Source organism: Anabaena sp. 4-3, from assembly GCF_001597745.1.
GTDB lineage: Bacteria > Cyanobacteriota > Cyanobacteriia > Cyanobacteriales > Nostocaceae > Trichormus.
In genome coordinates this window covers 1-45,816 of sequence record NZ_LUHJ01000010.1, presented here as the reverse complement: position 1 = coordinate 45,816, position 45,816 = coordinate 1, and the positions used below count along the sequence as shown (strand labels likewise).

The 45,816-nt window shown below is 40.4% G+C and carries 39 protein-coding genes and 1 tRNA gene; 23 read left to right on the top strand and 17 right to left on the bottom strand.

Annotation, left to right across the window (positions count from 1 at the left end; genetic code table 11):
• Positions 1–113: 113 nt before the first annotated feature.
• From A3775_RS01550 to A3775_RS01540, 3 genes are all read left to right on the top strand, one after another.
• Entirely contained in the window at positions 114–620 is a 507-nt protein-coding gene (locus tag A3775_RS01550) for an FHA domain-containing protein (protein WP_066423560.1), read from the top strand.
• Positions 621–624: 4 nt separating this feature from the next.
• Entirely contained in the window at positions 625–2,388 is a 1,764-nt protein-coding gene (locus tag A3775_RS01545; protein WP_066423558.1) for a PP2C family serine/threonine-protein phosphatase, read from the top strand.
• A 191-nt stretch (positions 2,389–2,579) separates the two neighbouring features.
• The gene (locus A3775_RS01540) at positions 2,580–4,670 is read left to right on the top strand and encodes a serine/threonine-protein kinase (protein ID WP_066381237.1); all 2,091 of its coding nucleotides are present in this window, start codon (positions 2,580–2,582) and stop codon (positions 4,668–4,670) included.
• 137 nt (positions 4,671–4,807) lie between these two features.
• On the opposite strand, the gene A3775_RS01535 is transcribed toward A3775_RS01540, so the two are convergent.
• The 4 genes from A3775_RS01535 to A3775_RS01520 all read right to left on the bottom strand — a co-directional run bounded on the left by A3775_RS01535 (position 4,808) and on the right by A3775_RS01520 (position 10,337).
• Positions 4,808–5,179 (bottom strand): hypothetical protein, encoded by a 372-nt coding sequence (locus tag A3775_RS01535; protein WP_066381238.1) that lies wholly within the window; start codon positions 5,177–5,179, stop codon positions 4,808–4,810.
• 174 nt (positions 5,180–5,353) lie between these two features.
• Positions 5,354–5,424: transfer RNA gene (locus A3775_RS01530), tRNA-Gly, on the bottom strand.
• A gap of 50 nt (positions 5,425–5,474) precedes the next feature.
• Complete coding sequence (locus A3775_RS23985; protein WP_156481549.1) at positions 5,475–6,773, bottom strand: hypothetical protein; 1,299 nt, start codon at positions 6,771–6,773, stop codon at positions 5,475–5,477.
• Positions 6,774–6,839: 66 nt separating this feature from the next.
• A complete protein-coding gene (locus tag A3775_RS01520) occupies positions 6,840–10,337 on the bottom strand; it encodes a response regulator (protein WP_066381241.1) in 3,498 nt (1,165 codons plus the stop codon).
• Positions 10,338–11,251: 914 nt separating this feature from the next.
• Between A3775_RS01520 and A3775_RS01515 the strand changes: the two genes are divergently transcribed.
• Both A3775_RS01515 and A3775_RS01510 read left to right on the top strand, forming a co-directional pair.
• Positions 11,252–11,869: a GNAT family N-acetyltransferase gene (locus A3775_RS01515; RefSeq protein WP_066381392.1), complete on the top strand. Its 618-nt coding sequence runs from the start codon at positions 11,252–11,254 to the stop codon at positions 11,867–11,869.
• Between the two features lie 1,050 nt (positions 11,870–12,919).
• Positions 12,920–13,468 carry a hypothetical protein gene (locus A3775_RS01510; RefSeq protein WP_066381242.1) on the top strand — a complete coding sequence of 183 codons (549 nt, stop codon included), beginning with the start codon at positions 12,920–12,922 and terminating at the stop codon, positions 13,466–13,468.
• Between the two features lie 43 nt (positions 13,469–13,511).
• Here the strand turns inward: A3775_RS01510 and A3775_RS01505 are convergent, their stop codons facing one another.
• Positions 13,512–14,657 carry a histidinol-phosphate transaminase gene (locus tag A3775_RS01505; RefSeq protein WP_197480074.1) on the bottom strand — a complete coding sequence of 382 codons (1,146 nt, stop codon included), beginning with the start codon at positions 14,655–14,657 and terminating at the stop codon, positions 13,512–13,514.
• Between the two features lie 25 nt (positions 14,658–14,682).
• A complete protein-coding gene (locus A3775_RS01500) occupies positions 14,683–15,387 on the bottom strand; it encodes a YqiA/YcfP family alpha/beta fold hydrolase (RefSeq protein WP_066423555.1) in 705 nt (234 codons plus the stop codon).
• A gap of 93 nt (positions 15,388–15,480) precedes the next feature.
• Between A3775_RS01500 and A3775_RS01495 the strand changes: the two genes are divergently transcribed.
• The 5 genes from A3775_RS01495 to A3775_RS01475 all read left to right on the top strand — a co-directional run bounded on the left by A3775_RS01495 (position 15,481) and on the right by A3775_RS01475 (position 19,818).
• Positions 15,481–17,037, top strand: a complete 1,557-nt coding sequence (locus A3775_RS01495) for a DEAD/DEAH box helicase family protein (protein ID WP_066423553.1) — start codon at positions 15,481–15,483, stop codon at positions 17,035–17,037.
• On the top strand, positions 16,967–18,181 hold the full coding sequence (locus tag A3775_RS01490) for a DUF790 family protein (protein WP_066423548.1): 1,215 nt from the start codon (positions 16,967–16,969) through the stop codon (positions 18,179–18,181). The genes A3775_RS01495 and A3775_RS01490 overlap by 71 nt, the downstream gene beginning before the upstream one ends.
• Before the next feature lie 15 nt (positions 18,182–18,196).
• A complete protein-coding gene (locus A3775_RS01485) occupies positions 18,197–18,433 on the top strand; it encodes a hypothetical protein (protein ID WP_066381258.1) in 237 nt (78 codons plus the stop codon).
• Complete coding sequence (locus A3775_RS01480) at positions 18,420–18,884, top strand: type II toxin-antitoxin system VapC family toxin (RefSeq protein ID WP_066381260.1); 465 nt, start codon at positions 18,420–18,422, stop codon at positions 18,882–18,884. The genes A3775_RS01485 and A3775_RS01480 overlap by 14 nt, the downstream gene beginning before the upstream one ends.
• A gap of 745 nt (positions 18,885–19,629) precedes the next feature.
• Positions 19,630–19,818, top strand: a complete 189-nt coding sequence (locus A3775_RS01475; RefSeq protein ID WP_066423546.1) for a hypothetical protein — start codon at positions 19,630–19,632, stop codon at positions 19,816–19,818.
• Positions 19,819–20,176: 358 nt separating this feature from the next.
• Here A3775_RS01475 and A3775_RS01470 read toward each other — a convergent pair whose 3' ends face one another.
• Both A3775_RS01470 and A3775_RS01465 read right to left on the bottom strand, forming a co-directional pair.
• The gene (locus tag A3775_RS01470; RefSeq protein WP_066381267.1) at positions 20,177–20,608 is read right to left on the bottom strand and encodes a hypothetical protein; all 432 of its coding nucleotides are present in this window, start codon (positions 20,606–20,608) and stop codon (positions 20,177–20,179) included.
• Between the two features lie 125 nt (positions 20,609–20,733).
• The gene (locus A3775_RS01465) at positions 20,734–22,542 is read right to left on the bottom strand and encodes an ABC transporter ATP-binding protein (RefSeq protein WP_066423543.1); all 1,809 of its coding nucleotides are present in this window, start codon (positions 22,540–22,542) and stop codon (positions 20,734–20,736) included.
• A gap of 142 nt (positions 22,543–22,684) precedes the next feature.
• Here A3775_RS01465 and A3775_RS01460 point away from each other — a divergent pair, with 142 nt between their 5' ends.
• The 9 genes from A3775_RS01460 to A3775_RS01420 all read left to right on the top strand — a co-directional run bounded on the left by A3775_RS01460 (position 22,685) and on the right by A3775_RS01420 (position 31,994).
• The gene (locus A3775_RS01460) at positions 22,685–23,527 is read left to right on the top strand and encodes a prohibitin family protein (RefSeq protein WP_066381270.1); all 843 of its coding nucleotides are present in this window, start codon (positions 22,685–22,687) and stop codon (positions 23,525–23,527) included.
• 75 nt (positions 23,528–23,602) lie between these two features.
• Positions 23,603–24,025, top strand: a complete 423-nt coding sequence (locus A3775_RS01455) for a DUF1824 family protein (RefSeq protein ID WP_066381272.1) — start codon at positions 23,603–23,605, stop codon at positions 24,023–24,025.
• A 252-nt stretch (positions 24,026–24,277) separates the two neighbouring features.
• Positions 24,278–26,218: an ABC-F family ATP-binding cassette domain-containing protein gene (locus A3775_RS01450; protein WP_066381274.1), complete on the top strand. Its 1,941-nt coding sequence runs from the start codon at positions 24,278–24,280 to the stop codon at positions 26,216–26,218.
• Positions 26,219–26,225: 7 nt separating this feature from the next.
• Entirely contained in the window at positions 26,226–26,612 is a 387-nt protein-coding gene (locus A3775_RS01445; protein ID WP_156481548.1) for a hypothetical protein, read from the top strand.
• A gap of 124 nt (positions 26,613–26,736) precedes the next feature.
• The gene (locus A3775_RS01440) at positions 26,737–27,234 is read left to right on the top strand and encodes a pentapeptide repeat-containing protein (RefSeq protein ID WP_197480075.1); all 498 of its coding nucleotides are present in this window, start codon (positions 26,737–26,739) and stop codon (positions 27,232–27,234) included.
• Between the two features lie 48 nt (positions 27,235–27,282).
• On the top strand, positions 27,283–28,458 hold the full coding sequence (gene purT, locus A3775_RS01435; RefSeq protein ID WP_066423541.1) for a formate-dependent phosphoribosylglycinamide formyltransferase: 1,176 nt from the start codon (positions 27,283–27,285) through the stop codon (positions 28,456–28,458).
• 117 nt (positions 28,459–28,575) lie between these two features.
• Complete coding sequence (locus tag A3775_RS01430) at positions 28,576–29,073, top strand: putative signal transducing protein (RefSeq protein ID WP_066381280.1); 498 nt, start codon at positions 28,576–28,578, stop codon at positions 29,071–29,073.
• A gap of 252 nt (positions 29,074–29,325) precedes the next feature.
• Positions 29,326–30,984 carry a serine/threonine-protein kinase gene (locus A3775_RS01425; RefSeq protein WP_066423540.1) on the top strand — a complete coding sequence of 553 codons (1,659 nt, stop codon included), beginning with the start codon at positions 29,326–29,328 and terminating at the stop codon, positions 30,982–30,984.
• A gap of 686 nt (positions 30,985–31,670) precedes the next feature.
• Positions 31,671–31,994 (top strand): hypothetical protein, encoded by a 324-nt coding sequence (locus A3775_RS01420; protein ID WP_066381284.1) that lies wholly within the window; start codon positions 31,671–31,673, stop codon positions 31,992–31,994.
• Between the two features lie 231 nt (positions 31,995–32,225).
• On the opposite strand, the gene A3775_RS01415 is transcribed toward A3775_RS01420, so the two are convergent.
• Both A3775_RS01415 and A3775_RS01400 read right to left on the bottom strand, forming a co-directional pair.
• Entirely contained in the window at positions 32,226–33,209 is a 984-nt protein-coding gene (locus A3775_RS01415) for a dienelactone hydrolase (RefSeq protein ID WP_066381286.1), read from the bottom strand.
• 759 nt (positions 33,210–33,968) lie between these two features.
• Positions 33,969–34,739, bottom strand: coding sequence for a glucosamine-6-phosphate deaminase (locus A3775_RS01400; RefSeq protein ID WP_066381291.1), 771 nt, complete (start codon positions 34,737–34,739; stop codon positions 33,969–33,971).
• 141 nt (positions 34,740–34,880) lie between these two features.
• Here A3775_RS01400 and A3775_RS01395 point away from each other — a divergent pair, with 141 nt between their 5' ends.
• Positions 34,881–35,561: an HAD family phosphatase gene (locus tag A3775_RS01395; RefSeq protein ID WP_066381292.1), complete on the top strand. Its 681-nt coding sequence runs from the start codon at positions 34,881–34,883 to the stop codon at positions 35,559–35,561.
• 632 nt (positions 35,562–36,193) lie between these two features.
• Here A3775_RS01395 and A3775_RS01385 read toward each other — a convergent pair.
• From A3775_RS01385 to A3775_RS01375, 3 genes are all read right to left on the bottom strand, one after another.
• The gene (locus A3775_RS01385; protein ID WP_066381293.1) at positions 36,194–36,592 is read right to left on the bottom strand and encodes a hypothetical protein; all 399 of its coding nucleotides are present in this window, start codon (positions 36,590–36,592) and stop codon (positions 36,194–36,196) included.
• Between the two features lie 260 nt (positions 36,593–36,852).
• Entirely contained in the window at positions 36,853–37,362 is a 510-nt protein-coding gene (locus tag A3775_RS01380) for a PRC-barrel domain-containing protein (RefSeq protein WP_066381295.1), read from the bottom strand.
• 365 nt (positions 37,363–37,727) lie between these two features.
• Positions 37,728–38,354, bottom strand: coding sequence for a hypothetical protein (locus A3775_RS01375; protein ID WP_082803650.1), 627 nt, complete (start codon positions 38,352–38,354; stop codon positions 37,728–37,730).
• Positions 38,355–38,727: 373 nt separating this feature from the next.
• Here A3775_RS01375 and A3775_RS01370 point away from each other — a divergent pair, with 373 nt between their 5' ends.
• Entirely contained in the window at positions 38,728–39,120 is a 393-nt protein-coding gene (locus A3775_RS01370; RefSeq protein WP_066381297.1) for a hypothetical protein, read from the top strand.
• Between the two features lie 172 nt (positions 39,121–39,292).
• Here the strand turns inward: A3775_RS01370 and A3775_RS01365 are convergent, their stop codons facing one another.
• From A3775_RS01365 to A3775_RS01355, 3 genes are all read right to left on the bottom strand, one after another.
• The gene (locus A3775_RS01365) at positions 39,293–40,321 is read right to left on the bottom strand and encodes a VOC family protein (protein ID WP_066381299.1); all 1,029 of its coding nucleotides are present in this window, start codon (positions 40,319–40,321) and stop codon (positions 39,293–39,295) included.
• Positions 40,322–40,452: 131 nt separating this feature from the next.
• A complete protein-coding gene (locus A3775_RS01360) occupies positions 40,453–42,672 on the bottom strand; it encodes a CHASE2 domain-containing protein (RefSeq protein WP_066423538.1) in 2,220 nt (739 codons plus the stop codon).
• 49 nt (positions 42,673–42,721) lie between these two features.
• Complete coding sequence (locus tag A3775_RS01355; RefSeq protein WP_066381303.1) at positions 42,722–43,003, bottom strand: hypothetical protein; 282 nt, start codon at positions 43,001–43,003, stop codon at positions 42,722–42,724.
• Positions 43,004–44,129: 1,126 nt separating this feature from the next.
• On the opposite strand from A3775_RS01355, the gene A3775_RS01350 reads away from it, so the two are divergent.
• The gene (locus A3775_RS01350) at positions 44,130–44,336 is read left to right on the top strand and encodes a hypothetical protein (RefSeq protein WP_066381305.1); all 207 of its coding nucleotides are present in this window, start codon (positions 44,130–44,132) and stop codon (positions 44,334–44,336) included.
• A 47-nt stretch (positions 44,337–44,383) separates the two neighbouring features.
• Here A3775_RS01350 and A3775_RS25180 read toward each other — a convergent pair whose 3' ends face one another.
• Entirely contained in the window at positions 44,384–44,509 is a 126-nt protein-coding gene (locus A3775_RS25180; protein WP_255362904.1) for a hypothetical protein, read from the bottom strand.
• Between the two features lie 25 nt (positions 44,510–44,534).
• Between A3775_RS25180 and namA the strand changes: the two genes are divergently transcribed.
• Positions 44,535–45,602, top strand: a complete 1,068-nt coding sequence (gene namA, locus A3775_RS01345; RefSeq protein WP_066423532.1) for an NADPH dehydrogenase NamA — start codon at positions 44,535–44,537, stop codon at positions 45,600–45,602.
• The last annotated feature ends 214 nt before the right edge of the window (positions 45,603–45,816 follow it).

Sequence of the window (45,816 nt, the reverse complement as noted above, 5' to 3'; positions counted from 1 at the left end):
TGAGTCAGATGTGGGAAATTCGGTCATATTTACCAGATTATCTCTACTGACGCACCCTACAAGAGACTAACTAGCAACGTCAAAATCTCACCTCCAAACTCAGGACTTAAAAAATGAATACCTGTTCAACCTGCGGCTACGACCAAAACCCAGACAATGCAGAATTCTGCGGTGCTTGTGGTTCAGAACTACAAACATTAACAGCACCAACCACTCCCATAACACCCGCACCTACCATTATCCAACCAGAAATACCACCAACTCCCGCCCCAATTCCAACCAGCACAACCGCTAGACTAACTGCCAAACAATCCGGTTCACCAGTACCAGAATTTATCATAGAAAGTAATGCCATTGTGGGGGTATTCGACCCAGATATGGGGCCAGTTGATGTTGACTTAGAAGCATTTTTTGGAGGTGAAACAGTATCACGCAACCACGCAGAAATTTATCAAGAACAAGGAATATGGAAAGTTAAAGATTTAGGTTCAACAAATGGCGTTTTCATCAAACCTTTAGGTCAAACTCGCTTTGGAGCTAGAATCACCATCCCAGAAACCTTAAATCATGGTGATGAAATTGCTTTTGGCAAAGTTCGCTTTCTCTTCCAAAGTGCTTAAAATTATGACTTCACAATCCACCGAAACCACCAATACTTTAGTAATTCAGGAAAATAGCAGCTTTCCTATAGCAAACTATCAAGTAAAAGTTCTCTCCTACCTCGGTCAATATACAGCCGATATCTACTACTTTAAAGTTAATATTTCCCCAATTAGTGCTGATACAGAATCCAACCATTTAGGTTTATTGCGTGTAGGCGCAATTACAGGTAGACTCAGCCGAGAATTACAGCTAAGAGAAACACTAGGCGATTATAAAATGATGGCCGAACTCCTAGCTTACACCACATCAGAGGCAGTAATTATCAATCCTCACTCACCAAACTTACAGCCAGAAGAACAGCAAAACCACGAGACAGAAGAAGATGCAGTTTTAGATGTGAATACTGAAAATCTGCCAACAGATAATGCCAATTATTTAGAAGAAGAATATTATCCAGAACAGGAAATCATCTCATCAGCCACTACTAGCAAACTCATCTTACTCAGCTACCTTCCAGATGAAGCAAAAACATTAGACACTTGGTTAAAAACAGGTCAATCTCTAGAAGAATCTTTATTTATCACTGGTCAAGTTTGTCAATTTTTGCGGTATGTCTATCAAAGAAACTGGTGTTTTGTTGCCATTATTCCCCAGTTAATTCAATTGGGGACACCTATCCAGTTTTTTGACTTGTCTAGTGCATACCCTAGCGGCGAAATACTAACTTCTGGTTTATTGGGTGATTATTGCGCCCCCGAACTAGCTTATGGTAAGAATCCTATTCATGAATCAATGAGTAGTTATACAGTAGGCGCACTACTCTATCACTGCATTCACCAACAACCTCCGTCATCAGAACAAATTGTGGAGGTAAAAATTAGTCCCATTCCTAAAGTTTATCAACTGCTAAAAATTTGTCTGTCTGTAATTCCAGAAGCCAGATTTCCCTTATCTCAACTCTTGAGCATATTAGTGGAAACTCGTCAAGAAATTAGTACGCCTAAAATTCAGTGGAACATAGCCAACCGTTCAACAGTAGGACTCTCAACCAATCGTCTGCATAATGAAGATAATTATGGAATTAGACAGCAGCAGTTAAGTGATTTAGAAACCATGCTATTAGCGGTTGTAGCTGATGGGATGGGTGGAATGTCTCAGGGAGAGTTAGCGAGTAAATTAGCTGTGAAGATAGCGTTAGAAGAGCCGATTCCCGCAGATTTCAAAACCATTAATCAACGCCATGAATGGTTAATTGGATTATTTCAGAAAGCGAATGAGTCGGTAGCGAATCATGTTAAAGATGGGGGAACTACACTCAGTTTAATTTTAGCGATCGCTCAACAATTAATGATAGCTCACGTAGGCGATAGCCGGATATATCTCCTACGCCAAGGCGAAATAAACCAATTAAGCGAAGACCATTCACTCATAGCCATGTTAGTCGCTAGTGGTCAAATTACAGAAGCAGAAAGCGCAGAACATCCAGACAGAAACGTACTAACAAAATTTCTCGGTTCAAAATCTAGATTAAGTGATGGCTATATTCAAGATTTAAGACGCACACAGCCAGAATTATCAATTAATCTCAACAACGAAGATATATTACTACTGTGTTCTGACGGAGTTTGGGATTTAGTTCCTAAAGCTGAACTCGCGGAGATTTTTCAACATCAGCCAGATTTACAATTAGCTGTAGACCAAATCATTGAACAGGTAATTAAACGGGGTGCATCTGATAACGCTACCCTTGTAGCGTTGAAATGTCGCATATCTCAATATAACTAAATATTTTCCTACAATTTAAATTGAATTATTCACAGATATTTGTAGGATGCTTTAGCTGAGAGTATGGCATTAAATCCTGAATCATGGTGCTGTACTTTCGGCTAACACACCCTAATTATCTAAATATTTTCGTGAAAATCAATGAATTTTGAATTTTGAATTTTGAATTTTGAATTTTAAATTGATATTACATGACTATTCAATGTCCCACTTGCCTCACAGAAAATGATGACAATGCAACTAATTGTATTGCCTGTGGTTCTCCTCTAGGGGCTAATTCCAGCGTATCTACCTATCATTTACCTAGTGGAACTTTACTCAAACAAGGAAAATATTGCATAGAAAAACTCTTAGGTGAAGGTGGATTTGGCATCACCTATCAAGGAGTTGAATTACAGAATTCCGCTAAAGTTGCCATCAAAGAACTATGGCCAGAAAAAGCAGCAAGACAAGGCAATACAGTATATTGGCCTCATTCCATCACACCAACTGAGAGACAAAAACAAATACAGAAATTTCAAATAGAAGCTGATTATTTATCAAAGTGTGTTCACAGAAACATCGTCAAAGTTTATGACTGGTTTGCAGAAAATAATACAGCCTATATGGTGATGGAGTTTATTCCCGGCAACTCATTATATCAAATATTAAAAGATGAAGGAAAATTACCAGAAGACAGAGTTAAAAGGTACTTCATCCAAATAGCAGAAGCATTACAAGTAGTTCATGCCAATAATTTATTACACAGAGATATTAAACCAGATAACATTCTCATTGATCACCAAGATAGAGCAGTATTAATTGATTTTGGGACTACAAAAGAATTTATTGCCGGACAAACCCGTGACATGACTGTTATCCTCACACCCGGTTATGCGCCGCTAGAACAATATAGCTATAGCAGTCAGCGTTGGCCTGCAACAGATTTCTATGCTTTATGTGCATCAATGTATGAAATCTTAACTGGGCAATTACCAGTATCCGCAACAGACAGAGCCAGTTCAACTACACTCACACCACCTCGAAAATACTGCCCTAACTTGAGTCCGTTAATGGAAAAAGTGATTCTCACAGGAATGCAATTTAGGGTAGAAAACCGTTTTCAAACAGCCGACGAATTAATTGAGGCTTTAAATGGTAAATTTATTTCTCCCCAACATAAAAGAGCCAGGGAATTAGTCAAAAATGGTAAATTAGCAGAAGCAGTTACAGCATTAGAAACGTATTTACAGAGTGAACCAAATCATGGTGAAGCTGCCGTTGAATTGGCATTAGTGCAGATACATCTTGATGCAACCAAAGCAGAAATTGCTGCAAAGAAAGCAATACAACTACAACCAAATGATGGTAGAGGGTATGGAGTTTTAGGAATAGTCAATTGTCGAAAATCAAATTGGTCAGAAGCCGTTAGTAATTTGCAAAAAGCAGTTAACCTAGCTCCCGAAGAAGTCTGGATACAGGCTAATTTAGCATGGTCGCTGGGCAAGTCTGGTAATTGGGAACAGGCTGAGAAAGTTGTAAATAAAGCACTTGCATTAGATAATAATTGCCCATTTGCTTTAGGTTTACAAGCATGGATAGCTGTAAATAAACAGCAATGGAAACCAGCCATACGTGCAGCTACACAAGCAGTTTTTAAGTTAAAATCAACGCCATCTCAAGAATCTAAAAGATTACAACAATGGATATATCCATATCTGATTGTGGCGTTAGATAAAGCAGTTGTTACCAAACAAGCTAGCGATGTAGAAATCCGTGTACAAGAGTTGATTACTCAATTACCTGATCATGCTTTTGGTTGGGGTTTCCAAGGATGGAAAAAAGCTATACAAGGATTATGGCATGATGCTCTTACCTATTTTGAGCAAGCTAGTTGTAAATCACAATTATCTGAATGGGTGTTAATTAATTTAGGAATTACTCAAGAACATTTACAGAATATTCAAGAGGCTATTCAAGTTTATGAATACTATACTCAAAGATTTACTAACCATCCAGTTGTGTTATTCCGGTTAGGGACTTTATATGGAAAATTAGGGGAATGGACAAAAGCACGTTTTTATTTAGAAAGAGCAATTCAGCAAAATCCCAGTTATGCAGAGGCATATCATAACTTAGGTTGGGTATTACTTAACATTAGAGATAAAGACAATCAAGTAGAAAATTGCCGGGAATTAGTATCAACTTATCGCAAAGCGGTAGAACTCTACCAACAGCAGCAAAAATCTTTATTAGCAGGAGAAATATTACAAGCTTTCCAATTGATAGGGCTGAATATTTAGATTCCCAGAATATCAGGAATTACGCAACTTGTACAGCGCGATCGCTCATCCCTATGTTCTTAATTGTGTACATCTTGAACTGTCTTTAGTAGATTTGTTCGACACAGCCACTTTACACCCAACAGCCTATGACATTCTCATCTCTGTTTGCAGCTTGCGGTAAGTTCTACATTATAGAAAGTTCCTGGCTTGGGTTTAATTGAACGCAACTGCTGGATAAAAGCATTAAATTTTGTATTATTTATACCGTAACCAGCTTCAGCACAAGCAGATAAACCTCCTTCGATGGGAATAGGAGAACCAACCCTAGGACTATATACAATAAATGTATCGACGGTGCTAGTGGCGATCGCAAACCCGATAACCTGGCGAATCGTTCGCAAAGCCGCATTATCTAAAGAACCACCAATACTACCAATACTGATATTAACCGCACGACTTTCAGCAAAAGCCGGCGCACTAATCGACAATACCGCCCCGACAATGATGAAACAAGTGAACTTCTTCATTTTCCTCTTTCTCCAGAACGAATCGCACTTGCAGGTATTTCGGTGAATACCATATCAGGAAAAATTTAATTTTATTCTTGGGTTCAGTTAAGCACAACAGAAAGTTTCAGAGAGTTTATTGCTTTCTACCTATCAAAACTTGTAAGCCTTAACTCACAAGGCTTTTACTAACTAAGCGGGCGGCGGGAATCGAACCCGCATTAATAGCTTGGAAGGCTATAGTTTTACCACTAAACTACGCCCGCAAATTCATAACTATGTTACTGTAGCACAGTTTTATCAGAAATTCAAGTATCTAATTAGCATTTGCTGATTGTATTTCGATCCAGACATAACAATTGCTCAAATCTATGGGTCTACCATCCCGATTTTGTGCTGGGCTACAGGTTTCGTTTTTAAACAGTTCGCTGATCAGTTGTTCGTATAAGCCGGTTTGAGTTTGTAAGTTGGCTGGAATTTCTAAAACTACGGCTTGTTGCAAGTTACCATTTTGATCAACTACTAAACTAGCTAATAACCTTGCTGGCTCAAGTGTAGCATTGCTAGGGAGATAACTAGGGTCTATAGTTTTAGTACGGCTACCCTGGTATACAGCAAAAACATCAGGAAGGTCTTTGTCTCCGATTTTTCCCTGCTGTATAAGTTGGCGTATTTCAGTTTCCGCGATCGGAGCTACGGTTGCTATAGATGCGCCGACTGTGGAAGTAGGTGAATTTTCCGCCACAGAAGTATTCGGAGTTTCAGGATTAAATGAACTGTTATCCGTTGAATTACTAGCCGTTTCTTCATTGGGAGTAGATGGAGTATCTACACTAGAACTATTGTCAGTCTCTCCAGCAGCATCAGAATCATCAGTGGAATTACTAGCTGAAGTATCTGGATTAGAACTATTTGCGGTTTCTTCGTTGAAAGTGCGTGGTGTTTTCTCTTCTACTGCTTCTGACTCGGTGATTTGTTCTGGTGTAACAGATGGAATCTCTGATGGTAATAGCGTTCCCTTACCCAGTTCGATATCTTGACGACGATTCCAAGGAAGTTCACTTGATGGATTTGTCGGTGTTGGTGTTGGTGTAGGTTCTGGGGTAGGTGTAGCGGTGGTTTCTGGTTCTGGTGTTGGTGTAGGTTCTGGGGTGGGTGTGGCGGTGGTTTCTGGTTCTGGTGTTGGTGTTGGTGTAGGTTCTGGGGTGGGTGTGGCGATGATTTCTGCTGGGGGAGATGTTTCTTGAGCAAATATTTGTGTATTCGGTTGAGACGTATCGCTACTGTTGTCTGGCTCAACAGTATCACCAATATTTAAACTTTGCTCATCTTCAGTTGTAGATGTGGGTGGTGGTGCTGCTGGTGTAGTTGCTGGTGCTGGGGGTTTGGTGGTTGATGCTTGAGGCGAAATGTCTATTAACTCAATGGGAACAGTGGCTTGGCTTTGTTGTGGAAACCAAGGCGTAAACACATTAGACGATCGCATGAACCAAAATACCAGCAAATGTAGAGAAACTGAACCTATAGCTACAGCAATCCACAAACCAGGAGGATCATGATGTTGCCGTCGAACATCAGATAACATGGGAGTTTTATCCGCCACCGATGTTGTCATAAGTAATTCAAAATTTAAAATTTCAACTCAAAATAATTACTCATACCAGCATCCTGGCTTTTCGTATTATCGTTTTATTATCACTTCTGATGACACTGCAAAGGTCAAAACTGTTTCATCAATTCCCTTAAGTTGGAGTGGACTACCTTTAGTGATTTCTTCATCCTGTAAATAATCAGCGACAGCCGCAGAAACCAAAATAGTACCGGGAACAGCAGCAGCTTGTAATCTGGCTGCAATATTCACACTAGGGCCGATCGCAGTATAATCGGCTCGTTCAGCACTGCCAAACATTCCTACCACAGCCGTACCTTGGTGGATACCGCACCGGAATTGCACCCCATTACTGTTATCCGCATTAAATATACCTTGCTCTTGCCATCGCTGGTTTAACTGAGCTAAAGAACGCTGCATGGCTCTAGCTGTATTCACGGCTCGACGCACCTGTTCATTGGGTGTGAGTTCTTCTGGTGCGCCGTATAAAGCTAAAATAGCGTCTCCCATAAATTTATCTACGGTGCCGCCATTGTCAAATACGGCTTTTGTCATAGATTCTAAATATTCATTCAGCAATTCGGCGACTCGTCGGGATCTGAGGGTATTAGCTAATTGTGTAAAACCCACAATGTCACTAAATAAAACTGTAATTAAGCGTGGTTCTGGGCGCAAATCCAAGGTTAAAGCACCCTCAGCCGCTTTTGTCACCAATGCTGGCGGCAAAAATCGCTTGAGAACTGATTCTGTTAAGTAAGTGTTGAGTTCCAATACTCGCCTTTCGTTTTCCTTCAAGGCTAGAAGATTGCGAACCTCTGCTAGAAGTTCCCGATCATTAAATGGTTTAGCTAAATAAGCATCTGCTCCGTTTTCTGTACCTTCGATGCGGGTTTCTTCATCGACTTTAGCTGTGAGTAAGATGATTGGTGTACCTTTGAGATGTTCCTCATTGCGGATCATCTGCATCATCTCTAATCCTGTCACCATCGGCATCATCAAGTCAGTGACAATCAAGTTAGGGGTAATTGCTTGTGCTTTCCCAAACCCTTCATAACCGTTCCGCGCTGTCTGCACTTGATAGCCATGGCGACGCAGAATATCAGATACATAGTTTCGCAAATCTGGGTTGTCATCTACAACCAAAATTGTGTACTGGCTACAGTGGTTTGTAGAGTTTTCTGTTGCTTCTGCCTGAGTTACAGTAGGTATTAAATTAATCCTGTCTGTATGTTCTATGGTTGATTCTACGAGTTCTAAATCTGCCAATTCGACATGAGCGCGGTTGGTATGGAGTTCTACCAAAGTTTCTGATACTTGCTGTGGGGGTAAATGTGTCGTACCAACAGCCAGCGATAACTTAAAAGTGGTGCCTTGACGGTAGACGGATTCGACGGTGACTTTACCACCGTGTAGTTCTACTAATTCTTTGACTAAAGCTAAACCTAAACCACTGCCTTCGTAGGAGCGATTTTCTGAGCCTTCGGCTTGACGGAATCTATCGAATAAGTAAGGAATCTGCTCTTGAGCAATGCCAATGCCTGTATCTTGTACTTGTAAGATGCAATGGTTTTTTTCTGGGTGCAGTTTGACGCGGATTGTACCACTTTCAGGTGTAAATTTCATGGCGTTTGACAATAGGTTGTAAACCACTTTGTCAAATTTTTCCATGTCTAAATAAACTTTGGGGCATTCACTGAATTCTGTCACCAGGTTAAGTGCTTTTTTCTCACAGTAGGGACGAAATGACTCAACTATTTGACTGACAAATTCGACTAGATCACAGGGACGGAAACAGGGTTGCATTCTACCAGCGTCGAGGCGTTGCAGATCCAGTAGTTGGTTGACGAGTCTGAGGAGACGGCGAGAGTTACGCAGGGCGATCGCACTTTGCTGATAAGATAATCCTTCCCCTGTACTCACGGCTGATTCTAATGGCCCTTGAATTAAGGTGATGGGGGTGCGGAATTCATGGGAAATATTTTGAAAGAATTCGGTTTTTTGTTGATCTAGTTGTAATAGTCGCTCGGCTTGCTCGCGGGTTTTGTGGTATAAACGTGACTGCTGTACTGCGATCGCGGCTTGTGCGGCTACGGCTGTTGTTAACTCAATCTCAGATGCTAGCCACTTTCTCGTTTTACTACCTTCCCATAAGGTGATACTGCCGATACATTTGCCATCGGCGACTAAGGGAACAACCATGAGCGATCGCGCTGGGGTTTGCCAGGGTAAATCAAATCCTTGGATGTCTAAGCCTGAATGGCTGACATCAGCAATTACCACAGGCTTGCATGTCTGTAATATTTCTTGCAGAATCGGATTTTCCTGAATCGGTACTTGAGATGCCGGTAATGCTGTTAAGTCTTGATCTGTGATTACCGCGTGAGAATTATCTAAATTTTGAGAACTATCATACAAGCCCACACATTGGACATACTCATCTTCCTCTGTCCATAAAGACAAAACACAGCCATCAACTTGTAAAGCTTGTCCGAGTTGTTGAGTAATGGCTGCAAAGATATCTTGGGGATTGAGACTGGAACGAATCGCTGTGGTAATTGTATTAATTAAAGCTTCTCGTTTGGCTAACGCCCGGACTTGCTCGTAGGCGTAGGCTTGTGACAGGGCTAGGGCAGCTTGATCTGCTACCATCAACACTAATTGCACCTCATCTTGTTCCCAAACTCGCGTTTGGTGACATTGATGCAGTGCTAACACAGCCATCAATTTTTGTTGCCAAATCAGAGGTACTACTAAACTAGAGCAGATGTCAGCCGAGGCAAAAGCAGAGGCTCGTTTTTGGAGTTCGGCAGTATCCCCATGAATGCGCTGATCACCGACTACATCATAAATGATTTGCACCTCGCGGGTTTCCCAGACTGTATCACCCAGAAGTGTTTGCCCTGAGAAATCATTTAATTGCTTGTCTGCTTCCTGGTGGGAGATATACTCCTGTGTTTGTGCTTGAGCAGGTTTCTGGTAAATAAATTCTTCGTCTACCAATTGCTCATCTTGGAAGGGACGTAATAAACAAACATCCACCTCCAACATGTGACCAACTGTATCTACAATGGCTTGTAAAATTTGCCGATAGTCTAAAGCACTGCGAATTTTATTTGTGACTGTGTTCAGCAGCGACTCTTGACGCAGTGTACGGGTGAGTTCACGAGTCCGCGCTTTCAGGACGTTGTGAGTATCCAGGGCTTGACGAACTACGGCTTTCAGTTCTTCCGCTTCCCAAGGTTTGGTAACATATTTGAATACCTTACCCGCATTGATGGCATCTACTAAGTCTTCGACATCAGTGTAGCCTGTTAAGATAATCCGAATTATATCTGGGTATTGCGTCGCTGTCAGGCTTAAAAATTCCGTACCACTCATGATCGGCATTCGCTGATCAGAGATAATGACTGCAACCTCTCCCTCTTGCGCCAGCAAGTCTAAAGCCGCAGGGCCTGATGTTGCCCTCAGCACTTTATAGTCGCGATAGAAGGTGCGGTAAAGCAAGTCAAGGTTGTCGGGTTCATCATCAACAACCAAAATTTTCGGCTTACTGTTTACTTGGGATTTCATGCACCGCTTTCCTGCTGTAACGGCAGTGGGATAAAGGTTAATCTGATCAGATAGGAATGTTGCTGTGTGATTGGGAAACAGATTTGTTGCCACCCATAAGGCTATATGGCTACAAAACGGCTGAGTGGAGGAGCATTTATTGACAGTAATTTATAAAACCCTGGCTTGTCAGGACTGCTATTTGCCTGAGTGCAGTGCAATTGGTTTGATTTTTCGTCTTTCTCTGATTGATTTGATACTTACCAAATCTAGTTTCACCTCCGCCCATAATTGTTTAATCCCATCATGCAGCGATCGCCCCTAGTTCTCAATACTAGATGAGGCTGCATACTAAGTTTTCCCGTTGTTGCTGTTGTACTAACACTTTTCCGTAAATTTTCTTTATACAAGTCATGGTATACTCGGCCGTTTCATCAACATTAATTTTCAAGCTTGGTATATTGTTAGACCAATATCTTTTGCCTGGTTAACGCTCAAAAATATTATTCAGACCAATAATGTTAGCATCCGGCTGAATCAAAGCCAACACTAGGGATATTAAGGATAGATGTTTTTTTTTATTTTAATCCGTATAATTACTGACGAGATTCGGCGTGTATAGTCTGCTTTTCTGAAAACAGGCATTTTTTTAGATATTAGAGCCAGATATTTAGTTCTGTGGTCTGATTGTGTTTTATTGTGGTCATCAGGCGATCTTATAATGAAAAAATGAACATCATCTTCCAGCTTTGAGGCTGAGGCTTGTAACCTGTGCAGTTCTCAATCTTAGCTATCCTAAGTCAGCAATTGCCTCAGTTACTACGGTCTTCATGAGTTAAATTATTGAATCTAATTGTGATTCTCCCATAGTTTTTAGATTTATTTTAGGATAATTGAGCAGATTTTCCTTGAAAAATTTTAATCTTAAACTAACCTTGACAAACTGGTTTTCTGACCCATCCCACCATCAACAAGTCACAGCTGCTTCTGAGTCGAGTGGCTACCAACTCCAAGTTCGTACTGCTACAGCTGCTGATTTAACTGCTATTGCGGAAATTATTACCGAAAGCTTTCATTCCCATCATGGTTTGTGGGGGTGGGCTTTTCCTCTGCTACGTTTGGGTATTTACGAAGATATAAAATATCGTTTATCGTCTTCAGCACCTCATCACCTGTGTTTGGTTGCTATCAACACCACTGCCAATGGTACTCCACAATTAGTGGGTACTGTAGAAATAGGTGTGCGTTTCCATGATTCCTGGAAACAAATTGGCAAAAATTTTATCTATCTCTCGAATTTAGCAGTTCACCCCCAATACCGTCGGCATGGCATAGCCTCAAGATTACTTGTTAGCTGTGAACAAGTCTCGCAAAATTGGGGGTTCCATGACTTATATCTTCACGTTTTAGAAAATAATTATCAAGCACGGCAGCTATATTTCAAGCTGGGTTATCAGGTACACCAAGTCGAATCTAATTGGAATCTGTTTTGGCTGAAACAGTCTCGGCAGATTTTATTACATAAACATCTAACTCAAGATGGAATTTTTTAAAGTTTTTTAACAAACTGTAAATTCAGTTTGAGCGATCGCTATACTCAACCAGCTAACTGGGTCTTGTCAAGGAAAATTGGCAAGATAGAGATTATTTATGGAAACTATCAAAGCTACATAAAAATATGCCCCTTTATCCTCATCCGAGAAATTACTTATGCAGTTTTTAAGTCAAATTAAATATTATGTCTCATAGGGTGCGTCAGACTGGTTAAATGCTGTCAATAAACTGATTCTTGATGGCTGACATACCCTACTAATCTGCCAGTGGCGTAAGTCCTGTTTATCCTCATCCGAGAAATTACTTAAACAGTTTTTCTAGAAAAATCTACATATTATTTTAATAATTTAGCTAAATCAGATGGGTAATGCTGACAGTATGCAATATGTACAGCAGCTAGTAGCTTAATAAGAACATAGAGAATTCATAATCCAAAATATTCTTCTCCCTCCTGTCTAATGCCTCAAACCCTGTGAAGAATCTGCTTAATCCTACAGCAAATTGCTGCATATAGTTTTCTTCTACTTGATGAACTGACAACAACAGCTAGCACTGTCACCTCACCTGAATAGGCTTTAGAGTTGGGGAAATTTTCCTATTGTTGAGGGTTTGATCCCCAATTCTTGGCAAATAATTTTGATGCGACTTAAAAAAGTTTATGGAAAGATATTAGATTCATTTAGCCTTGATATGTAAAAAAGCTATAATATTATTTTGCTGAATAGTTTCAAACCATAACAGCTAACCTGGAAAGCTGACATCAGTAAATTTACTTTTAAAAGAAATTAACTCATAGTTAGTTAGCATTAACGAGATTCATCTTTATAGAAACTTTAATAAAATTTGAACCTAATTTGCAGACAAATCCAGTTAAATCACATAGAATGTGATTATTCGATGCTGCACTCACGGTTGCTGATTTGTCTCTTAGTTAAACTTTCCTAAAAATTATTGTTACTAAGAAAAGTCAAAAACTGCCGTGGGTGTCATAGCAATTGTGAACCTGAGATTAGCAAATCTACTAAAATTATTTCCAAATTTGAGCAAACATGGATAGCGAAAAACTCCGCCGCTATCAATTAACTATGGTATCTACTTATTTTTCTGACACAAATTGCGTTAACAGATTTGTCGTACCAGATGGGACTGAGCAATCTTATGGCTCGGACTTTTTGGCACTATTGCATAGTGGAAGAGTTTTTACGGTTAATAGTCGTAGGCGGAATGGTTTAATACTTTTCAAACGCTATCATGCAGAATTTGCTGGGCCTGGAGCATCAGTTGGTGGAGACTATGATTGTGATTGTGAATGGGTAATTCCTATAGGAAATCTGTCTTTACTCACACCTGAAACTTATGAAGAACGCCAAAAAGCTTACTTAATCAGGCGGCAATGGATTAGATTAATTAAACAAATTACAGAAAATCCCATTCCTCAGCAACGGGTACAGAAGATTTTGGATCAATTTGATCAATATTTTCCCCCAGAAATGCTGGCTAATATACCGGATGTTGCCTTTGCTTTGTTGGTGGGGGTGCTACCCCAAACGGTGGGGATAGTGCGCCGTTGGGGTAGCAATGTAGATAGTAGATGGTGAAATTCAGGCGTGAAAACAGGCAATAGGGAATAGGGTTTTGAGTCTAACTGGTAAGTGTTGTTAACTCTGCTTGTATGCGGTTGAGCGTGCGTAGATTTTCTTCAGGTGTACCAATAGTAATTCTTAATCCGCCGCTAATTTTTCGTACAAGAGTGCCTTGGCTTTTGAGTTGTTGATGCAGATTTGTTAAAGTATTGTCTGGTGAGTCAGAATCATTAGCTTTGAGACGCAGGAAAATAAAGTTAGCCGAACTTTCAGCAACTTGTAATCCTGGGTGCTGGGATAACGCTGTAATCAGTTTGCTGCGTTCCTTTAAGGTTTCGGGAATGGAATTGAGCAACAGTTGACGATTTTGTAAAGCTACTAATGCGGAGGCGATGGAGAAACTAGGTAGATTATAGGGTAGGCGGACTTTTTCTAAAATAGCGATCGCTTGAGGATGAGCTACACAATACCCAACCCGCATAGCGGCTAACCGAAACGCTTTAGAAAAGGTGCGTAGAATCACCCAATTGGGACGTTGTGCTAATTCACTAACTAAGGTGTTTTGACTAAATTCAAAGTAAGCTTCGTCAATGACTACCAAAATCTCTTGACTGAGACTGCTTAACCAAGTCAACTCATCAGAAGTTAAAGGGTTAGCTGTGGGGGAATTAGGATGCACAACGAACACCACCCGAATCGGAGGATTTTGAGTTTGTGCTATGGCAGACTGAGCCTCGGTTAAGTTAATTTCAAAATTATCGGGATTTCTGGAAACTGTAACTACCGGAATGCCTAAAGTTTGCGCCAAAATCCCATACATGGAAAAAGTGGGATTAGCTACCAAAATTGAGCCTTCCCCTTGTAAACAGGTAGCTATTAATATAGAACGAATCAGTTCATCAGAACCGTTACCGACAGAGATATTGTCAGCACTCACTAGGGATGAAACACCAGCCGACTCATTGACATATTCGGCGATCGCATTTTTTAATGACTCATGTCCACCATCAGGGTAACGATTGGTTTCGATGACTTGTTGATAAGTCCAAGCTAGCTTTTGTTTTAACTCTGATGGTAAATCGTCAGGACTTTCATTAGTGTCTAAGCGGTCTAACTGCGCTGGAACTGCTGCGTCTGTATCGCTGCTAGGGTGAGGTTTGTAAGCGTTGAGTTTGGCTAAATCTGAACGTATATAAGGAAGCATAGGTTTAGTTATTAGTTATTAGTCATTAGTCATTAGCTTTTTTTTGCGTGTTTCCTGGGAAAAGGTGAGGGTTTATTATTGTACCGCTTTCGGGTAACTGACAGAAATGGTGAATTGCTTGCCAAATTTCTTGGGTAACATTACTTAGGGCGTGATCACTGTCAAGTTCAATTAAATTTACCCAAGGACGCGATCGCTGAAAATCCCGACTGGCGATCATGGGGATGACTTCATCTTGTTTACCATGCAAGATTAAGGTGGGTATGGGACGTTGTAATAAGTCTTCTGAGTATTTAGTTGCATCGGTGACGAAATTGTAACTTAAAGGCAGCGATCGCCCGACTCCATAGTGATGAACCATGTAATACTGTTCTTGTTGCCAACGTTGTACAGCTTCATTTCCCAACTTAGGCAACCAATGAGACAAAAAACCAAAGGCTGGAGCTAATAAGATTAAGCGTTCTACTTGTTGATATTGCTGTCCTAAATGTGCCGCAGTCAACCCACCCAAGCTAGAACCAATCAGGGTGACTGGTGTAGAATCGTCAGGGAATGCTGCTGCTACCTGCTGAATTTGACGAGTAATTGTCAACTGGGAAAAGTCACCAGCATTGAGATCGGGAATGGTGATTGGGATGTTAATTTTAGTAAAGCGATCGCTTATGTCTTGGGCTTTAGCAGACTTAGGACTAGAAGCAAAGCCATGCAGGTAAATGTAATGTATAGGCATTGTGTGATGATTTATATAGATAAAAATATTACGGCTAGGCTAGAAATATAACTCTTTTTCCCAGTCCCCAATCCCCAATCCCCAATCCTTGTAATGGTTCGTACTCCTAGATTAACTTTTGATCGCGGCACATTAATTTTACATCCACCACCACGCGGTAAGGCTTGGATGGATTACGCTACATGGGATGATCGAGTAGAAAAATTCCGGATTCCGGCGATGAGATACCGGGCTGTAGTGGAAGCTTTACAAGCGGAAGATGTGGATTTTGTTGATGAGGCGAAGGAATTTTTCCCGGTTGATTTGGTGGCGAGTTTGGAAATGCAACCCTACGCGCATCAAACTGAGGCGTTAGCCGCTTGGAAGCTGGCGGGAAGACAAGGGGTGGTAGTGTTACCAACGGCGGCGGGTAAGACTTATTTGGCGCAGATGGCGATGCAAGCAACACCACGCACGACTTTAATTGTGGTGCCGACGTTGGATTTAATGCACCAGTGGTACGCTCATTTAGTCTCGGCGTTTCCTGATGCGGAGGTGGGTTTGCTGGGGGGTGGTTCGCGGGATAAGTCGCCGATTTTGGTGGCAACTTATGATAGTGCGGCGATTCACGCTGAGACTTTGGGGAATAAGTATGCTTTAATTATTTTTGATGAGTGTCATCATTTGCCGACGGATTTTAACCGGGTGATTGCGGAATATGCGATCGCACCCTATCGTTTAGGATTATCAGCGACTCCAGAACGCACAGATGGCAAACACGCAGATTTAAATATTCTTATCGGTGCAGAAGTTTATCGTAAACGTGCTGAAGATTTGGCGGGTAAGGCTTTAGCTGAACATGAAATCGTGCAAATCAAGGTGAAGTTGTCACCTCATGAACGCGAAAAATACAACGAGTTAATTCAAATTCGCAATGATTTTTTACGCCAATCAAAGATTTCTTTGGGAAGTATCCAAGGTTGGCAGATGTTTGTACAAATGAGTGCGCGATCGCAATTTGGACGCAGAGCCATGTTAGCACACCGTCAAGCCAAGGAAATTGCTCTTGGTACTGATGGTAAATTGCGAATTTTAGCTAGTTTACTCGCCAAACATTACCCAGAACGCATATTAATATTTACTGCCGATAATACCACAGTTTATAAAATTTCTCAAGACTTATTAATCCCCGCAATCACCCATCAAACACCAGTCAAAGAACGCCACGAAATATTAACTAAATTTCGGGCAGGTGAATATAATACTTTAGTTGCTTCCCACGTCTTGAATGAAGGTGTAGATGTTCCTGCGGCTTCTATCGCTATTATTTTATCTGGGACTGGTTCTACAAGAGAATATATTCAACGTTTGGGGAGAGTTTTAAGGAAGGGAAATATTCAAGATAAACAAGCGATTCTTTACGAAGTCATAGCAGAAGACACCAGCGAAGAAAACACTTCTGCACGGCGACGGGGAGAAGATAAAAAACCGAATTTAAAAGTGGTTTATGGTAGCGGACAAGGAAAAGTTGCCAAAGCTGCGGAACAATTAGAAATTAATTATCAAGTCGATAAGCAACCAGATAAAAATAATCAGGGAAATGTTACCTACAGAACTACTAAGTCATCGCCAAAACGGAGAAGAAATAATTCCCAAAAGACTGAAGATTGATGATAAGAATTTAGAGTTAGTCAATGAGTTAATTAATTGTTTTCAGTCAACACTAGGGAAAACTCAGGGAGAACTTGAACGTCAACTTTTAGATTTAGAAGGTGATGCGACAGATTATCGAGTCAAACGGGGTTTAGCTTACATTATTAAAAGTAATTTCTGTACTTTTGAAGTTGTTAGTCCCCTAGAACCGCCAATGTTAAGAGAAAGAGTGTTTGCGCTAGCTGCAAAATCTGCACCTAGTCGGGAATCTACTCAAATCACATTGGTAAAACTTGCGGATGAATTAACGCAGGAATTAGAAAGAGAAGTTTTACCTGAACAAGTGCGTGAAGGACTTTATGCTGACTTAGCTGAAAATAAAATATTAACTAATTTTGACACGCCTACAGGGGTGGAGATAATTAATAGATATAACTTGTCACAAGTGCAGGGAATATTTTATAAAGCCAGTCAATTAGTGTTAAATGCTCATCGCAATGTTCCGGGGGAATATAAGCTGTTATTTCGCTATTTAAAGTTATTTCAATTAATGGCTTATATTGAAGGTGATGCTGACCACGGCTTTACAATTACCGTCGATGGGCCGACGAGTTTGTTTAATCCTAGCACACGTTATGGGCTAGCGATCGCCAAACTCATACCCGCCTTACTTCATGTTACCAAATGGAGTCTTGCCGCCACATTACAAACTCGTGATGTCTATACAAATACTTGGAAAACTGGCAGATTTACCCTTAATTCCGAATGTGGTTTAGTATCGCACTATTCCAAAGGAAAACCTTACGATAGTATGTTAGAAGCATCCTTCGCTGATAAATGGGATGCCTTAAAAACAGAATGGATTTTAGAGAGAGAAGTAGATTTAATTCCCATTCCAGGGAGTGTGATGATACCCGATTTTCGGTTAGTGCATCCTGATGGACGCGAATTTTTATTAGAAATAGTCGGTTATTGGCGACCAGAATATTTACAAAAGAAATTTTCTCAGGTGCGACGTTCTGGTTGTGATAATTTAATTTTGGCGATTTCGGAAAGATTGAATTTAGAAAAAGCCGGAGTTAAGTTAGATAATGTCCCCGCGAGAATCGTTTGGTTTAAAGATAAATTATTACCAAAGTCTGTGTTAGCAGTGATAGATTGAACTAGGATAAATGACATGAAAAGTATAGAAACAATCGCCACAGTGTCAAAAGATGGTAAGATGACGGCGCAATTACCAATAGATATTGCTGAGGGTGAACATCAGGTAGTAATTGTCATTGATGAACAATCTTTAACTGAGACAGCAGAGAATAAACCAAAGCGTCCACCTCTCAAATTTTCCGCTTATCCTGTAGGATTAGTCTCAGAAAACCTGACTTTCCGTAGAGAAGACCTTTATGGAAACGATTAATAACACTGTTTTCATTGATACGAATATTTTGGTTTATGCAAATTTAGCCTTATCGCCATTTCATCTACAAGCAACAGAACGACTTCAATCACTTGCAGAACAAGGTATTGAATTATGTATTAGTCGCCAAACTTTGAGAGAATATTTAGCGGCGATGACAAGACAAAGCGACTTAACCGGGAGAATTCCTATTGAGTCCTTAGTGGCAGATGTCAGGTATTTTGCTAATTATTTTCGCTTAGTTGAAGATAGCTTAGTGGTGACAGAAAGGTTACTGACACTCATGGAGGAAATTTCCATTGGTGGTAAGCAAGTTCATGATGCTAATATTGTCGCCACGATGTTAGTTTATGGTATTCCTCAGTTACTCACTCACAATACAGGTGATTTTGCCAGATTTTCTGAGTTAATTACTGTTTTGCCGTTGCAAGCATCTAACGATTTGATTTGACCTTAGAGGATGTTAGGCAAGTATTATTGCTAACATTAAAATTTAAAAAACCTAACCCCCCTAGCCCCCCTTCCCTACAAGGGAATGGGGGAATTTGTAGAGACGTTGCATGCAACGTCTCTACATTTCCAGGGGAGAGGTTTGGAGAGGGGTTTCTCGTATACTGTGAAGCTTGACACACATCTTGCACCTGTTCCTTGATGATAATTTTTGTAGGGTGGGCATTGCTTGCAACTTGCTCAAACCCTTAGTTTTAGGTTGTTGGCAGTGCATCGCCTTACGCTTGTTGAGAATGGTGCAAGATATGACTTGACAAACATTCTCTTAGGCTTAGTTTACTCGCTTTCTGTTTCTTCCACTTCCAGCAACTCCCAAATGAGGATAGCTAAAAGTAATTAACCAGACTTGATATGAGAAGGCAATGAATTTTATTTGTTAAGAGAAGGTGGCAATCATTCCATCGCGTAGCGTCTCATAAAGAAGAGATAGCTTCACTTATATTCTAGAATAATCAGCGTCGCCTGTCTAACTGTAGGGGTGCGATCGCTCAACTATCTGTTTGTCCCTCTTACACAGTAAGTATATACTTAAAAAAATTTTAGCGATATTTAAATTTATCTGGATTTATCTTAAAATTTAAGAAAACCTTAAGTAATTCCTTTATCTATCTCAGGGCTGTGTAAATGGAATATAGGGTTTGTGAAAGATGGAAAAATAGCAGTAAATCTCCAGATGAGATAGTGAAATGAACAATTTACGCCTTTACCCAAGAGTTTCAAAATCCTTCATTCCCCATAATCAGCAAAGTGAATTTGATATCTTACTAGAATGGTGCAGAATAGTTTATGGTTGCCTGGAAGGTGGACAGATTGAGGATGCCAAATTTTTTTTAGAGCAGGCAATTATCGAGGCTGACAAGCCCAAACAAGATTAATATCAAGTTAGGGAAAATATCTATATGCCCATAGCTAGAGGTTTGATAACGCTTTTTCTCAACAATCTACTTCTACCGATAGAGAGCAAAAGCGTAGATGTCAACTACAAATATATCAGGACTTACGCAACTAGCATATTATTAGGGTGCGTCAGATATAAACAATACGTTTATTGACAGTATTTAAACAGTCTGACGTACCCTACAAGACATCTGTAATGTGACAGTTGCGTAAATCCTATATATCAGGTAAAAACGGTGATAAAAACAGCTAGTTAGCATATAGTGAAGCCTCGGTTTGGGAAAAGCCGGGGTTTTTAATTATGGAGACAGGAGGCAGAAGGTGAGTGTTTTACCATTAAACAAGAGTTATCTGTTCACTCATGCGCTGTTCTAACAAATCCAACAACCCATCAACATCTTTCCCAATTTGCTCAAAACAAACTGATGGCGGCGGTTCTGGTGCAAACTGAATTAACTTAATTTCGCCCTTACCAATACCAATTATTAAAACTTCTACTTCCGGCTGATGATGTTTAATAATTCCTAAAATTTCTTGCAACCGATTTTCCACATTATTATTTAATTTTTCTATCGCCTCTTGAGGACAATAAACAAAATGTGGTGTAGGCTGTAAATCAATGCCGATAGTGCCTTGACTATCTCCATTTGCTAACCACAACCCCCAAGCCAGCGCAGCCAATTCTTGGTGATTTTCCTTAACAAATCTATCCAACTGACCACGCCACTTATTATCCCCTGATTCCGGTTGAGTATTACTAAAAATCATAAATAGTTATTAGTTATTAGTCATTAGTCATTAGTCATTAGTTATTAGTCATTAGTCATTAGTCATTAGTTTTTCTCCCCCTGTTCCCTCATCTCTGTGCGCCTCTGTTGCCTCGTGCGCGAAACTCATCTTAACCCACTCTGCACCCGCCAGAGACTAGCATAAACCCCACCTTGCTCTAACAACTCCTCATGAGTTCCTGACTCAATTAATTGTCCATGTTCCATGACATAAATACAATCGGCATTGCGAATTGTAGACAACCGATGAGCGATCGCAATTGTCGTCCTATCTACTGTAATCCGTTCGAGCGATCGCTGAATAGCTGCCTCAGTTTCATTATCCACCGCCGAGGTCGCTTCATCTAAAATCAAAATCGGCGGATTTTTTAACACCGCCCGTGCAATAGCAATTCTTTGTTTCTGCCCCCCAGACAACTTTTGTCCTCTTTCCCCCACAATAGTTTCATAACCTTGGGGTAAGCGGCTAATAAATTCGTGTGCCTCTGCTATCTTGGCGGCGTTAATAATCTCCTCCTCCGTAGCCTCAAAACTACCATAGGCGATATTTTCCGCCACCGTGCCATGAAATAAAAACACATCTTGGCTGACTAAACCAATACTGCGGCGTAAATCTTGTAACTTTAAATCTTGTAAATCAATGCCATCCAGAATAATTTTACCAGCATGGACTTCATACAAGCGCAGTAATAGCTTGACTAAAGTGCTTTTACCCGAACCAGTAGAACCGACGATAGCGATAGTATTCCCGGCAGGAATTTTTAAAGATAGATGTTTCATCACGGGTAATCTATCTCTGTAGGCAAAAGTCACATTTTTAAACTCTACTTCCCCCCTTACCGCATCTATCGGTAGAGAGATATTTCCTGAGTGAGTTGTAATCGGAGTATCTAACAACTCCATCACCCGATGAGTAGAAGCCATTGCCCGTTGATACAGGTCAAAAGTTTCGCCTAATCTAGTTAAAGGCCAGAGTAGTAACTGTACCAAAAATACCAAAGAACTATAAGCACCAACAGCCATTCTCCCGGCGACAGTTTCCAAGCCACCAAAGACCAATAATGACGTAAACCCTGCTAGAATAAGCATCCGAATCAGGGGAATAAAAGCCGCAGACAGAGCGATCGCATTCGTGTTACTTTGACGATAAGCTAAACTGTCTTGCTCTAACCGCTTGACTTCGTACTCTTCGGCGGTGAAACTTTTAATCGTGGTAATTCCACTGAGATTATTAGATAACCGTCCATTGAGTAAACCCACCTTTTCCCGCACATCGGCGTAACGCGGTGCTAACAACTTTTGAAAAGCCACCGAACCCAAAAGAATAAATGGCATCGGCAAGATAGCCATCCAAGCTACACTAGGAGCCAAAACCAAGAATGCACCGCCAATGACTACAATAGTTGTGATCACTTGGATAATATCATTAGCTCCCACATCCAAAAAACGCTCAAGTTGATTAACATCATCACTGAGGATCGACATTAAACCCCCTGTGCTACGTTCTTCAAAATAAGCTAACTCCAACTCCTGTAGGTGTTTGTATGCGTCCAAACGTAGGTTATGCTGTATATTCTGTGCCAAGTTACGCCAGAATAACTTATAACGATACTCAAAAAATGACTCAAGTATCCAAGTGATGACTGTGAGCAGGGAAACAATTAAAAATTGCCCAAATATATCTTTCACTCCTAACTGAGCAATGATAGAATCCTGCTGCTTAACTACCACATCTACAGCAATGCCAATTAAAGCTGGCGGAGCCAAGTCAAAAATTTTATTCAAAATTGAGCAACCAGTCGCCAACCAAATTTGTTGACGATACTGATATCCATAATCAAACAGGCGCAGCAGAGGATGTGCGGAACGTCTACGCCTTTTTAATACCCGATGAGATTTAGATGCTATAGCCACAGCCGTTGACCGTTGCGAGAATCTGATATTACCACGAGAGGGAGGAGCATCTCACTTTTCTAATTTTGATTGTGCATCAGTTATCAGACAACCAGTTACCATCATACAGGGACTGCCTCACCATGCCAAAGGAGACAAAAAATTGAAAAATCAACAACTAGGCAATTTACCAACCACAATTATCGGCATTTTGTTAGCTATAATTGTGATAATTTTGCTCAATTCTTTTATCATTATCAACCCAGGACAAGCAGGAGTCATTAGCATTTTAGGAAAAGCCAGAGATGGAGCTTTAATCGAGGGGATTCACTTGAAGCCGCCGTTTATTTCTGTAATAGATGTGTATGATTTAACGGTGCAGAAATTTGAAGTCCCTGCCGAGAGTTCCACGAAAGACTTGCAGAATTTAACCGCTAGGTTTGCGATTAACTTTAGACTTGATCCCAGCCAGGTAGTTGAAGTGAGAAGAAAGCAGGGAACTTTAGAAAATATTGTCTCTAAAATCATTGCTCCCCAAACCCAGGAAGCATTCAAAATTGCTGCCGCCAAACGCACAGTAGAAGAAGCAATAACTAAACGCAGTGAACTTAAAGAAGACTTTGACAATGCCTTAGGCGATCGCCTGGATAAATATGGAATAATTGTCTTAGATACCAGCGTAATTGATTTGACCTTTTCCCCTGAATTTGCTAGAGCCGTCGAAGAAAAACAAATTGCCGAACAACGCGCCCAAAGAGCCGTCTATGTAGCACGAGAAGCAGAACAAGAAGCCCAAGCAGAAATTAATCGCGCCAAAGGTAAAGCCGAAGCGCAAAGACTCCTCGCCGAAACCCTCAAAGCCCAAGGTGGACAATTAGTTCTCCAAAAAGAAGCCATAGAAGCTTGGAAAACAGGCGGCGCACAAATGCCACGAGTATTAGTCATGGGTAGCGAATCTTCCAATAATGTTCCCTTCATCTTCAATCTCGGAAATACCCAAAACTGACTATAATTTCCCTAATCACACACAACTCTCTACCTCGTACACACAAACACACCTCAAAACACAATGAAAAAAAGTATGCCCATGCCCAACCACCCTAACATTACCACTACAGAAGCCAGAAAAATTCTCAATAAATTCAACTGCTTAGATATCGCCCCAATTCTCAAACCATCAGAAATAGAATTAGTGCGTCAGTCATTGATTTTACTCACCAAACTATCTCATTATCAAATCCTCGGCATTTGCGCCGATACAGCCGAAGAAGCATTACTAGCCATGAGAACCTACACCCATGCTTTTGGTTATGAAGTACCAACAGACTTACCCGTAGTCGAAGGGCCAGTTTACATCAAATTAAATGGCAAAAATGGCTTATGTTATCTCGACTCTTATGCAGGACATCATCGGGGCGTATTAGTATCTTTTCAGTCTTATGACGAAGGAGGGATAAACGAAATGTATGGGCATCTACCCCTGGATTTATTTGTGGAGAATTAAGAAAAACAATGAGGTGCGTTAAAATAGATAAATGCACCTCATCTTAACTCATACAAAATGCTGGGTAAATCCCCAACACTGAACATAAACCTCTGCTTTGCGCCTGGAGTGCCTACCGAAATTTGCTAAAACCTCCGCACCGCAACTTTTCTGTTGCGTGAACTGCTGCTTAATCTCTGTTCACGCCGCCATCTTTTGAGAAAAAACACTAAGTCAATCAGCAGTAAATTAAACTGACTCTTTTAAAATTATATGAGCATCATCACCTTACAATCAGTTAAAAAAGACTTTGGAATCAAAGAAATTTTAAAAGATGCTAGCTTTAGTTTAGATGCGACTGACAAAGTGGGCTTAATTGGTACAAATGGCTCTGGTAAATCAACCTTATTAAAAATGATTGCTGGACTAGAACCAGTTGATAGCGGTCAAATTATCAGCAACTCTGGTGCTAAAATCATTTACTTACCCCAACAACCAGACTTAGACGAAAACCGCACAGTATTAGAGCAAATTTTTGCTGACAGTGGCGAAAAAATGGCTCTGGTGCGGGAGTATGAAGAAATTTCTGATAAACTAGCACATTATCCCGAAGATAACCAGTTGATGTCACGCTTGGCTGTGGTGATGCAGCGCATGGACGCAATTGGCGCATGGGAATTAGAAACTAACGCCAAAATTATCCTCAGCCAATTAGGAATTGCTGATTTTGATGCGCCCATAGGCACATTATCAGGAGGTTATCGTAAACGCATTGCCTTAGCAACCGCTTTACTCACCGAACCTGATGTCTTACTCATGGATGAGCCAACCAACCATCTCGATGCTTTATCTGTAGAATGGTTGCAAAGTTACCTCAATCGCTATCGTGGTGCATTATTATTAATCACTCACGATCGCTACTTTTTAGATCAAGTCACCAATCGCATCATTGAAATTGATCGGGGCGATATTTACACCTACTCAGGCAATTATTCCTACTATCTAGAAAAGAAAGCCTTAGCCGAAGAATCAGCAATTAGCAGCCAACGCAAACATCAGGGTGTATTACGTAGAGAATTAGAATGGTTGAAACGGGGGCCAAAAGCCAGAAGTACCAAACAAAAAGCCCGGATTCAACGCATTCAAGCCATGCGGGAAACAGAATTTAAACAAACTCAAGGTAAAGTAGATATTTCTACCGTGAGTCGTCGCATAGGCAAAAAAGTTATTGAGTTAAATAACATTGGTAAATCCTATAATGGACGTACCCTAATTCATGATTTTAGCTATGAATTTAGTCCCGAAGACCGAGTAGGAATCATCGGCGGTAATGGTGCTGGTAAATCCACATTAATGAATATGATCACTGGCAGAGTAGAGCCAGATGCAGGTAGTGTAGAAATCGGTTCTACCATTCACATCGGCTATTTTGATCAACATTCCGAAGAATTACTCACCGCCTTAAATGAAAATCAGCGCGTGATTGACTACATTAAAGAAGAAGGGGAATTTGTCAAAATCGCCGATGGTAATCAAATTACCGCCTCCCAAATGTTAGAAAGATTTCTCTTTCCCGGAAATCAACAGTACGCCCCCATACATAAACTCTCTGGTGGCGAGAAACGGCGGTTATTTCTGCTGCGAATCCTCATGAGTGCGCCGAATGTGTTAATTTTAGACGAACCAACCAATGATTTGGATGTGCAGACGTTGGCAGTATTAGAAGACTACCTAGAAGATTTTAGTGGTTGTGTGATTGTAGTATCTCACGATCGCTACTTCTTAGACCGCACAGTAGATACAATATTTGCTTTAGAAGCTGGTGGCAACCTGCGACAATACCCAGGTAATTACTCAGTGTATCTCGACTACAAGAAAGCGGAAGAAGCACAAGCATCAGGGAGCAACACTAAAGAAAAGACAAAAAATTCTCAAGAATTAAAAGTTACAGCGCAAACTAAAAATGTAGAACCTAAAAAACGCCGTAGGTTGTCTAACTGGGAAACGCGGGAATTTGAGCAGCTAGAAGGCAAAATCGCGCAACTAGAAGCCGAAAAAGCCGCCGCCGAAACAGCACTAGCTAACGTCGCTCCCGGTAATTATACCCAAGTGCAGCAACTCTACGACCAAGTGCAAACGCTCACACAAGCAATTGATGCGGCGACTGAGCGATGGTTAGAATTAGCTGAAATAGATTCTTCAGGGAATGGGTGAGAGTAGTATGATCGCTCTAATGCAAAATTTAGGACTAATCTCGGCATGGAGTGATGCCCAGTCTGATACAACTTGCCCAGTCTATCGGGATGGGAGTATCGAGCGTACAGATGAGGGGAAATCGAGCATCATACCGCCAATAGGTGGCGAAATCAGTCATCAATACCGAAAATTTACCCGTCAACTACTAGGTGGAAGCAGACAAAATAATCATGTTGTAGCATCTTCTGGCGATGCTTCTGAGTTAGGATGTAAAGCTTGGGATAATTCAACTCCAACACCAAGCCGGAAACTGCCCCATTTATGTCTTAATTATTTCTGGGAGTTATCACAACAAGCCGATTCTTTAAAAATTCTGCGACTTAATTTACCAAAAGTTTGCTTTAGTCACTAAAGTCAGATGTTACTCTTTGACTGAGTGGAAGATTTGACTGGGTTTTCAGGTTATTGCTGTTCATCGGGCTATTGATAACTTTAGCCGTGCATCCGATAGTTAGATAGAGTGCCAACAAATGATCATGATCAATCCTCATACTCAAGACATCCGCTCTCATGCCATTCATTTTTTAGAACAGAATCCATCACAGCGTCTAAAAATTCTCCAAGAATTAGGGATAGCTCGTTATCAGTTCTTAAGCAAAATCCGTCTCAATGACGCTAATATTAACTGTGTGATGCGATTCCTAGATGATCCCAGTCAAATGAAATTTCCCAATTTGTCGGGAGCAGATTTGTCTAACTTAGTGTTAGATGACGTGAAACTTATTCGGGGTAATTTATCAGGAGCTAACTTGCAAGGCAGTAGTTTATTAAATGCTGACTTGATTTTTGTTAACTTCACAAATGCTGACTTGAGAAAAGCCGATTTAAGAGGCGCAACTCTCAATGAGACTATTTGGTTAGATGCCTTAGTAGAAGATTGTCAGCTTGGTTTAGGTAATGGCTTAACTAAGCAGCAACGTAAAGATTTACAACTACGGGGCGCAAGGCTTAACTATTTGGCAGATGATAATTAAAACCTCAAAATTATCAGACTGCTGAATTAAAATCTGCTGGGACAAGTGATGAATAATGCAATTAAATTGCCCCAAAAACTGATGTTGCTGGGTTCGGGAGAACTCGGCAAAGAATTCGTTATTGCTGCACAACGCCTGGGTAACTTTGTCATAGCTGTAGACCGTTACGCGAATGCTCCAGCTATGCAAGTTGCCGATTGTTGTGAAGTGATATCAATGCTGAGTGCGGAAGATTTAGAAGCGGTAGTCACGAAGCATAAACCTGATTTTATCATACCCGAAATAGAGGCAATTAGAACCGAAAAACTGCTGGAATTTGAACAAAGAGGAATAACAGTAATTCCCACAGCAGCAGCGACTAATTACACGATGAATCGGGACAGAATTAGGGAACTAGCACATCAAGAATTGGGGATTAGAACTGCTAAATATGGCTATGCAGTGACGCTAGAAGAATTAATTGCAGTGGCGGATAAGATTGGGTTTCCGAATGTGGTGAAACCCGTGATGTCTTCCTCTGGGAAAGGGCAATCTGTAGTGCTATCGAGAGAGGAAGTAGAAAAGGCTTGGAATTATGCGATCGCTAATTCTAGAGGCGACAGTCAAAAGGTAATAATTGAAGAATTTATTAACTTTGAAATCGAAATTACTCTTTTGACAATTAAACAATGGAACGCCCCGACAATTTTCTGTCCTCCGATTGGACACCGCCAAGAAAGAGGCGATTATCAAGAATCTTGGCAACCCGCAGAAATTTCCGACAATAAAATAATACAAGCCCAAGAAATCGCCAAAAAAGTCACCGATGCGTTAGGGGGAGCCGGGATTTTTGGAGTAGAGTTTTTCATTACCAAAGATGAGGTAATTTTCTCCGAATTATCTCCCCGTCCCCACGACACAGGAATGGTGACATTAATCTCCCAAAACCTCAACGAATTTGAGTTACATTTGCGAGCAATTTTAGGCTTACCCATCCCCCATATAGAACAGTTAGGAGCTTCAGCCAGTGCAGTCATTTTAGCCTCAGAAAAATCAGACTCGATAAGCTTTACAGGTGTAGCTGAAGCCTTATCCGAGAAAGACGTAGATATTAGATTGTTTGGGAAACCAACCGCCCATCCCTATCGCCGCATGGGAGTAGCCTTAGCCAAAGCTGATAATGTGCAGCAAGCCAGAGAAAAGGCGACAAGCGCAGCTAAGAAAGTGCAAATTGTCAGGGAGTAGGGAATAGGGAGCAGGGGAGCAGGGGAGTAGGGGGAGAAAAACTAATGACCAATGACCAATGACTAATAACTAATGACTAATGACTAATGACTTTAAATTTTGAATTTTAATCATGGCATGGTTAATAATTTTGTCACGGTAGCTACTTATAGCAACTATGTTGATGCCAACTTAGCAAAACAGCTATTAGAATCAGCAGGCATTAAATGCTACTTAGCGAATGAATCTACTCTCAACACAGCATGGCATCTCACGGTAGCTGTTGGCTGGCTGCAATTACAAGTTAATCAAGCAGATTTAGAACAAGCCAAAGAGGTTTTAGTCTCATCTCAAATGGCAGCAGCAGCAACAGCAGACGACTTGCTTGATGATGAAGCAGCTGATGATGATTTTGAAAAAATATCTTGGGCAGACGCAACAGCCGATAGAGCATTCATCACAGGTGTAATTGGGTTAATTTTACTCTTGCTGCCCATCCAATTTTATTCTTTATGGCTTTTGCTTCGTTTATTTGTTTCTCGCCGCCCCATCAGTCCAAATAGACGAATCAAAGTTATGATTGCTTTGCTACTCGATTTACTAAATCTTTATATACTTTGGCATATCTTATTTTAGATAGGCATTATTTGGCCTCTACTGTATGATGAAAAAGAAAAATCTACTGTCAACCACAGGAGGCATTGACTTAGACGGGATCTGCAAAACTTTAATCTTGCCCAAGTACACAATAGCCTAGCCATGCGCTGCTGTGGCTGCCTAACGGATACAATCTATCAGGGAAGATTTCCTGCTTTCGCATTCACCCGACAATCACACCATTACCTATATTTTCACCCAGAAATCAGGACTCAGGACTTAAAACTCTTTATGGTAGCAGGCAAAATTTTGCAGGAGGGAAAATACACCCTCATCCAAGAAATTGGACGCGGTGGCTTTGGCATTACCTTTAAAGCGATTCATCACTATTTACAACAGGAAGTAGTGATGAAAACCATTAACGAAAAATTACAACAACATCCTGATTTTGAGAAATTCGAGCGTCAATTTCAAGATGAAGCCAGAAGGTTAGCTACTTGTGTTCATCCTAATATTGTCCGAGTCAGTGACTTTTTTGTGGAAGATGGGCTTCCTTATATGGTAATGGAATATATTCCGGGGGAAACCTTGGGCGAAGCGTTTGTTTTACCAGGGATACCTTTACCAGAAGAAACCGCTATTCATTACATTCGGCAAATTGGGGCAGCATTGCAAGTCATTCACAGCAATGGTTTGCTGCACCGAGATGTGAAACCAGATAATATTATTCTCCGTCAAGGTACTCAAGAAGTCGTACTGATAGATTTTGGTATTGCCCGTGAATTTAATAGCGGTGAAAGACAAACTCACACAGGCTTAGTCTCTGAGGGTTATGCCCCCATTGAACAGTATTTAAAGCAAGCACTGCGTACACCCGCCACAGATGTTTATGGTTTAGCAGCCACCTTGTACGCGCTGTTAACGGGACAAGTTCCCATACCAGCATTATTGCGCGATCGCGAACAAATGCCAGCCCCCCGTGAACTGCAACCCCATCTCACCGCCGCAGTCAATCAAGCAGTTATGCGCGGTATGGCTGTAGAGCCTCGCTTTCGTCCCGCTACCGTGGCTGAATGGCTACAATTGCTACCAGGTAGTGGGATGAACGTTCCCCCGCAAATCATCCCCACTCAAGCAGTCCCCACCATCGATTTATCTGTTTACCAGCAAGAAAATTTACCTCCTGTCAAGAAGCCTACTCCCATTCAAAAACCATCACCATTGAAAAACCCCACATTGATGGTTCAGAAGTTGGCTGCTTCTAAGGTAGTTTTAGGTATTGGTGTAGCTCTTGTTGCTGCTACAGCAGGTTTTAGCATCACTAACATATTTTCTGGTGGTAGTCAACAACCAGAGTCACCCTCAAAGCCTTTGTTTGAAGAGCGTCCAATCGAGACGAATCCCACTAATAATACTACTATCTCATCTCCCCAAGAGCCAGAAAATAACACACAAAGGTCTTCCTCTGCCAGTTCCAGGGATACTACACCCGTCTCCACATTTAGACGACGCAAACGCCGCACTGAACCACAACCTGAGCCTACCACTACTAACAGCAGTTCCCCAGAACAATCACCACCCCCAACTTCTACAGAATCATCACGTTCCAATTCTCAACCACCCCAAGCCACCCCTAGCACCTCTACCACGCCATCGCTAGTAGACAAGCTGCGAGATATTCGCTCAACTCGCAAGGCGAACCCAGCAAATTCCCCAGACACCACTCCAGTCTCTCCACCCTCTGCCAATCAAAATTCTACTTCACGCCCAGTTGAGAAACCTGCCAATTCTGTAGTTATTCCCGTCTCACCACCTACAGAGCCAAAAAATACTGATTCTTCTTCTATAGTCGTGCCAACCTTGGAAGGAAAGCAAAATTCATCTGCTAATAGCCAGCCCGCAAAAGAACCATTACCAAAAACAGAAGCCGGAGTGGGGAATGGAGAGTAGGAAGTAGGGAGTTATGTCTAGTTGACAATTTAATGACAACTCACCCTATCGGCTGAAAACCTGTGAATTTGTGAGGACTTACGCCAGTGAGATCATCAAACTTTCTCGTAGGGTGCGTCAGAGCAGATTATTCTGTAACAATTAACAGATTTTTGACATCTGACGCACCCTACTAATGTGCCAGTTGCGTCAGTTCTGTTTGTACCTCATGCTCAAGAAAACTGCTGTATTAACAATCAAATTGGCAAAATTAGGTCAATTTAGTAACTACTGACTATACCTATAGACGGATAATTTTGGTCGGACAGAATTATTTTTTGGGATTAATGATAAATTAATCACCTAATTTTAGGATGAATATTTTAGTAGAAATATTGCTAATTATTATGTAATTTTTTCTTGTGCCAATATGGCAGAATTCAACTAGACAATGGTTGCATTTAAGATATATTTGAGTATAATTATATTCATGGGATTTAATTAAAACATATCAATATATACTGTTTGTCGCTAGTAATGGTAGGTATTGAGGTCAGGAGTTTTTCTAGATAAATTCATCTGTTACCTCATAACTTAATTCGTTATCAACGACACAGTATTTTGATATAACTGCAAGTTGATGATACCGTTTTGTATGAAGCCTTCTGTGTAATTTAACTTGCAAAAAACTATAAGGGCTTTCTGGCATGAGACTATGTGAACTAGATCCACTCATACCGCTCAGTCATTTAAAAGAAGAACTGATTAAGTTACCAAAAGGCTACTCATTTTATGAAGAAGAAGTAGTAGATTTTCTCTCACGACGAAGATGGCCGGAAAGCGATCGCCGCATTGATCGCACAACTTTCTGGCGTTGGAGAAATGATAACGGCATTAAACACCAAAAACTATTCAGCCGCTTGGATCTCCTGAAACTTTGTCAAATCTGCGACCACTACCGCATTGATGGCACCCGTAGCGAATATTTGGAAATTATGAAAAAGAAACAAGAACTAGCAGTCAAACAATAAGAACCTAGGTAATATTTTTCCAGTTCAGAGCATACCTAATCTACCTGCATCTTAAATCAGAGCAGGTATTTTTTTAGGACTTACACAAGTGTGAGCATGAAACTTTCTTGTAGGGTGCGTCAGATGTCAAAAATCTGTTAATTATTACAGAATCATCTACTCTGACGCACCCTACTAATATGCCAGTTGCGTAAGTCCTGTTTTTTATCAAATAATACAAACAATGAAAAATTACTTACGTTCCCAGGAATGGATCAAAGGATTGGTAGTATTGAGCAATTGTTGTAACTCGTGTGATGCCTCTGATTTTTGGCGAACATAAGTATCAATAAACAAACCGATGATGTTTGCCATCAGTAAACGAATGTTTTCTGGTGATTGGGTAGGGGGAAAATCAAGAAAAGGTCTAGCGGTAGTAGAATCGAAATTATCAACCATTGAGAAGTGATTAGCTCCTTCGAGTAGTAGCAGATAGCTATCATTGCGTCCTCCTGCGATCGCTTCTCGGAATGTCCGAATCACGGGGGTAGTAGCATCTCCGGCAGTGATACCATAGCGATCGCTGCTATTGGTAATCACCCCATCACAAGTTCCGCCCATCAGTAACATCGGTAAAGAGTCTGGTAAGGCTAAAATAGTACCCGGTTCATATCCCGACATGACTGCACCAGCCGTATGTGCGCCGTAGGCAAAAGACGCGATCACTTGCGGGAAAAAATTCGGGTGAGCATTTTCAATAGCTACTCTACCACCCGCCGAATGTCCACCTAAAATTATCCGTTGCAAATCCAGCATCCCAGCCAAAATACCCTGTTGCTGTAAGGCTTCTAGTTTAGCTAGCAATGTTGGTAAAGCCGAAGCTGTGGGTGCAGTTCCGTAGGTTTTGGGTTGCCACTTAGCAATATCTACACCTGGAGTCAGAGAAGTTACCCCAGGTATATTTTGTGCAATCCAGTTAAATAGAACTACCACCAAACCGCGTTCAGCCAATTTAACGGCTAACCATTGATATAGTTGTGCATCACAGTTAACGCCATTAAAGAAAATCACTACAGGAAAGGGAGCCTGTTCGGGATTCACAGGTACAATTCCTTCAGCTTTTTCTAGGTGATTTCCCGACATTTTTGCCGGATAAAAAATCTTCAGGTGAATTACATCATAAGGAGATTGGTCACTTTCAACACTGGCAGCCTCAAAGAATGCACGAACTGTCATATACTGCTTCCGACTATAACTGTAAGAATTAAGTAAATAACCCCATATTACATCTATAAACAGTAATTACCGCCGTTTTAGCTGAATTTTTAACCTCCATAAATCGTTTACTACAAAATATAAAACTACGCTTATATCCTAGGTAAGATTTTGCTGGATACAAATATATTTCTCAAGTTAAAAATAAATCGCTCTCCCAGTATGAAGTATTTATTTATTTGCTCGGAGAAAATTTAATTGATAGGGATTTTATATCTTAAAATTATTACAGTGCTGCTATGTTCTCCATAGGAGATTATGTCCTTAATCAACAAACTGGGCATTTAGGAAAAGTTGTTGGTTATGGCAACTACTTGATCAATAATGTACAGACAATAACATTGAAAGTCCTTGTAGCTGAAAGTGCAAATTCGCAAAAGCGAGTCTTTATAGTAGAAGATAAAGTGTCAGCATGGATTAGGTGGTCAGTAGCATAGTATTTCCACCTAAGAAGGAGCATGATTATGGTGCGAGATTGTATTTTTTGTCTACAAGAAGCAACTTTACAATTGATATTTAAAAAACATTTACCCCCGAAAAATCCGGCTGAATGCTTTGTGAATCCTCCTTGTGGATGTCCAAATCCGGGCAAAGAATTACAATGTGAAGACTGTGAACATCTTGAAGCTTGCTTGTCTAGTTTTAAAAAAGTAGGGATGGGGGATTGGAAATTGGGGATTAGTAAAAATTGCTCCCAGAATTCTGAGTTTTGAATTTGTTTTACAGCAAGCTAGCAGAATTCTGGTCTAAAAACAAATTTGCTTGTGGTTGTTGACGCAGAATTGAAGCCGGACAATCTGTATTAATTGTCCCTTGTAACATAGTTTTAACTACCTGTGCCTTGCGTGATTCTGGTGCTAGACAAAGGATTTTTTTGGCTGAACAAATCAACGGCAAAGTCACAGTAAAAGCGTACTGCGGAACACTATCAAGGTTTGGGAATTGACCTGTATTGACTTGTTGTTGGCGATTGGCTGTATCTAGTTTCACCAATTTGACGCTGTAAGAATCTTGAAAATTGGCTACTGCTGGATCATTAAAAGCCAAGTGACCATTTTCGCCTACACCTAGACAGCATAAGTCTAGGGGTTGTGCTTGCAATAGTTGAGTATAGCGATCGCATTCTGTTAACGGTTCCAATGTATCACCAGCGATATAGTGAAATCTCCGTGGATAGACTCGTTGTTCTACACGTTCGCGCATATATCGCCGAAAACTAGCAGGATGATCAGCACTAATTCCCAAATATTCATCTAAATGGAACAAAGTAATTCGTGACCAATCTAAACCACCCAAAGCAATCAAAGCATCCAAAAATTTGAGTTGGGAATTACCTGTTGCCAATAAAACAGCAGCTGTATCTTGTTGTTGCAAAACAGAATGTAAATACTGACGGGCAATAGCTGCAACATCCTCAGCCATATCAGCCTCAGATTGATAAATCTGAACCCGCAGATGATCGACGTGAAAAAATCTTGTAGCGGCTACCATTTGCTTTCACAGAAAGTGGTCATAAAGAACTGTTTCCCCATTTCCTACCCCCTTTTTCATGCTAGCAACGATGACTAATAACCAAAAACGATGTAAAGTATGTAAATTAAGTTAACAATTATTTACATTTAACCAAAAGTCATGCTAGCTGCAATTCTGTTTGATTTAGACGGAACTATTGTCAATACTGACCCGATCCACTACCAAGCTTGGCAAAAAATGCTGTGGAGATACAGCATAGACATAGATGAAACATTCTACAAATCTCGAATAAGTGGACGATTAAACCCAGAAATTATTAAAGATATCCTACCAGAGTTATCAGCAGCAGCAGGACAAGAATTCGCAGACGAAAAAGAGGCAATGTTTCGCCAACTAGCTTCCCATCTGCAACCATTAAGCGGCTTTTCTGAACTCATAGCCTGGACAGAAACACATCAGTTAAAACGTGCTTTAGTAACTAATGCCCCCAGATTAAATGCAGAGTTTATGCTGGAGGTTTTGCAAATCACAGAAAATTTTGAACAAGTTATATTAGCAGATGACTGTACAGCAGGTAAACCTGACCCAGAACCCTATCAAGTAGCCTTAAGTAAATTAGGAATTTCAGCAGCACAAGCAATAGCTTTAGAAGATTCTCCTTCTGGAATTCGTGCGGCTGTAGCTGCTGGTATTCGTACCATTGGCATTGCTTCTACACATAATCCCCAGGTTTTGCGAGATATTGGGGCATTTATGGTTATCCCAGATTTTACTGATTTGCAGTTATGGACATTCTTGAATTCATTGATAGAGGCAGATGTGAGTGTGATTAGTTCATAATCCTCGCACCAGATTTAGTGATAAATTTGAACAAATTTGCTGATTTTTACCCAGAATCCCTGTCCTGATTAAGGGCGGGGAAACTCAATCTAGGGTTAAAAAATGCCAATTAGTAGCAAAACAATTAATAAATTATTGATAGAACAACAAAATATTTAATTTTTGGATTTTATACGTCTAGGAAAACACACCATAAAATAAAGTCGAGACTGAATGTGTATCTTAATAAATATTCATAGAAATATATTTAACTTTAACTTAAATATATCTGCATAACTTACATCTTGCACCAGTTGCTTGATTGCAATTAAAGTCAGGCGATGCACAGCTAAAAATTCGCTCAAAACCTGATTTTTCCGTTTGGGGCAGTGCATCGCCCTACACTTATTGAGAATGCTGCAAGATATCAGTTAACTTGATTATCTAATGTTGAATTATCAGGAGTAATGGGAGCAGGTGTTGGTCTGTTGAGGATTATGTTGGTAGAAATGAAGTAAAGTCCACCTACAATCAAAGGTAGAAGCAAAAGAGCCAACACTCTGATCAAGGTTCTCTCATGCCATTTTTTTTGCTCCAGATTGTTCATAAATTTGGTGGCAAGCACAGAAAATAGAAACTATGTTTAAAAATAGTTATTTACACCCATGTTTGGGGCAGTAATCAGGACAATCAATTGCTTTGTCTGTGAGAGCAATATCAGGACGCACAGCACACTTCATATAAGGATTATTAGCAAAATACTGACAATTTCTGCATGGAGATTGTAGGGTATGTGTCAAAGCGTCAATTTTATTTTTTGCCAGATTCCATGTATTCAAACATTTCAAAGTAATAATTGCACACACTGTCATTAAGCCAAAGGGAATCAACAGTAATGCACCGTTGGGACTCGGAAAGCCATCTAGTGGTGTCTGTGTTGGTATTGTTTGATTAGCTTCAGTCTTAACTAGGTCGGTTTGTATTTGTCTTGCTTGATTAAAATTCTTTTCTCTCAATAGGTTAAATTGATCAGACCCATTACTACCATACATAAGTTATACCTCTTAGTAAAAAATATTTTTTAAAAATTTGCTGATTCTAGTTATTTACCAGTTAGTAACCTGCAAATATTTAATAATAATCAATGGTTTTGAGGTTCTGAATTTAGTTATCTAATATCGAAGCAACTTATAAATAAACTTAAAATTTGAAATTACCGCGAGAAAATACAGAAAATCAGAGTTTTAATGGCAGAGATGTAGTTTCTACATCTCTACAATAAATTTCACTTTTGACAGATACAGAGTCTTAATCATACTCCCACGGTAGGACGACCTCTTCTATCTATGAGGCGTTGTTGATAGCTCCTGAGTCGGGGATCAGTGATATCGTAAAAGTAAGGTTCTTGCCGATAGTTATAGGTAGCAATATCATATTCAAACGGTGATGGAGGTACTGTTGTCAGGGTGGGACGATACACACCTCTGACTCTTTCTTCATACTCTCTATCGATTGCTAAATCCTCGCTAAACTCTGGCAAATCCTCTACTTGTTGTTTAGTCAAACCAGGTACATAAACGTGTCGAGTATTATAATCTAGGCGAGCTAAACCTACGGGAAGCAATACTTTTTTACCAAATACCCAGAAACCTGTATCTATGATGAAATAACGGAAACTACCATCAGTTTCATCAACTAAAACGTTCTGTACAGAACCAACTTTGTCGTTTTCAGCATAAACATCAAAAGTTTTGATGTCATAACCATCAAACAGGTCGGTACTGTAGTCGGGATAATATTCATCAAGTTTGTACAAAGCCATTGTTAATATATTCCTGCCACAAAATTAATCTTATCTATTACCGACCTTAAATCTTTGAGAGTTTAATGCTATCTAACTCAAGGATGAAAGATGAGATAGATAATTACTGTCACAGTTATATTTAACGGTTCAGCTTGTTACTTTGAAAGCTAGTTAACCAAAGATAATTTTTGATTTATATGAGATGTATTCAAGTATTTATGCAAAAAAATGAGATGATAAATTACATACGATAATTTTAGACTGCTCGCTATTGTTTACGTCGGTAAAACTTCAAATTAATTTGTAGTTAAGGTATTTAGGAGTAAAAACCCGGTTTTTTTGCAGAAACCGGGTTGATAGTTTTGTCTTGATAATTTATTTTTCTAAATTCTGGACTTCTGTCCACCAACGCCAGTTGGCTCAAGTTGGGAACGCTGCCTAGGCGACTGGCTTCGCAACGGGCTGTTATTTAGCTTCTGCTGTTGTTGCGCTACAACTTCAAACTCAAAATTAGCAATCAAACGGTCTTCAATATAGACTTGTATTTTATGCTTACCTGGTGGATCTCCGGGTGCGATCGCCCAAAAATTTTCAATTACGCCATCTTTGGGTAGTTGTGTACGTTTTGATATGGCTTCAGTGCCATCTGACGAGAGAGTAAAGTTTTCGCCGTTATCTGTAGCCCAGGTTTCTGGGGGTTTTGGCAAGCTGAGAACTTCGCGCCATGTCACTTCACCCTTAACATTTTGAAGTTGAATTCGCCAACCGTATTTTTTACCTTTTTCTAGTGGTACTTTCATAGTTGGGATGAAGGTTATTTTGCCTTGAGAGTCAACTTTTGCCACCCCAAACTCAGCTTTAGTCACAGAAATATTTGTACTATTGTTTGGCTGAGGCTGAGATATTGATTGAGAAGATGTTTTAGCATTGTTGGCTAGGGCTGAGGTATGAATCACCCCAGACATCAGTAAAGAAGAAGTTAGTACAATTGTCACAGCCCAAATTCTCATGAACACAATTTTTTCCCTCAGTTACTTGTACATATTCAACTAATTCTTCCTGCCCTCCGGTATGACTTTCGCATGACGATAAATCTATGGTTGGGTTGATAATTGCTGATGAAAAAAGTTGGAAGTTAAAACTATACCTTCTGCTTTAGTATCTCATTACTTCTGACTACTGAACCCAATCATCAGCATCTAGCTGGATGTAAATTGGTGATACTGATATTGAGTAACTGTATCAAGAGTTTGTTGAGTTTAATTAACAAGCTAGATTTATACAAGTATTTTTGCTAGAACTATCTTAATTACAATCAGGAAGACAATGAATATTGTCAAGTTTATACTGCTAACAAATTGTTATTTTTAGAGTGATGTAACTATGAAATACTATTCTATAAATTTAGCGATTGTCTTATGTGCGATCGCCCTCAACCAAAGTGCCTATGCTAATCCAGAAAAACCGCTAAAAATCTTAGGCGAACCTCATCAAGCTGCGGCTTTGTTCACAGAAGCCGTAACGATAGATAGTACCTGGAAAAACGCTATCGACCAAAGTAATCATCTACAAGATACTGCCAGTTCAATTTTAGTAGTACAAGAACAAGGATGTCGGAACATTAATCCATTGGAATTCCTAGAAAATCCTGATGCCATTTTAAAGAAATGTCAACAGGCGGCAAATGCACAAATTCCGCAACGCACTGAACCAGTAGACTATCTCAAAGTACCCCGGCTTGATTCTGGGTTAAAACTCACAGTGACTAAATTTTAAACACAAGGTAAACAAAATAAAATCAAGGCAAACCATCGTTTCGGCATTGTTCAGGTAAGGGAGTGGGGAATAGGGAGCAGGGGAGCAGGGAGCAAGGGGGAGAGGAATTTCCCCTTTTCCCCCTGCAAAGAGTCCCAATTCTTTCTCTTTCCCAATCCCCAATCCCCAGTCTCTAACCTGCCACCAAATTCCAGAAGTAGCCATCAGGTGCAACGAAGGAGAAACTTTTCTCACGAAACTCATTTTCGACAATGTTGGTAAATTTTAATACTGGACTCGCCTTGATGCGATCGCAATATGTTTCTATTCCCCGCACCCGGTAAGTATATAGTGACATCCCCAAACTACCCGGTTGCGCTGCTTCAAACCGTGAATCTAAATTCATCGCATTGGGAAAGCGAATCACATACAACCTACCACTACGCGCCGCCATCAAGTCATCCTGAGAGGAACGGGGATCATCAAAGGTAGTGACAATAAACTTTTCCCCTGGTTGTAAATCAAACATATCTCTACCCGCTAGAGAAGACTCATAGCTAGTCTCCACATCATCACGCACCCGCAACAAACCCAAAACATCTTCATAAAATTTCAGGCTTTCCTTGCTGTCATCTTGAACAATAATCCCCATGTGGGTAAACTGGCTAGTCTGGAAAGCGCAACCGTGGTTAATTTTTCCGTAATCGGGTAAAGTATAGCCAAACCTTTGAAACAAAACCTGTCGAGTCAATGGTTGCAATAGCAGCATTTCTCGCACTCCCAGCATCGGATCGATAAAAGGGCGGCTTTTATTCTCTTTTTGGTAGATGACTTCCCAGTAAGGATAGCTGTAGCGAATAGCCCGACCTGCGGCTTTTGCTTCCTCTGCATGATTTAACATAGTTAAGATATCAGCTGTTAAAGTAGTCGCCCAGCGATTACCCTTAACTTTCATCGAGGTTAACCCTAACCCTGGATTTGTAGGATTTTGCCACACCATCAACCGAATCAAACCATGATCTGCATTTTGGTGGTATAGGCGAATCGAGCGTAAACCTGAATTCACGCCATACAATTGATAGGCTGCACTAGGGGATAGTTCCCCCATTTGACCAATACGATAGCCAAATTGTTCCCAGTATTGAATTGCAAAAATCGCATCGGGAACACCAATACAAACTTCATATATCCCTTCAATTGCAGTTTTTTGCCCCAGATTCATGCCTAATTTTGATTAATGCTCGACTAATCTAGTCTACCGGAATAGTTTTGCAAACATACTATACTTTTTGGACAAAACCTATTAATCTAATCATTTATTTAAAAAAATATCCGGGGATATTATTTATATATTCAATCATTAATCTGATTTAAATCTCGCAAAACAGCAGCAGCAGATTGATAGCGATCGCTAAAATGATAACGCACCATTTTATCTAAAATTTCGGCTAATTCTTGCCTAACATTTGTAGTTTGTCGCCACATCACATTACCTGTTTTTGGATCTGGCTGGAGTTCTTGCGGTGATATACCTGTGAGTGCTTGAATCCCCATCATCCCCACAGCATAAATATCACTAGCTAAACGCGGATGTCCGGCAAATTGTTCTGGTGGTGCATATCCCCGCGTGCCAATCGCCACCGTAGCTAATTCTGTTTCCTCGCTACTTGGTGGTTGCATTAATTTTACTGCACCAAAATCAATTAACACTAATCGATTATCTTTTGCGGATCTAATAATATTTGTCGGTTTAATATCTCGATGAATCACGCGACGCTCATGTACATGAGCTAAAATTTCTAATACTTCTTTGAGCATTCCCATCACAAAAGCTTCACTCTTAGCATTTGCTGTAGGTGGTAATTCCTCATTTAATGTGTTACCAGGAATATAGTCTTGTACTAAATAAAATTCTGCATCGATTTCAAAATAAGCAAACAGGCTGGGAATTTGGGGATGTTTACCCAACACTTCTAAAATTTCTGCTTCCGTATTAAATAACCGCCGCGCCACTTGTAAAAATTTCGCATCCCGGCGTGCCGGCATTAACTGTTTCACCACACAACTAGGATTACCTGGTCTTTGAGTATCTTCAGCTAAATAAGTGCGTCCAAATCCTCCTGCACCAATCACTTTAATCATTTGGTAACGTCCACCCAAAAGTAAGTTACCAGTGCTTTTTTCTGGTGGTAAAATCTTAGCCGGATTGTGAGAATGTAGGTCATAAAGTGCTGTAGTATCGGCGGTGGATGTGGTTTCTTGTAATAAGATATTTAACTGCTCAATCGCTTCTTGTTGTTGTTCCACTTGCTGCATGATTAACTTAGCTTGCTGCTGAGTTGTGTATGTAGTGTAAGTCATCACACTTACGCCACTCATGACTACAGCTAAAGCTGGTGGAATCACAGGCAACCAACCAGCCTTGAAAAACATCACAGCACATATCCCTAGCAAACCTGTGAGGGTTATACCTCCGAAAACCACCAATAATAAAGGATGTCGCACTCGCCATGTGACAACAGTACCAACTAATGACCAACCCCAAATCCATACCGCTTCCACCCAATCAGGCCAATACCAAATCAGAGGCCGCCTATCTAATACTGTACTGAGAATTTGACTAGCTATTTGTGTGTGGATAAAAACAGTAGGTGTTCTTGCTGGTTGATTTGCAGCCGCGCTATAGGGCGTATATAAACCAGGGTGAACACTGGCGGCTGTTGTGCCGATAATTACTAGACGGTCTTTAACTAAGTTGGGGTTAACTTGGTTGTTGAGAACTTGTGTGAGGGTAACAGTTGCAGCTAAATGATCAGGATGGCGGTAATTTAGCAGTATTTGATAACCTGCTGCATTCAAGCCTTCGTAGCTACCGGAATTAGCTGTTAAGATGGGAAAGATAGTTTTACCAAGATAAAAATTGTGTGGGTCGATGAAATCTACATCAATACCTGCCTGTTCTAGATAGCTAATTGCTACCAAAGCCGCAAAGGAAAATTGTGTAGTACATTGGCTGTCTGTGGACTCAGCAAATAATAAACCACGCCGGATGATTTGGTCTTCTGCACTATCAGGAATTAAGTCATTATAGCCAACATTATTCATTGGGAAATTGGGCGGAGGTGAAATTTCTGACCTGCCCATACTACTGAACAAACAAGTGGCAATAATCTTGTGGGGATGTTTTAGTCCCTTGGCTAAATTGTTTTGGTGAAGTCGGTAAATATTCAGACCAATCACACGGGGCTGATAAGATTCTAGTTTGGCTAAGAGTTGGTTGATAGTGGTATCGGAAAGCGGCCATGTTTCTGGGGCTAAATCTTCTTCTGTAATTGTTACCACTAAAATCCGGGGATCAGGTGGTTCTACAGGACGCGATCGCAACATCTGATCATAAGCTTTCAACTCCCACGACTGCAACCATTTCAATTCCCGCACTCCCCAGATTACCGCACTCACTCCCAGGCTAGTGACTAAAATTATCTGCCACCAGTTTTGATTGCTACCAGTGTCACGGTAAACTTTGTCTTTGATCAAGGCGGTTCGGAGTTGATTAAATATTCCACTAATCACTGCATTGGGGAGATAGCCTGGATTTTAGTCAGAGTGAAAAAACACAGCCTCAACCTGTCTGTTGTTGTTGAGAATCTTCTACAGGCTGGGAAGCTGTTAAAGAAACCGGGTTAGCAGAAGGCGCATAAGATTCTAGCTGAGACGGTTCTAGTGATGCCTCAACTGTTGCATCATTAAAATAGTACCCAATAATCTTGTCATAATTAGAAGCCACAGCTAAAAAAGCCCCGCCTAAAATGTAAATAGGTAACGGTAGAGAAAACTTTTTTAACCAGTCAAACAGTTCTGCTAAGGCAAACAATACCAAAAAGCAAGCTAGCCAAATCCTCATGTTTTTATCTCCCATGTACAAGCTATTACTTCTAGGTTAAACAGCTTGCATGATACTTGATGTCCAATTTAACCACAAAATTTACGGACAACGGCAGCGAGGTGATATTTTCCGCTTGGATAGTTAAAATTGTCAGATGATCAGATGCCATCGCCTATTTTTACCAAGTCTCACCACGAACTTACAGCAAAACTGAATTTTTTTGACATAATTCGCCAAAATTATCGTAATTCTCACTAGGATGCGGTATATTTATTTGATGTGATAGCTTCTCCTTCTGGAAAGCAAGCAGTCGATCTAATGATCGGCATTGGTCGCTCACAATCTTATATAGATCAGACCACATAAGTTTTATATCATCAGGAGCATCTGACGTATTCGGCACACCATTTGCTTTTTTGATTATCGAGGACAGGAGTATAACTCTTGTCCTTTATTTTTTAAGTTTAGTGAGCAATCTCAGGAAATCTTAATAAACTTCTATATTTTGTTGCTATAAAATACTGTTAATCGGTCAAATTAATGTACTATAGACTAATTTATACAGCAGGGAACAGGGAACAGGTGTGAAAGTATCTTAGCATCAGGCTTTATTCCTAAAATTTGTACCTCATTTACCCCCAATCTGCTGTATATAAGCAATCAGTTTTAGATTAGCCTGTGGTATTTCCCCTTGGTGCGTCAGTGATGAGGAATCCCAGAAAACAGGTAAGAATGAAGCAAAAAAATATCGGTTAAACATATATTTTGCAAGAGTCGCTTAATCACCATTGTTGTAGGGTGGGCATTGCTTAATATTGCCTCCAACCCTTATTTTTACGTTGTTGGCTGTGCAGGGAGCGACGCTGTTTGAACATGATGCAAGATATGACTTAACAGATTAATCAACGATTTCCAGTCAAGTTTTTGTTTAAAAAAACTTAACCATTGCATATTATTTCAGTATTTAATTGATAAGTAAAAACGTGTAGGATGAAGAATAAATCATGAGTAATCCTTCATCTTACATAAACCTATTTATATAGTTTCTTTAAAAAATTCTATTAATTAAATATTAAAACAAGCATGAGATAGTTGCAATATTTTATGCAAAGTTAAGCATTGTAAAGCAAAGGAGATTGCCATCATGTTTTTTGGACAACTTGAAAGAGAAATTTTATGTGAAGAAATATATACAACTTGTCAATATACTAAAATCCCAGAGGATTTAGAGATAATAAGTGATAAAACTCCAGAAAAATATGATATTTGGGCATATTATACAGAAAATCAACTTAAATCTCTAGATAATTCCCAAACCTTGATGAAAGAGGCACAAGGTAACAAAATCTGAGATTGAGAAAATCTTCAGTTATCAGCTTGGTGATAGGGGTAATTCACCTATCTATAGACTTTGGCATGATTACTCTGATTGCTAATTAATTTAATGTAAACTAGCCAAGTTCGGTTTGAGGAATAGCGATCGCCTTGCGGTTTAGAGCCAATTCCATCTTTAAGTTCTTTCACCTGACTACAGAAGGAATTAATATCAATGGCACACCTATTTGAACCATTCAAAATTCGTGAAGTTTCCTTTCGCAATCGCATCGCCATGTCACCCATGTGTCAATATTCCAGCACCAATGGATTTGCTAACGACTGGCACTTGGTTCATTTAGCGTCTCGTGCCGTAGGTGGTGCAGGTTTAATCATTACAGAAGCTGCGGCTGTAGAACCACGGGGACGAATTACCCCCCAAGATTTGGGAATTTGGTCAGATGAACACATTGAATATTTAGCCAAAATTGTGGGGTTAATCCACAACTTTGGGGCTGTTGCTGGCATTCAACTCGCCCATGCCGGGAGAAAAGCCAGCACTGCCAAACCCAGTAAAGGCGGAAAAGCCCTAGATGAATCTCAAGAAGGTTGGCGGCCTGTTGTTTCCAGTAGTGCGATCGCTTTTCATAAAGACAGTCCAGTACCCCAAGCCCTCACTATAGAAGGAATACAGCAACTTATTCAAGCCTTTGTTCGAGCCGCCCAACGTTCCCTACAAGCTGGCTTCAAAATTATCGAAATTCATGCAGCCCACGGTTACTTACTGCATCAATTTCTCTCTCCTCTGGTAAACCAACGTCAAGATGATTACGGTGGTAGCTTTGAAAACCGGACTCGTTTACTACGAGAAATCGTCACCGCAGTTAGAGAAGTATGGCCCCAGACATACCCTTTGTTTGTCCGCATTTCTGCAACTGATTGGGTAGACAAAGGCTGGGATATTGAACAAAGTATTACCTTGAGTCAACAACTTAAATCTCTAGGTGTAGACTTAATTGATTGTTCTTCCGGCGGAATTATACCAGGAATCAACATACCAGTAAAATCCGGATATCAAACCCAGTTTGCCCAACATATTCGTCAAGAAGCCAATATCCCCACAGGTGCAGTTGGCTTGATCACTTCCCCCGAACAAGCAGACAAAATCATTCACAATGGCGTAGCTGACATAGTGCTTTTAGGGCGCGAACTACTCCGCAATCCCTACTGGCCGCACTTAGCCGCCAAACAACTAGGATATGATAAACACTGGCCTGTGCAGTATGACCGAGCTTGGTTATGATTCCTCTTGTAGTGTGGGCATTTTGCTTGCACCGGACGGACTAGAGAGCTTATCCCACAAGAGTTGACTAATACACAATTTGAGTTCGTAGTGAGGACTTTAGTCCTCTCTTGTCTAAGAGGATGTTTGGAAAGGTGCAAAATATAGTGACATACTCCCACACTGATTGCAAGCAATACAGTGTGGGCTTCTCAGCGACTCCCGGTATCCCGTC

Excerpts from the sequence above, each read along its gene's own strand:
- A3775_RS01550 (WP_066423560.1), top strand. The coding sequence starts at position 114 with ATGAATACCTGTTCAACCTGCGGCTACGACCAAAACCCAGACAATGCA.
- A3775_RS01545 (WP_066423558.1), top strand. The coding sequence starts at position 625 with ATGACTTCACAATCCACCGAAACCACCAATACTTTAGTAATTCAGGAA.
- A3775_RS01540 (WP_066381237.1), top strand. The coding sequence starts at position 2,580 with ATGACTATTCAATGTCCCACTTGCCTCACAGAAAATGATGACAATGCA.
- A3775_RS01535 (WP_066381238.1), bottom strand. The coding sequence starts at position 5,179 with ATGAAGAAGTTCACTTGTTTCATCATTGTCGGGGCGGTATTGTCGATT.
- A3775_RS23985 (WP_156481549.1), bottom strand. The coding sequence starts at position 6,773 with ATGACAACATCGGTGGCGGATAAAACTCCCATGTTATCTGATGTTCGA.
- A3775_RS01520 (WP_066381241.1), bottom strand. The coding sequence starts at position 10,337 with ATGAAATCCCAAGTAAACAGTAAGCCGAAAATTTTGGTTGTTGATGAT.
- A3775_RS01510 (WP_066381242.1), top strand. The coding sequence starts at position 12,920 with ATGGATAGCGAAAAACTCCGCCGCTATCAATTAACTATGGTATCTACT.
- A3775_RS01505 (WP_197480074.1), bottom strand. The coding sequence starts at position 14,657 with ATGCTTCCTTATATACGTTCAGATTTAGCCAAACTCAACGCTTACAAA.
- A3775_RS01500 (WP_066423555.1), bottom strand. The coding sequence starts at position 15,387 with ATGCCTATACATTACATTTACCTGCATGGCTTTGCTTCTAGTCCTAAG.
- A3775_RS01495 (WP_066423553.1), top strand. The coding sequence starts at position 15,481 with ATGGTTCGTACTCCTAGATTAACTTTTGATCGCGGCACATTAATTTTA.
- A3775_RS01490 (WP_066423548.1), top strand. The coding sequence starts at position 16,967 with ATGTTACCTACAGAACTACTAAGTCATCGCCAAAACGGAGAAGAAATA.
- A3775_RS01485 (WP_066381258.1), top strand. The coding sequence starts at position 18,197 with ATGAAAAGTATAGAAACAATCGCCACAGTGTCAAAAGATGGTAAGATG.
- A3775_RS01480 (WP_066381260.1), top strand. The coding sequence starts at position 18,420 with ATGGAAACGATTAATAACACTGTTTTCATTGATACGAATATTTTGGTT.
- A3775_RS01475 (WP_066423546.1), top strand. The coding sequence starts at position 19,630 with ATGAACAATTTACGCCTTTACCCAAGAGTTTCAAAATCCTTCATTCCC.
- A3775_RS01470 (WP_066381267.1), bottom strand. The coding sequence starts at position 20,608 with ATGATTTTTAGTAATACTCAACCGGAATCAGGGGATAATAAGTGGCGT.
- A3775_RS01455 (WP_066381272.1), top strand. The coding sequence starts at position 23,603 with ATGCCCATGCCCAACCACCCTAACATTACCACTACAGAAGCCAGAAAA.
- A3775_RS01450 (WP_066381274.1), top strand. The coding sequence starts at position 24,278 with ATGAGCATCATCACCTTACAATCAGTTAAAAAAGACTTTGGAATCAAA.
- A3775_RS01445 (WP_156481548.1), top strand. The coding sequence starts at position 26,226 with ATGATCGCTCTAATGCAAAATTTAGGACTAATCTCGGCATGGAGTGAT.
- A3775_RS01440 (WP_197480075.1), top strand. The coding sequence starts at position 26,737 with ATGATCAATCCTCATACTCAAGACATCCGCTCTCATGCCATTCATTTT.
- purT (WP_066423541.1), top strand. The coding sequence starts at position 27,283 with ATGAATAATGCAATTAAATTGCCCCAAAAACTGATGTTGCTGGGTTCG.
- A3775_RS01430 (WP_066381280.1), top strand. The coding sequence starts at position 28,576 with ATGGTTAATAATTTTGTCACGGTAGCTACTTATAGCAACTATGTTGAT.
- A3775_RS01425 (WP_066423540.1), top strand. The coding sequence starts at position 29,326 with ATGGTAGCAGGCAAAATTTTGCAGGAGGGAAAATACACCCTCATCCAA.
- A3775_RS01420 (WP_066381284.1), top strand. The coding sequence starts at position 31,671 with ATGAGACTATGTGAACTAGATCCACTCATACCGCTCAGTCATTTAAAA.
- A3775_RS01415 (WP_066381286.1), bottom strand. The coding sequence starts at position 33,209 with ATGACAGTTCGTGCATTCTTTGAGGCTGCCAGTGTTGAAAGTGACCAA.
- A3775_RS01400 (WP_066381291.1), bottom strand. The coding sequence starts at position 34,739 with ATGGTAGCCGCTACAAGATTTTTTCACGTCGATCATCTGCGGGTTCAG.
- A3775_RS01395 (WP_066381292.1), top strand. The coding sequence starts at position 34,881 with ATGCTAGCTGCAATTCTGTTTGATTTAGACGGAACTATTGTCAATACT.
- A3775_RS01385 (WP_066381293.1), bottom strand. The coding sequence starts at position 36,592 with ATGTATGGTAGTAATGGGTCTGATCAATTTAACCTATTGAGAGAAAAG.
- A3775_RS01380 (WP_066381295.1), bottom strand. The coding sequence starts at position 37,362 with ATGGCTTTGTACAAACTTGATGAATATTATCCCGACTACAGTACCGAC.
- A3775_RS01375 (WP_082803650.1), bottom strand. The coding sequence starts at position 38,354 with ATGAGAATTTGGGCTGTGACAATTGTACTAACTTCTTCTTTACTGATG.
- A3775_RS01370 (WP_066381297.1), top strand. The coding sequence starts at position 38,728 with ATGAAATACTATTCTATAAATTTAGCGATTGTCTTATGTGCGATCGCC.
- A3775_RS01365 (WP_066381299.1), bottom strand. The coding sequence starts at position 40,321 with ATGAATCTGGGGCAAAAAACTGCAATTGAAGGGATATATGAAGTTTGT.
- A3775_RS01355 (WP_066381303.1), bottom strand. The coding sequence starts at position 43,003 with ATGAGGATTTGGCTAGCTTGCTTTTTGGTATTGTTTGCCTTAGCAGAA.
- A3775_RS01350 (WP_066381305.1), top strand. The coding sequence starts at position 44,130 with ATGTTTTTTGGACAACTTGAAAGAGAAATTTTATGTGAAGAAATATAT.
- namA (WP_066423532.1), top strand. The coding sequence starts at position 44,535 with ATGGCACACCTATTTGAACCATTCAAAATTCGTGAAGTTTCCTTTCGC.